Genomic DNA, 57,671 nt, shown 5'->3' on the forward strand with positions numbered 1-57,671 from the left:
TGTTTGTGGCAATATAAAAATACAGAAGATTGCAACGGAAAAGTACATAACCTAGAAATAAAAAAAGGCCTTGTTAGCCTCCCAATAATCCTCTAAAGTTTAAGTTACGACGCTTAACTTGGAGGTAGAAAAGGATGCTAACAATGACCGACATTAAGACTATCAAAAATCTACGGAATAATCACGATAAATCAATCAATGAAATTTCTGATACCTTAGGTATCAATTGGCGCACAGCTAAAAAATATGCGGATAATGCAATCCTTCCTGAAGAAAAGATACCGAAAAAATCAGGGATGATGTACGATGAAGGATGGGGAGATATCGTTTCCTTATGGTTAGAAGAAGACTATCGTCTTACTAAAAAGAAACGAAGAACCAATAAAAATTATTATAAATCATTAAAAGGTCTAGGTTTTTTAGGATCTTATCGGACCGTTTGTAATTTTGTGCAGGAATGGAAAAGTACACATCATAATGATTTGCCAAGTGCTGGCTACGAACGCTTGGAACATCCCCAAGCTGAGGCTCAACTTGATTTTGGAACGATGGAAGTTGAACATGAAGGGTCATTTAAGGACGTTAAGGCGCTAGTACTGAGTACACCCTATAGTAATGCCGGATTCGCTGTAGCTTTACCAAGCGAAAACCAAGAATGTCTATTAACGGGGATGAAACAACTTTTTAACCAAATGGGTTGTGTGCCTCGCAAAATTCGAATTGATAATATGACAACGGCTGTTGTTAAACCAAAATCAAAATTTGAGGATCCCATCTTAACGGATGAATTCCAACAGTTTGCGATGCATTATGGGTTTGAAGTACAGGTTTGTAATCCTGCTAGTGGACATGAAAAAGGTAGTGTGGAAAATAAAGTCGGCTATGTGAGATATAACTTCTTCTCGGAGACACCAAAAATGAAAGACTTTACTTCTCTCAATCATGATTTAGAAGAAAAAATGATTGAGAAACGTCAAGAAAAGCATTACGAAAAAATACAAATAATTGAAAGTTTGTGGCAAGAAGAAAAACAAGTTTGTCTGGCATTACCTGATGAAGATTATCCAGTATTTAAAGAAATTATGATACGCGCCAATAAACTAAATGAAATCAAACTGGATAATACTTTCATACATATTCATAATTCATGGCGCCATGGTAACTTATATGCTTATCTCACGTGGGATAAGTATCGTATTGTCACTCAAAATGGAGAATTAATCCAGGAGGATTTCCGTTCATATTTATATAAAAAACGAGCGATTGACTGGCATACAATCCTTAAGGATTGGAAACAACGTTTATCTAAAATAACTTATTCTCGTTATTGGAAATATCTTCCTGGTAGGATTCAAGCGTATTTAAGAATTGATGATTTCCGATTACTTTATCAAAGAATTAATCGATTATTGGAGTTACTTGTAAATCACACGATGGTAGAAGTAAACGAACGGTTCTATGAGCTCGTTACTGAAGAAAATGAAGAAAGTATTAGTGATGTGAATTGGCAAGGATATGATGCCTTGACGCATTCTCCTTCTAAGGAGGTGAGCGTATGAGTCATACCCTAGAATCGGTTTGCCAAGAATTACGATTAAGTCGTGTACCTAGTCTTATTGATTCAATTGAAGATTCAAATAAAGAAGAATGGTTACTTAAATTATTGATTCATGAAGTAGAGGCAAAGGAACAGCGACGAATCCAGCGTTTAATTAAACAGGCAAAGTTTTCAAATCATAAGACATTGGAAATGTTTGAATGGCATGATCAAATTCGCGTACAAGATAATCAGACGAAGGAGCAGTTAACTTCATTAGACTTTATTCAGTCAAATCAGAATGTTGTCTGTATTGGTGCCCCAGGCACCGGAAAAACGCACTTAGCGAGTGCACTTGGTTACAAAGCTTGCCAAGAAGGTATTGAAACAAGATTCTGGCGTGTTAGTGATCTTGTCATTGAGTTAGAAAAGGCATGGAAAAATGGACAACTAGAACGATTTAAGAAGCGATTTAATCGTGTTCAACTGATCATTCTGGACGAGATGGGCTATGTACCGTTTAATAAAAATGGTTCAGAATTACTTTTTCAACTGATAAGTGATTGGTATGAGACAAAAAGTATTATCATTACATCAAATTTAGAGTTTAGCAGTTGGAATAAAGTATTTATCGATCCGCGCCTCACATCGGCGCTGGTGGATCGCCTTATTCACCACGCGCATATACTAACCTTTACAGGAGAAAGCTATCGTTTGAAAAATGCTTTATCTAAAATAGAATAATTAAATGGAAAATATTGGGTGGCAACATTGTGTACTTTTCGTTGCAAAACTATGTACTTCTCTATTGCAAAACACATTAGTTCTTCATTTAATTTTAAATATCTACATTATACAATTCTTATGAATCTATTCTATAGTATCATAAACTTTAAGTACTCAGAAATTCACTTACATCATTCCTTCACTCTCGATTGCTTTGACTATTGTCCGTCTATTTAAACATCCGTTTTTATGTATAATATAAATATTTTATTACAATAAAAGAGAATGCTTAAATGTTTACTTATAACACGCTAAAACAAATAAAGAAAATATAATGTAATTGTTAGTTGTCCATTGATTACAGTCAAACAGAATATACTACAAATATATAGTTAAAATAAAAAACTCTTCTACCGAAGTGAGAAAGGGGGGATATGTAATTTTTAAGGGATAATACTCGATTTCTTTTGAAATCACCGTTCCATACCGTATTTTCAAGCGAATAAATTCGCAATTTAAGGGAAATAAAAAAGAGAACCTCTCAAAAGAGATTCTCTTTATATATATTAAAATTGTTAGACAAGGAACAACTCTCGCTGTGCTCGTCTTGTACGATATTTGCAATCGACTGAAGTCGAAACAACTATCGCAATTAACGTTTTGAGAATTGTGGAGATTTACGTGCTTTTTTACGGCCTGGTTTGTAACGTTCTTTCATTCTTGAGTCACGTGTTAAGTAACCTTCTTCTTTTAATGGTGCACGGAAATCTGGATCTACTGTTAATAGTGCTCGAGCGATTCCGTGACGAACGGCTCCTGCTTGTCCAGCATATCCTCCACCGTGAATGTTTGCACGGATGTCATAGCTGCCTTCAGTGCTTGTAGCAACTAGTGGTTGTTTAATAATTGTTTGTAAATAGTCATATGGTAAGTATTCTGAGATATCTTTACCGTTTAATTCAATTTTACCTGTACCTGGTGTCAAAATAACACGAGCTGTTGAGTTTTTACGACGACCAGTTCCAAAATATTGTACTTGTGCCAATGTGGATTTCCCTCCTTAGATTAAATCAAGTCTGTAATGTCAAGTTCTTCTGGTTGTTGCGCTATTTGTTTGTGATCTGGACCAGCGTAAACATGTAATTTTTTAGCCATTTTACGTCCAAGTGAATTCTTAGGAAGCATTCCTTTAATAGAAGTTTCAATTAAACGTTCTGGTTTATCTCTACGCATATCTCCAGCAGAAACCTGAGTTAATCCACCAGGGTATCCAGAATGACGTGCATATAATTTATCTGTTGCTTTTTTACCTGTTAATTTAATTTTTTCAGCATTAACAACAATTACATAGTCCCCTGTATCCACATGAGGAGTGTAAGTTGGTTTATTTTTTCCGCGTAAAATTGAAGCAACAACGGTTGAAAGACGTCCTAAAGAAATATCAGTTGCGTCAACAACATACCATTTGCGTTCAACTTCAGCTGGTTTAGCCATATAAGTTCGCACTTGTTTTCCCTCCAAAATAATCTAGAATCTTTTAATTATTATCTAAATCTTTGTTCCGAAAGATTTGATAACTTTAAATGTCATAAATAATGTTCGTTTAAGTTTATTGTTTTCTCAAGATAAGTTCCGGGGCTTATCATGGTGGTAAACAATACCATCAAGTATGATACCTTGAATCAGGCTCAATGTCAAGGTTTCAGAATCAATTTTCTGCTATTTTTTATATTTTATTTATAAATTTAATAGTGAACTTTTTCTAATCTCAGACCTTGAGGACCAATTGTAGGCCCTGCTACATTTCGATCTCTCGCTTCAAGAACTTTTTTCATCTCTTCAACTTCTTTGCGACCATCCGCTATTTCTAGAACAGTTCCTACAATGATTCGAATCATATTGTATAAAAAACCATCCCCATGAAATGTAAAGATCCATTCCTTCGTCGTCTCATCAATCTTTAAAGACGCCTCATAAATCGTCCGTACTTTATCCACCTTGTCTGTCTTCATGGAGCAAAAACTTGTGAAGTCATGCGTGCCAACGAGCACCGCTAAGGCAGCTTCTGCTTTTGCTTGATTCAAAGGGTACGGATGATGCAACGCAAAATTTCGAGTGAACGGGTTTCTTACCCCTTGATTATCCACACGATAACTATACATTTTACTTTTTGCTTGATAACGCGCATGAAAGTCATTTGCGACGCGTTCTAAATAAAGGATCGAAATATCATTAGGCGTTAGAACATTTAATCCCTTGAACAGTCCTTCTTTCGGAATCGTGGATGTGTAATCAAAATGAAGAACCAACTGCGCTGCATGGACGCCTGCATCTGTTCGGCCTGCCGGATGAATACGTATAAATTTGCCTTTGTCCATTTGAGCTAAAGCTTTTTCTAGCTCGCCTTGAACCGTTCGTCCCTTCGGCTGTACTTGGAAACCCGAAAAATCTGTTCCATCATAAGCAATAGTCGCTTTATATCGAACCATATCCCCTGCTTCCATGTGTTCTCCTCCTACTTTTATTTCCTTTTTCCTTCGGTAAATAATCTAAAGTGCCTAAATGATAAAACGAGCGCTTAGTAGCAGGACAGTTACCATTCCAAAAAGTCCAAACGTATAAAAATCTTGATTCGTCCATTCCAGCTGACGCAATTTTGTACGATGATCGCCGCCGCGGTAGCCACGAGCCGTCATGGCTACGGCTAATTGATCGGCACGGTCAATCGAACTAATAAATAGAGGAATTAACAAAGGAACAATTTTTTTCATACGTTCAAGTAAATTTCCTTCATCAAAACTTACCCCACGCGCTTTTTGGGCATTCATAATTTTCTCTGTTTCCTGCATTAAAGTTGGGACAAAACGTAGGGCTATGGATAAAATAAGGGCAATTTCTTGTACGGGGACTTTTAATCGCTTCAAAGGTCTCAGTAAAGATTCAATACCATCTGCAATTTCAAGCGGGGTTGTCGTGAGCGTCAAAATGGTTGACATCATAACAATCATTACAAATCGCAAAATGATTAATATCGCATTAATAATTCCTTCTAATGTAATCGTTAGCCATCCATACTCAAGAAGCACAGTATCCCCTTGTGCAAAAATCAATTGAAAGAAAACAGTAATCAAAATTAAGAGGGCTAATGGTTTAAGCCCATTAATATAATAACTAATAGGAATCTCAGATATTTTAGCCGCCACAAAAACAAGCCCTAATAAAACTAAATAGGTCCACCAACTACTAGCCATAAAAATTAATATAATAAACCACATAGAAGCAACTAATTTTGTACGAGGATCTAAGCGGTGGATATAAGAATCTCCTGGAACATATTGCCCCAATATTAATTTATCCATCCGTTCTCACCTGCTTATCTTTACGCTCTACTTCAGGATGATCTATTTCTTTGATAATCATTTGTGTTAATTCATCCAAAGTTAAGGGTAGTTTATCATAAGACCAGCTAGGATCTTTTATTAATTCTTTTGCAAATTCAACGGTATTGGGAACGTCTAATTGAATAGAACGAAGCCATTTTTCTTTTTGAAACACTGTGCGGGGTGAGCCATCTCCAACAATTTTTCCATCATCTAAAACAATCATATGATCTGCATAATTAGCCACGTCTTCCATTTGATGAGTAACTAAAACAATGGTTAGATTTTTTTCTTTATGAAGCCCATTAAAGAGAGACATCATTTCAAGCTGACCTTTGGGATCTAATCCGGCTGTAGGTTCATCTAAAACCAATACGCTAGGTTCCATTACTAACACACCAGCAATCGCTACTCGACGCATTTGCCCACCCGACAACTCAAAGGGGGAACGATCCATAAAAGAAGCATCCAAACCAACCACAGGTAAAATTTCTTCTGCTCGTTTTAGGGCTTCTTCTTCAGATACACCAAAATTTTGAGGACCAAAAGCAATATCCTTTCCAACGGTTTCCTCAAACAATTGAGCTTCAGGAAATTGAAAAACAACCCCTATTTCTTTTCGAATATCTCTTATTGACTTTTCTGTTTTATTGGAAGTTACTTCTAAATCTCCCAGCCATACACTTCCTGAAGTGGGTGTTTTCAGAGCATTGAGATGTTGTAGGATGGTTGATTTTCCACTTCCAGTATGTCCTACAATAGCCGTATAACTGCCGTCTTTAATTGTAAAGTTAATATCATGAAGTACTTTATTTTCAAACGGTGTTCCTGGTTGATAAGTAAAGTTTACATCTTCGAATCGTATTTCCATAACCACTCAACCAGCCTTTCTTCTGTCATAAACTCTTCCGGTAAATCTAGACCATTTTCCATTAATTGATATTTTAATTGCTCAACAAATGGGACCGTTAAGCCTAAATCAATAAGTTCGTCACCTAGTTTAAAGATTTCTTCTGGAACATCTATATATTTTATTTGTCCTTTTTCTAAAACAAAAATACGATCAGCATGAGCGGCTTCATTAATATCATGTGTAATAGAAAGGACAGTTAAATTGCTTTTTTCTTTAACCGCTTTAACCGTTTCTAAAACTTCCGCTCGTCCTTTAGGATCAAGCATACTGGTCGCTTCATCTAAAATAATAATTTCAGGTTCTAATGCTAAAATTCCGGCAATAGCGACTCTTTGTTTTTGTCCACCAGATAGGCGGGCAGGTTCAGCTTGTTTGAAATCTTCCATGCCAACTTGCTCTAATGATCGATTAATTCGGTCAATCATCTCATCACGTGGAATACCAATATTTTCTAGTCCAAATGCTACATCATCAGCTACGGTTGAACCTACAAACTGGTTATCCGGATTTTGAAAGACCATACCTACTTTTTGGCGAATCGTCCAGATGTTTTCTTCATTCATCGCTAGTCCGTCTACCGAAATAGTCCCTTCTTGAGGCATATTTAATCCGTTCAATGTTTTGACTAAAGTTGATTTCCCTGATCCATTTGCTCCGATAAGTGTAATCCACTCACCTTTTTCGATTGTTAACGATATATTATTTAATGCCAAGAAATCATCTGTCGAACTATAACGATAACTGACATTTTGTAATGAAATTAGACTCATTTGATTTACTCCTGTATATGATAATCTATTTATCCTTATAAGGATAGCAAAGTAACACTCTGGATACAATAGTAGACTTATTATTCTCTTCTTTTCACATTAAAACCCATTATAAAACAAAAAATCACTTTTTGATATATACGCTTCTCCTGGGACTCAGCCCAGGAGAAACTAGAGCTAGACACTTGGGATTTAACCATCATCATAACGCTCTTTATACATCATTAAAAGTGAGTCATTGTTTTATTCAGTTAGAGCAAATTATTCTTCAGAAGCGTCTTCTGTTACTTCGTCAGTTTCTTCTACTTCTTCAGCAGAATCTATTTCTTCTGTTTCAACTTCTGTTGCTTCCTCTGGCTCTTCTTCTGTTTCTAATTCGTCAAAGTTTACTTCTTCAACAAATTCTAAGATTGCCATTGGAGCGCCATCTCCACGACGTGGTTCTGTTTTTAGTACTCGTGTATAGCCACCATTTCGTGTTTCGAAACGTGGAGCAATTTCATTAAATAATTTTTGAACAACTGATTCAACAATAATTGCTTCTTCTGTTTCTTCTACAGTTGCTAACTCATTACGTAGTATAGACGCTGCTTGACGACGTGCGTGTATGTCACCTTTTTTACCTAAAGTTACTAATTTGTCTGCTAATTTTGATACTTCTTTAGCACGAGTAACTGTAGTTGTGATACGTTCGTTAATAATTAAGTCTGATACTAAATCGCGTAATAATGCTTTTCTTTGAGAACTTGTTCGTCCTAATTTACGGTATGCCATTTAGTCGAATCCTCCTTACCTACAATTATCAGTCTATATTTTTATTACATTTCTTCTTTTAAAGATAGATCTAAGTCATCTAGTTTATTTTTAATTTCTGTTAATGATTTCTTACCTAAGTTACGAACTTTCATCATCTCAGGTTCAGATTTATTTGTTAATTCTTCAACAGTATTGATTCCTGCTCGTTTCAAACAATTGTATGAACGGACAGATAAATCGAGTTCTTCTACTGTCATTTCAAGCATTTTTTCTTTTTTTGTTTCTTCTTTCTCAACCATGATTTCAGCTTCACGAGCTTCTTCAGTTAAGTTGACAAAGATATTTAAATGCTCAGTTAAAATTTTAGCCGCTAAACTCACGCTATCTTCTGGTGAAATAGATCCGTCAGTCCACACATCCAGTGTCAATTTATCAAACTGATCACTTTTACCAACGCGAGTATCTTCTACTAAATAGTTTACTCGTGTGATTGGGGTATAGATTGAATCGATTGGAATTACACCAATAGGCATTTCGTCATGCTTATTATTTTCTGCATTCACATAGCCTCGACCTTTTTTGGCATCCATTCTCGCGTGTAAATGGCCACCTTCAGATACTGTACAAATGTATACATCAGGATTTTTTATTTCGATCTCACTATCATGGATAATATCGCCAGCCGTAACAACTGCTGGACCTTCAATATCTAATTCTAATGTTTTAACATCTTCTGAGTGTATTTTCATAGCGACCTTTTTTAAATTCAGAACAATTGCTGTAACGTCTTCTACAACGCCAGGAACCATTGAAAATTCATGCAATACTCCATCTATTTGTACATTGTTGATCGCTGCACCTGGTAAAGATGACAGCAAAATACGGCGTAATGAATTTCCGAGGGTAGTTCCATAGCCACGTTCAAGTGGTTCTACAACAAACTTACCGAATTTCTCATCATCGCTTATCTCAACTGTTTCTATAACTGGTTTTTCGATTTCGATCATAAAATCCGTTTACCCCTTTCAAACGTTCAGTGCTTATTACAGTTTGTGAATATATTGAAATGCACTTCCTTATTACACACGGCGGCGTTTTGGAGGACGGCATCCATTATGTGGAATTGGTGTTACGTCGCGAATTGCTGTAACGTCTAAACCGTTCGCTTGTAATGAACGAATTGCTGACTCACGACCTGAACCCGGTCCTTTAACTGATACTTCAACTGATTTCATACCATTTTCAATTGCACCTTTTGCAGCAGCTTCTGCAGCCATTTGAGCAGCAAATGGTGTTGATTTACGAGATCCTTTGAAACCTAATGAACCTGCTGATGACCATGAAATTGCATTTCCATGTACATCTGAAATCATTACAATTGTATTGTTAAATGTTGATCGAATATGAGCAACTCCATGCTCAATATTTTTTCTTTGACGTCTACGTGGACGTCTTGCTTTAGTTCTTGCCATTGCGTATATTTTCCTCCTATCTACTTAAGAAAATTATTTAGATCCTTTTCTTGTACGTGCGTTGTTTTTGGTTTTTTGTCCGCGTACCGGTAAACCTCTACGGTGACGTGTACCACGGTATGAACCAATTTCCATTAAACGTTTAATATTTTGAGAAGTTTCTCTACGAAGATCTCCTTCAATTTTTAATTCGTTTACTTCTGCACGGATTGCATCTAATTGGTCGTTTGTTAAATCACTTACGCGTGTTTCTTCTGGAACACCTGCTGCTTCTAAAACTTTTAATGCAGTGGTTTTTCCAATTCCGTAAATGTAAGTTAATGATATAACGATTTGTTTGTCACGTGGAATATCTACTCCGCTTATACGTGCCATTTATTGCACCTCCTGCTTAATTAGCCTTGTCTTTGTTTATGTTTTGGATTGTCACAAATGACCATTACTCGACCTTTACGACGAATAATTTTGCATTTGTCACACATTTTTTTTACTGATGGTCTTACCTTCATTTTTTAAACCTCCATGAATATCTGGAATTCTAATGCTTATTTAAATCGATACGTGATACGTCCTTTTGTCAAGTCATATGGTGACATTTCGACTGTTACTTTGTCCCCAGGCAGAATCCGGATATAGTTCATACGAATTTTGCCAGAAACATGCGCAAGAATTTCATGCCCATTTTCAAGCTCAACACTAAACATTGCGTTGGGTAATGTCTCAATAACTGTACCTTCTACTTCAATCATGTCTTCTTTAGCCATGCCTGGATCCCTCCTCTAATGCCATCATTTTATTCTCGTGTATAACTAATTGATTTATTAGTCTCAAATCCCTTTCATTAAGGGAAAACACTCTTGTGATTATACTACAAAACCATGAATTTTTCAATGATTAGTCCTCTAATAATCCCTGAATATCAGCGAATACTTCTTCTTCATCCCGATTTCCATCGACTTCTACAAGAACACCTTCCGCTTGATAAAATTCAACAAGATTAGCTGTTTGTTCTTTATTTACATCGATCCGTTTTTTAACCGTTTCTGGTTTGTCATCGTCTCTTTGGTAAAATTCAGTACCGCCACATCTATCACAAACCCCTTCGATTTTTGTTGGGTTAAAAATCTTATGATACGTAGCACCACAGTTTGAACAAATATAACGCCCTGTTAAACGTTCCATGAGTATTTCTGTTGGAACCTTTAAATAAATTACAGCATCTAAACTTCTTCCAAGATCTTCTAAGTTTGCTTTTAAAGCTTCACTTTGATTTAACGTTCTGGGATAACCATCTAGCAAAAATCCATTTTTTACATCGTCTTCTTGTAGTCTTTCTTTTACGATATTATTGGTCACATCATCTGGAACTAAATCTCCAGCATCCATGTACTTTTTCGCTTCTAAACCAAGAGGGGTTTCATTTTTAATCGCTGCACGGAAGATATCACCGGTTGAAATATGTGGAACATTGTAATGTTCAGTGATATGTTCAGCTTGGGTACCTTTTCCTGCTCCAGGCAGGCCTAGTAAGATTAAATCCATTGTTCTCCTCCTCTATCATGCGTAGATTGCATACATAAAGACAATTTTTATCTTGTTTCTTGTAAATATTCTGGTTTATATTCAGTGATAAAGCCAGTATAACTCGTTTTACTCAATAGTCCTTCAATTTGACTAGTAAAGTCTAAGCCGACTCCTACTACAATTAATAGACTTGTTCCTCCAAGTGCCAAGTTTGGAATATTCCAAAAAGCTGACACCATAATAGGTAGGATTGCTATAATCGCTAGGTAAATTGCCCCTATCGTACTTAATCTCACGAGTACATAGCTAATATAATTTTCTGTTTCTCTCCCTGGACGAACACTTGGGATGTATGCATTTTGTCTCTGTAAGTTTTCTGTTGCTTTCTCTGGATTTACTTGAATGAAAGCATAAAAATAAGTAAAGAGAACAATTAATGTTACATATAATATTGCGCCCACAGGTTCTTGCATATTAAAAATACTACTAATCATTTGGAACCATTTATTCGATTGATTACCTGTCGCAAACAATCCTAAAACAATTTGCGGTACCATCATAAAAGAACTTGCAAATATAACAGGAATAACACCTGCTGAGTTAACTTTTAATGGCAATACAGCTTCTTCTGAAGAAACAGCTCGTTTAGAGTAACGAATAGGAATATTTCTTCTAGCATTTTCCATATAGATAACAAACAAAATAAGAATAATGGATCCAATAAAGATTCCTAAGACCAAGAGAGAAGATTGTAAAATCTCATCTCCTGCATTTCTGATTTGAGTGTTATATATTTCATAAAGATCAGATGGAATTCTTGATACAATTCCTGAAAATATAATTAGACTTGTTCCATTACCTATTCCATGTACTGTAATCATCTCACCTAACCACATAACAAACATTGTTCCTGCTGTCATAATAATCGCAATTTTTAGATACGTACCTAGTCCTGGATTAATAATTAAGTCAAGACTAGCTAAGGTGTTAAACCCTAATGAAATTCCTAAAGCTTGGAAAAAGGCTACAAAAATTGCTAAGTAGCGAGTCGCCTGGTTTAATTTACGACGACCGACTTCACCTTGTTCTGACCATTCTTTGAATTTCGGTATAATATCCATCTGCAAAAGCTCTATGACGATGGAAGATGTGATATATGGAGAAATACCAAGAGCAAATATTGAATAATTCTGAAGCGCTCCACCACCAAAGGTATCTAACAAGTTAAATAGCCCTGAGTCGTTAAGCTCTTGTATAGCGGTAGCATCAACACCTGGAACTGTAATATATGTTCCGAAACGGAAAACCAATATTATGCCAAGCGTGAAAAATAATCTCTTTCGAATATTTTTTTCAGTAAATGCACCTTTAAGCAATTCGATCATATTAGATCACCTCAACGGTTCCTCCAGCAGCTTCGATTGCTTCTTGAGCAGCTCTGGAGAATTTATGGGCTTTAACTGTCAATTTACGATCAACCGTTCCTTTTGCCAATACCTTTATACCAGATTTAATTTTCTTAACTGCGCCTGATTCAACTAATAATTCTGGAGTGATTTCTGTATCCTCATCGAATTGATTCAGTATGTCTAAATTAATGATCGTATATTCTTTGCGATTTATATTTGTGAAACCTCGTTTTGGTAATGTTTGGAATAATGGAGTTTGTCCACCTTCAAACCATGGATATGGTCCTGGAGTATTACGAGCTTTTTGCCCTTTTTGTCCACGTCCTGCAGTTTTACCATTTCCTGATGATGGCCCACGACCAACGCGGTTTCTTCTTTTACGAGATCCTTCTGCTGATTTTAGTTCATGTAATTTCATGATTATCGGCACCTCCTTTGATTCAAACTAATTATTCAGATATTTCTTCTACTTCTACTAAATGTTCAACGCGTTTGATTGTATTACGTGTAATTTCTGTGTCCGGTATAACATTAGATGAATTAATTTTTTTAGTTAATCCTAATGTTTTAATAATGTTATGTTGTTTTTTCGGACGACCAATCAAACTTTTCTTCAATGTAACTTTTAAGTTCGCCATTGTGTCATCCTCCTTAATTTAATAATTCGTCAACAGATTTGCCACGTAATTTCGCAACTTCTTCTGCTCTTCTTAATTGTTCAATTCCATCAAGTGTTGCACGAACCATGTTGATTGCTGAACTTGAACCTAGTGATTTTGAAGAAATATCTTCAATACCAGCAAGTTCTAAGATCGCACGTACAGGTCCACCAGCAGAAACTCCTGAACCGGCAACAGCTGGGCGTAACATAACTCTACCTCCACCATGAACACCAAGTACTTCATGAGGAATTGTAGCTTCAACGGTTGGTACGTTAATTAAGTTGTTTTTTGCATCTTCAACAGCTTTACGGATAGCTTCTGGTACTTCTTGTGCTTTACCAGTACCCATACCAACATGTCCGTTACGATCACCGACAACAACTAAAGCGTTAAAACGTAGATTACGTCCACCTTTAACAACTTTTGTTACTCGGTTAATTTCTACAACACGATCTTCTAAATCTAAAGTTGATGCATCAATTTTTGATACCATTTGTAATTTTCCCCCTCTGCTTAAAATTCTAATCCATTTTCACGAGCTGCTTCTGCTAAAGCTTTAACACGACCATGGTATTGGTAGCCGCCGCGGTCAAAAACAACTTCTGTAAAGTTATTTTCTTTTGCACGTTCAGCAATTAATTGACCAACTGTCGCTGCTTGCTCTATTTTTGAGTCTTCTGTAGATACTTCACTATCTAAAGTAGATGCACTTGCGAGCGTTACACCCTCTACATCATCAATTAATTGAGCGTAGATGTTTTTGTTTGAACGAAAAACGTTTAAACGCGGGCACTCTGCAGTACCAGAAATTTTTCGACGTATTCTTTGATGTCTTTTCTTGCGTAATTTGTTTTTATCTGGTTTTGAAATCACAATGTCACCTCTATACTAATTTTTTGTTTTTTGATTGAATGTTGCATTTGTAAATGACTGAATAATACAATACTAAAAAGTATCGATTATTTACCAGTCTTACCTTCTTTACGACGAACGAATTCGCCTTCGTAACGGACACCTTTTCCTTTATAAGGTTCTGGTGAACGAACTGCACGAATATTCGCTGCTAAAGCACCAACAGCTTCTTTGTCAGCACCTTTAATAATAATTTCTGTGTTTGAAGGTACTTCTAATTCAAGTCCTTCTGGTGTTTCAAATTCTACTGGATGAGATAATCCAAGACTTAAAACTAATTTTTTACCTTGTAATTGTGCACGGTAACCAACACCAATAATTTCTAATTTTTTAGAAAATCCATTGCTAACTCCTTCAATCATGTTATTAACAATTGATCGAGTTGTACCATGTAACATACGACTTTCTTTTGATTCGTTTCTACGAGTCACAAGAACTTCAGTATCTTGTACTTCTACATCGATTTTTGGATTCAAATTGCGTGTTAATTCACCATTTTTACCTTTAACAGTAATCGTATTTCCATTAAGGCTTACTTCTACACCTTCTGGAAGTTCAATAGGTTGTTTTCCGATTCGGCTCACTTGTCCGCACCTCCTTGTATTAATTTTACCAAACGTATGCTAATACTTCGCCACCGATATTTTTTGCACGAGCAACTTTATCAGTAACTACGCCTTCTGAAGTTGAAACAATAGCAATTCCTAAGCCATTTAATACTTTAGGTACTTCATCTGCTTTTGCATAAATACGTAAACCTGGTTTAGAAATTCGTTTCAAACCTGTAATAACTTTATCGTTATCTGCAGTATATTTTAATCTCATTCGAACTTTACCTTGTTTATCATCTTCAATTAATTCAGCACTTTTAATAAATCCTTCTTCTTTAAGGATTTTTGCCATTTCGAATTTAATATTTGATGCAGGAATTTCGACTGTTGTGTGTTTTGCATCATTTGCGTTACGAATTTGTGTAACGAAATCTGCAATTGGATCCGTCATAGTCATTATATTTGCCTCCTTCTTACAAATCTATCTTTATATTACCAGCTTGCTTTTTTCAAACCTGGGATTTGTCCTTCATGTGCTACTTCTCGAAGACAAACTCTACATAATTTAAATTTACGATATACTGAGTGAGGTCTACCACAGCGTTCACATCTAGTGTACTCTTGAGTAGAATATTTAGCTGGTTTTTTATTCTTTTCAATTAAAGCTTTTCTAGCCATATTATATCATTTCCTCCTCGAAAAGATTATTTTTGGAATGGCATTCCTAGTTCTGCAAGTAATTCTCTTGCTTCTTCATCAGTGTCTGCCGTTGTAACAATAACAATGTCTAATCCTCTAACTTTACTTACGTCATCATAATTAATTTCTGGGAAAATCAATTGCTCTCTCACACCTAAAGTGTAGTTCCCACGGCCATCAAATGAATTTTTGTTTACGCCACGGAAGTCACGTACACGAGGTAATGAAACAGAAACTAATTTGTCTAAGAAATCATACATACGAGCTCCACGTAAAGTTACTTTCGCACCAATTGGCATTCCTTCACGTAAACGGAAGCTAGCGACTGATTTTTTTGCACGAGTGACTACAGGTTTTTGACCTGCAATTAAAGTTAATTCATTTACAGCATTTTCTAAATTACGTGAGTTAGCAACTGCATCACCAACACCCATATTTAGAACGATTTTATCAACCTTTGGTACTTCCATTACAGATTCATAATCGAATTTTTCCATTAATGAATTTACAACGTCATTACTATATTGTTCTTTCAAACGATTCATCTCAGAGATATCCTCCCTTCCCCACTATTTTATAAAGTGTTTCCTGATTTTTTAAAATAGCGCACTTTTTTTCCATCTTCTTCTTTATAACCAACTCTTGAAGATTCGCCAGTTTCTGGATCAACTAACTGTACGTTTGAAGCATCGATTGGTGCTTCTTCTTCAACGATTCCGCCTTCTTGGCCCATTCCTGTTGGTCTTTGATGTTTTTTTACGATGTTAACATCTTCAACAATGACTTTATTTAATTTTGGTAATACTTGTAAAACTTCACCGGTCTCACCTTTATAGTTTCCAGCGATAATTTTTACTGTATCTCCTTTTTTAACAAACATTTCGTGCACCTCCTTGTATTCAATTAATAATTATAGTACTTCCGGTGCTAACGAAATAATACGCATAAAGTTATTATCACGTAATTCTCTTGCTACCGGGCCAAATATACGTGTACCTCTTGGAGTTAAATCTTCTCGAATTAACACACAAGCATTTTCGTCAAATTTAATATATGAACCATCTAATCGACGAACTCCTGTTTTTGTACGCACAATAACTGCACGAGCAACTTCACCTTTTTTGACAACGCCACCAGGTGTAGCTTGTTGAACAGAAACAACTACCTGGTCACCGATGTTTGCATACTTAGCGCCTGAACCACCTAATACTTTGATGACTTTCACGATACGTGCGCCTGAGTTGTCTGCAACTTTCATTTTACTTTCTGTTTGAATCATGTCAGAGTCCTCCCTTCACATTTCAAGCAGCTTTGAGATGATTATAGAACTACAGATTCTTCCACTACATCTACTAAACGGAAACGTTTTGTTTTAGATAGTGGACGGGTTTCCATGATTCTTACTAGGTCCCCATCTTTTGCAATGTTATTTTCATCATGAGCTGTTAATTTTGTTGATCTAATAATTCGTTTTTGATATTTAGAATGTTGCTTACGTGTAGGAATTTCTACGACGATTGTTTTGTCCATTTTATCTGAAACAACTCGCCCAACGTAAACTTTACGTTCATTACGTTCTGTCAATTTATTGCCTCCTTTTCAAAAGAACTTTCAGATTAAGCTTCTTGTGTAATTTCAGCTTGACGTAAAACTGTTTTTACACGAGCAATATTTTTTCTTACTTGTTTAATTCGCGCAGTGTTTTCTAGTTGTCCTGTCGCTAATTGAAAGCGCAAGTTAAATAATTCTTGTCTATAGTCAGCTTCTTTTTCTAATAATTCTTCAGTGGATAATTCTACTAAATCTTTAGCTTTCATGCGAGTCACCACTTTCTTCACGAGATACAATTCTCGTTCTCACTGGTAGTTTATGTGATGCTAAACGCAAGGCTTCGTGAGCTACTTCTTCAGAAACTCCCCCAACTTCAAACATGATTTTTCCACGTTTTACTGGTGATACCCAATCTTCTGGAGCCCCTTTACCTGAACCCATACGAACACCAATTGCTTTAGCTGATACTGGTTTATGAGGGAAAATTTTAATCCATACTTTCCCACCACGTTTCATGTAACGAGTCATAGCAATACGAGCCGCTTCAATTTGACGACTTGTGATCCATTTAGAATCAAGAGCTTGTAAACCATATTGTCCAAATGCTACTTCTTTACCGCCTTTTGCTTCTCCGCGCATTTTACCACGGAATTCGCGACGATATTTTACACGTCTAGGTACTAACATCGATTATTTTCCTCCTTCCGGTTTTCCTGCAATTTCAGGAAGAACTTCTCCTTTAGAGATCCAAACTTTAACACCAATTTTACCGAATGTTGTATCTGCTTCAGCATGTGCATAATCTATGTCTGCACGAATAGTGTGTAATGGTACTGTTCCTTCTGAAAAGCTTTCTGTACGAGCCATGTCTGCTCCATTTAAACGTCCAGATACTTGAGTACGGATACCTTCTGCACCAGCACGCATTGTATTTTGGATTGCTTGTTTTTGAGCACGACGGAATGCTATACGGTTTTCTAATTGTTGTGCAATATCTTCAGCAACAAGTTTTGCGTCCAATTCTGCTTTTTTAATTTCTATAATATTAACATGGACTCTTTTTCCAGTTAATTTGTTTAATTCGTTTCTTAGTTTGTCTACTTCTGAACCGCCTTTACCGATAACCATACCTGGTTTAGCGGTATTAATTGAAATATTGATGCGGTTAGCCGCACGTTCAATTTCAACACGAGAAACAGAAGCATCTACTAAGGCTGTATCAATGTGTTTACGGATTTTTAAATCTTCGTGTAATACGTCTGCGAAATCTTTGTCATCTGCAAACCATTTTGCGTCCCAGTCATGGATAACGCCAACTCGTAAACCATTTGGATTAATTTTTTGTCCCATTTTATTTATGCCTCCTCTTTCTCTGATACCACAACTGTGATGTGGCTTGTTCTTTTATTTATTCTTGAAGCTGCACCTTGTGCACGTGGACGAAAACGTTTCAACGTTGGTCCTTCATTCACATAAGCTTCACTTACAACTAAATCAGCTGCATCTAAATCAAAATTATGCTCGGCATTTGCGACTGCTGAATTTAATACTTTTTCTACTGCTTCTGCTGCACCTCTATTTGCGAAACGAAGGGTAGAAATTGCTTCGGCAACACTTTTACCTCGAATTGTATCTACAACCAGGCGTACTTTGCGTGGAGCAATACGTACTATTTTAGCAGTTGCTTTCGCTTGTGTAATTGTATCTGCCATTATTGTTTCCTCCTTTCACAAATTATTGTGCGATTCCTGATGTACGTTCACTACGACCGTGTCCACGGAATGTTCTTGTTGGAGCAAATTCTCCTAATTTGTGTCCAACCATATCTTCTTGAATATATACGGGTACATGTTTACGACCGTCATAAACAGCGATTGTGTGTCCAACAAAATTCGGAAAAATTGTTGAGCGGCGTGACCAAGTACGAATAACTCGTTTATTGTCATCGCCCATTTCTTGAACTTTCTTCATTAAATGATCATCGACAAAAGGTCCTTTTTTTAAACTACGGGCCATGTTCACCCTCCTTTTTTAAATTCTAGATTCTTAAACGTTCATTATTAATTATTTGCTACGTTTTTTCTTACGACGTCCACGTACAATTAATTTATCTGATTTTTTCTTACGACGAGTAATCTTACCAAGAGTAGGTTTACCCCATGGTGACATTGGACTTGGCATACCGATTCCGGTTTTACCTTCCCCACCACCGTGTGGGTGATCGTTAGGGTTCATTGCAGATCCTCGTACAGCTGGTCTTTTACCTAACCAACGATTACGTCCTGCTTTACCAATCGTTACTAACTCATGTTGTTCGTTACCGACAGTACCTATTGTTGCACGGCAAGAAGCTAAGATTAAACGGTTTTCTCCTGAACTTAAACGTACAAGAACGTATTTACCTTCTTTACCTAATACTTGTGCTGAACCACCAGCTGAACGAACGAGTTGTCCACCTCTACCAGGTTTTAATTCGATATTATGAACGAATGTACCCACTGGAATATTTACTAATGGAAGTGCATTCCCTGTTCTAATATCTACATCTTCACCTGATATAATTTCTTGTCCAACTTGAATTCCTCTAGGTGCTAAAATATATGTTTTAACTCCATCTTCATATTGAATTAAGGAAATATTTGCTGAACGGTTTGGATCATATTCAATCGTTTTAACAATACCGCGAACTCCATCTTTTTGACGTTTGAAGTCAACTACACGATATTGGTGCTTGTGGCCACCGCCGTGATGACGGGTCGTGATTCTACCTTGATGATTACGGCCTGCTCTTTTAGGATTCTTAACAAGTAGTGATTTTTCAGGTTTGTTAGTAGTAATTTCTGAAAAGTCTAAACCTGTCATATTACGTCGACCGTTTGAAGTAGGTTTATAATTCTTAATAGCCACTATTTTCCCCTCCTTATATTTCGTTACTTGATTTTTTAGTTATTTACTATCGTTCAATGAATTATTCTTCATCATTGCTTTCGCCAAAGATTTCAATGTCTGCTGAAGCTTCTGTTAAAGTAACAATTGCTTTTTTGCGGCTCTTTTTGTAGCCTTGGTAGCGTCCCATGTTTTTTGGCTTGCGAGCAGTGTTTATTACGTTAACTTTCTTAACGTCTACATCAAACAATTCTTCAATTGCATGTTTGATATGAGATCTATTAGCTCGTGGATCAACGATGAATGTATATTTTTTGTCATCCATATCAAATACAGATTGTTCTGTGATGACTGGACGAATAATGATATCACGTGCATCCATTATTGAAGAGCCCCCTCTAATTCTTCTAGAGCTGTTTGTGTAATTAATAAGTAGTCATGTGCTACTACATCTAATACTGAAACATTATCTGAAGAAACAATTTTTACGTTTGGAATGTTTCGAGCAGATTTAAAGATGTTTTCATTCGTATTTTCTAATACGAGTAGTACTTTTTTATCTACTTCTAAATTATCTAAGATTGCTCTGAAGTCTTTTGTTTTTGGTGTGTCTAGTGTTAATGAGTCAACAACAATCAATTCTTCATCTAGTACCTTTTGAGAAAGGACAGATTTGATTGCTAGACGACGAGATTTTCTTGATACTTTGTAACCATATGATCGAGGAGTAGGTCCGAAAACAACTCCACCACCACGCCATTGTGGAGAACGGATAGATCCGTGACGAGCACGTCCTGTACCTTTTTGACGCCATGGCTTTTTACCACCACCACGTACGGCACTTCTATTCTTCACTGCATGTGTTCCTTGTCTTTGTGTAGCTTGTTGATTTGTAACTACATCAAACACAACGTTATCATTTGGTTCAATACCAAAAACTTCATCGTTTAATACGACTTCACCAGCGGTTGTTCCATCTTGTTTTAATAAGTCTACAGTTGGCATGTGTCAAATCCCCCTTCCAGATTAGTTGTCAGCTTTTACTGCTGATTTGATTTCGACAAATGATTTTTTAGCTCCAGGTACATTACCTTTTACTAAAAGAACATTTTTCTCTGTGTCTACTTGAACAATTTCAAGATTTTGAATAGTGATTTTATCTCCACCCATTTGCCCAGGTAATTTTTTACCTTTACGAACGCGTCCGGGTGTTGCTGCTGCACTCATTGCCCCAACTCGACGATGGTAACGTGAACCGTGTGTTTCTGGCCCGCGAGATTGGTTATGGCGCTTGATGTTTCCTTGGTATCCTTTACCTTTTGAAGTACCAGTAACATCAACAGTATCTCCTGCTTCGAATAATTCTACAGTTAATTCAGTTCCAACTTCTACCTCTCCAAGCTCAGCATCGCGAATTTCCTTAACGAAGCGCTTAGGAGCGGTATCTGCTTTTTTAACATGACCTTGTTCGGCTTGATTTGATAAAACAGCTCGTTTGTCGTCAACCCCTAATTGAACAGAGTTATATCCATCTGATTCGATAGTTTTAACTTGTAATACAGTATTTGGTTGAACTTCTAAGACTGTTACAGGAACTAAAAGTCCTGATTCATCAAAAATTTGTGTCATACCGATTTTTTTCCCTAAGATTCCTTTGGTCATGAGTACACCTCCATTATAATTTAAGTTTTTTTATTTATTTAGTGCTTATAATTTCAAAAGATTAAGCAAATAATCTTGGGTAAAACATTTTTATAGTTTGATTTCGATATCTACACCAGATGGTAAGTCCAATTTAGTTAAAGCATCAACTGTTTTTGGTGTTGGATTCAAAATATCTACCAAGCGTTTGTGTGTACGCATTTCAAATTGTTCACGTGAGTCTTTGTACATATGTGGTGAACGGATAACGGTAAATACTTCTCGTTCTGTTGGCAAAGGAACTGGTCCAGCGATTGTTGCACCTGTTCTTTCTGCTGTATCTACAATTTTTTGTGCTGATTGATCTAGCACTCCGTGTTCATAAGCTTTCAAGCGAATACGAATTTTTTGTTTAGCCATGATTTTCCCTCCTTCGTTTATTTTATAATAAACATAGCTCTGCGAGAATTCCCACCGCGCTCGTTCATGGCAACGCGTCCGAGCGTGTCGCAACCTCTCACTTCATTGCCTTGTTTTGCTTCTAAATGGGGGTATAAATCCACTCAAATGAGTGTTCTTACAAAAATTATACCCTTTTTGGGTATATGGACCCCTTATTAGACACATAGAATAGTATACAATGATTTCCTTGATGAATCAAGCTTTATTTGTTATTTATTCGCAAAATTGCGATTTTTTTTATTTCTCTTCTGAGTAAAAAGGTTTCTTTTTGTCGGATTTTGAAAAAAATGAAGATAATTCTAAAAAAATAAAAGAAAATGCGATTTTTTTGCAAATATATATAGTAGGGGGAATTTTCCTTCAATATATTTTAAGGAGCGAATAACGGATGATCGAAGTTCAAACATATGGGATAAAGGAAATGAAGAAGTACCCTAGCCTTTTAGATTTTAGTCGTATTTATACGAGGAGAATGAAAATATCGAATAAAGAATGTTATCTCTATAAGATCAAAGAGGCTGGGCTTGCTGGCGAAGATACGGTTGTAGATTATATTAAACGATTTGGATGTGAGCATTGGATTGTGATAAGAAATATGTGGTTTGATGATTTCGGTCGCTGTGAGAATGACCTCACGCTGATTACGAATACTCATTGTTATGTTTTTGAAGTTAAAAATTATGATCATAAATATACACATAATAACGGAGTATGTCGAGTCAAAGATAAAAAGGTGAAAAACAGTCCGGTTGCTCAGGCTCGAAAGAACTTTTTGAACTTGAAGAAAATTTGCCGAGAGTTTTCACCTCATATTCAGGTTAAAGGGGCGTTAGTTTTAGTCGCGATTGACCAGGAGGTGGATATTCAATCTTCTGTTGAAGATATTGAAGTGATATTGAGGAACGACTTGCGTAAATATATTCGTGGTATTGCTGAGGAAGAGCGGAAGGCTCAGCAATATGAATATATAGATAAAAAGGGACTCATTCAGTATCTAGAGCAGTATGAAATTTTAAATCCGAATCAAGCTAGAGCTATTACAGATGATGAAATGGTAAAGCTTCGTAAAGGGATCTGTTGTGCTAATTGTGGGAGTTTTGATTTGAATTTTAATAATCGTGAAAAATATGTTAAATGTGCTTGCGGCTTCCATGAGCCCCGTGAAGAGGCTATTTTACGAACTATTTGTGAATATAGCGTCTTACGTTCTGATAAACATTTAACGAGGAAAGAGTTGCTCAATTTCTTTGATGGGCAGGTTTCTCATGTCACACTATCAAATATTTTAAATAAGCATTTTGAAAAACAGAATAATGGAAAATATACCTATTATACAAATATGAAATTACCTATAGATAAAATTCGTCACCACTTTAAGCTAACTTTACCCAGAATTCATTATATGAATGATCAAGATTATAAAATCTATATACAAAATAAATAAGACCAGCGGGTTGGTTAAAGATAATTGGAGTGTATTGACGTGAGAACCAGCTTGGTTAAAGATAATCGAAATGTCTTAACGTGAGAACCATCTTGGTTAAAGATAATCGAAATAACTTGACGCAAGAACCAGCTTGGTTAAAGATAATCGAAATGTCTTAACGTGAGAACCATCTTGGTTAAAGATAATTGAAATATCTTAACGCAAGAGTACCTTTCACCATAAGAACATCAAAAAAAGCCTTGCACTCTGTATCATTACGATACAAAGTAGCAAGGCTTATTTTAATCTTTAAGTTTTAAGCTGTTAACGATCAATCTATAACGAATTATAGAATTTCTGTTACAACTCCAGCACCAACTGTACGTCCACCTTCACGAATTGTGAAACGTGTACCTTCTTCAACAGCGATAGGTGCGATTAATTCTACAGTCATTTCTGTATCGTCACCAGGCATAACCATTTCCGTTCCTTCTGGTAAGTCTACAACTCCTGTAACGTCAGTTGTACGGAAGTAGAACTGAGGACGGTAGTTAGTAAAGAATGGAGTATGACGTCCACCTTCTTCTTTAGACAATACATAAACTTGACCTTTGAATTTTGAATGTGGGTTAATTGAACCTGGTTGTGCTAAAACTTGTCCACGTTCAATGTCTTCACGTGAAAGACCACGTAATAATGCACCAATGTTATCTCCAGCTTCAGCGAAGTCTAACATTTTACGGAACATTTCTACACCAGTAACAGTTGTTTTAGCTGTATCTTTAATACCTACAACTTCAACTTCGTCACCAACAGAAACTTTACCTTGTTCAACACGTCCAGTAGCAACAGTACCACGACCAGAGATTGAGAATACGTCCTCAACTGGCATTAAGAATGGTTTGCTGTCGTCACGTTCTGGTAATGGAATATATTCATCAATAGTATCCATTAATTCAAGGATTTTAGCTTCGTATTCTTCGTCGCCTTCTAAAGCTTTTAGAGCTGAACCAGCGATTACTGGAGTGTCGTCACCTGGATAGTCGTATTCTGTTAATAAGTCACGAACTTCCATTTCAACTAATTCTACTAATTCTTCGTCATCTACCATATCTAATTTGTTTAAGAAAACAACGATATATGGAATACCAACTTGACGAGATAATAGGATATGCTCACGAGTTTGTGGCATTGGACCATCAGCTGCAGAAACAACTAAGATCGCACCGTCCATTTGAGCAGCACCAGTGATCATGTTTTTAACGTAGTCCGCGTGCCCTGGAGCATCGATATGTGCATAGTGACGGTTTTCTGTTTCATATTCAACGTGTGAAGTTGAGATTGTAATTCCACGTTCTTTTTCTTCAGAAGCCCCATCAATTGAATCATAAGCTTGAGCGTCTGCTAAGCCTTTTTTAGCTAATACGTTTGTAATAGCTGCTGTTAAAGTAGTTTTACCATGGTCAACGTGTCCGATTGTACCAATATTCATATGTGGTTTCGTACGTTCAAATTTCTCTTTTCCCATTTTAAAAATGTCCTCCTTAAGGATTTTAAATTTTAATTTTATTTGGTAGATATTTCTATCCATACCTTTAATCATTATACTGACATAGCTAGATGAAATCAAATATTAATATACCCTTTTTCACCCAACTACGCAGTGTTTTATTTGATTAATTGATCAAATAATTATGAAAGAATAAATGAAATTATTCTTCAGAAGATCCACCATGTTTTGCAATGATTTCTTCTGCAATACTATTTGGAACAGCTTCATAATGGTCAAATTGCATTGTAAATGTTCCTCGACCTTGTGTAGCTGAACGTAAAGTTGTTGCGTAACCAAACATTTCGGATAATGGAATTGTTCCTGTAACGGTCATCGCATTTCCGTGTTGTTCTTGTCCTTCGATAGTACCACGACGTGATGAAATATGACCCATCAAGTCTCCTAAATATTCTTCAGGAGCAGTAATATCAACAGACATCATTGGTTCTAAAATTACAGCGCCAGCTTTTTTAGCTGCTGCACGTAGAGCCATTGAAGCGGCAACCTTAAATGCTGTCTCACTCGAGTCAACATCGTGATAAGAACCATCATAAAGCTTAGCTTTAACATCGATTAATGGATAACCAGCTAAAACTCCGCCTTCCATAGATGACTCTAAACCATCTTCAACTGCTGGAATGTATTCACGCGGAACAACTCCCCCAACAATTGCATCTTCAAATTCGAAGCCTTCTCCTTCTTCAAGTGGTGAGAACTCAATCCATACGTGACCGTATTGTCCTTTACCACCAGATTGACGGATGAATTTACCTTCTGCTTCAACTGTTTTCGTGAAGGTTTCACGATAAGAAACTTGAGGAGCTCCAACGTTTGCTTCAACTTTAAATTCGCGTTTTAGACGGTCAACAATAACTTCAAGGTGAAGTTCACCCATACCTGAAATTAAAGTTTCACCTGTTTCGCGGTCTGTTTCAGCACGGAAAGTTGGGTCTTCTTCTGCAAGTTTTTGTAAAGCTGTACCCATTTTATCTTGGTCTGCTTTTGTTTTAGGTTCGATTGCTACTTGGATAACTGGTTCCGGGAATTCCATAGACTCTAAAATGACTGGTGAGTCTTCAGCACATAAAGTATCACCCGTAGCTGTATCTTTTAATCCTACCGCTGCAGCAATATCTCCTGAAAATACCTCAGGAATTTCTTGACGGTGATTTGCGTGCATTTGTAGGATACGTCCAACACGTTCACGGTTGTCTTTAGTCGCATTTAATACATATGACCCTGCTTCTAATGTACCAGAGTACACACGGAAGAAAGTTAGACGACCAACAAATGGGTCTGTCATTACTTTAAATGCTAATGCTGAGAATGGCCCGCTATCATCTGCAGGACGTTCAATCGTTTCTTCTGGGTTGTCCGCAGAATGTCCTTGAATCGCGTGAACTTCTACCGGTGAAGGTAAATAGTCAACGACAGCATCTAATAAAGGTTGTACCCCTTTATTTTTGAAAGCTGAACCAACAAGAACCGGATAAAATTCAACATCAAGTGTTGCTTGACGAATACCATTTTTTAGTTCTTCTAAAGTGATTTCTTCACCTTCAAGGTATTTCATCATTAATTCATCATCTAATTCAGCAACAGATTCAACTAAGTTCTCACGATATTCTGTTGCTTGGTCTAGATATTCTTCAGGAATTTCTTCAATTGTAACTTCTTGACCCATTTCATCATGATAAATAATTGCATTCATGTTTACTAAGTCAATAATTCCTTCAAATTGATCTTCAGCACCAATTGGTAATTGGATAGGATGAGCATTTGCTTGCATACGATCGTTTAATGTACCGGCCGCATATAAGAAGTCTGCTCCAATTTTATCCATTTTATTAATGAAGACAATTCGTGGAACGCCATAAGTTGTTGCTTGGCGCCACACTGTTTCAGTTTGTGGCTCAACACCAGATTGTGCATCAAGTACTGTAACTGCACCATCTAGTACACGTAAAGACCGCTCAACTTCAACTGTAAAGTCCACGTGTCCAGGAGTATCAATGATGTTTACACGGTGGCCTTTCCACTGAGCTGTTGTAGCAGCTGACGTAATCGTAATACCACGCTCTTGTTCTTGTTCCATCCAGTCCATTTGAGAAGCGCCATCATGCGTTTCACCAATTTTGTGCGTACGGCCTGTATAATACAAGATACGTTCAGTTGTGGTTGTTTTACCAGCATCAATATGAGCCATGATACCGATATTACGTGTGTTCTCCAGAGAAAATTCTCTTTTAGCCAAAATTCTACACCCCTTATTTCTGTTTTCGTGCCCTTTTAAGGCTGTTAATATATCTGTTTGTACAATGTTTCAAATTAAAATTTCGTATTGCATCTTACCAACGGTAGTGTGCAAATGCTTTATTTGCTTCTGCCATTTGGTGTACTTCTTCACGACGACGAACTGCTGCACCTGTATTGTTTGCTGCGTCCATGATTTCATGAGCTAAGCGTTCATACATAGTAGTTTCTCCGCGTAAACGTGCGTAATTAACTAACCAACGTAATGCTAAAGTTGTTCGACGTTCTGGACGTACTTCAACGGGTACTTGGTAGTTTGATCCACCAACACGGCGGGAACGTACCTCCAATACGGGCATTAAGTTTTTCAACGCCTGTTCATATACTTCCATTGGTTCATTTCCAGTTTCTTCAGCAATAATATCAAATGCTTTATATAAGATTGTTGATGCTTTTCCACGTTTTCCATCTACCATCAAACGGTTAATCAAGCGAGTAACTAATTTTGAATCGTAAATTGGATCTGGTATAACATCTCTTTTTGCTACGGGTCCTTTACGAGGCATGACCATCCTCCTTTCTCGAGTATCATTAATTTTTAGTAATTAATATTTATTATTTAGGTTTTTTAGTACCGTATTTAGAACGGCTTTGTTTACGGTCAGTAACTCCAGCTGTATCTAAAGCACCACGAACTACATGATAACGTACCCCTGGCAAGTCTTTTACTCGACCACCACGAATAAGTACTACGTTATGTTCTTGTAAGTTATGTCCTTCACCAGGAATATAAGCTGTAACTTCAATTTGGTTAGACAAACGAACACGTGCATATTTACGTAAAGCTGAGTTAGGTTTTCTAGGAGTCATTGTCCCAACACGAGTACAAACACCACGTTTTTGTGGAGATAACACTCGAGTAGATTCGCGTTTTAGTGTATTATATCCTCTATTTAACGCAAGTGACTCAGATTTTTTTGTTTTACTCTTACGAGGTTTACGAACTAATTGATTAATTGTAGGCATCTATTGTTTCCCTCCCTTTCCATAATTTCAAGTCCACACATCCAGACGTATCGCACTAGACAAAAAATTATTAAACCGCATAGTCATGCGATTCTCTCGTGTGTAGATCTTCGCTTTTTCTTTGAAAGTCTATCATCGAAATAATTACGAGAATAGCGGCTTTCCAAATGAAAAGCACCTTTAGAATAATATCATTCTTTCTCATTCCTGTCAACACATACTTACTTTTTAAGAACATTTTTTAATAAAAATATTTTTAGCAAAGGAGTAAGAATTCCACCTTACTCCTTGCTAAAAATTGATTATTCTTCAGAGATTTCTTCTTCAGAATCTTCATAAACTACTTCATTGTCTATTCCCACTGATTTAGGAGCCAAGTTTGTATATAACTGGATTCCTGTACCTGCTGGAATTTGTTTACCAATGATAACATTTTCTTTCAATCCTACTAAATCATCCGATTTACCACGAATAACAGCATCCGTTAAGACACGTGTTGTTTCTTGGAAGGATGCAGCAGATAAGAAACTATTTGTTTCAAGCGCTGCTTTCGTAATTCCTAGTAAGACGGAACGAGCTGTTGCTGGTTGTCCACCAGACATTAATGTATCTGTTACATGATCTTTGAAATCATGAATATCCATTAATTCGCCTGGTAAGATTTCAGTATCCCCTGGGTCAAGGATGCGAACTTTTCGTAACATTTGACGTGCAATAACTTCCACGTGTTTGTCTCCGATTTCTACCCCTTGACTTCGATAAGCGTATTGAACTTCTTTTAAGATATATTCTTGAAGTTTTGAAACACCACTTACTGCCAGTAATTCTTTTGGATCAATAGAACCTTCATTAAACGCGTCTCCACGTTCAATGGTGTCTCCTACATCCACACGCATACGTGCATTTCTTGGTAATTTGTAAGAACGTGTATCTGTTAGACCTTTTACCGTAATTTCTTTTTCGTTTTCTTCTGGGTTTTCTTCAATAGATTCAATGGTACCTGTAACTTCTGAAATAGTCGCTTGACCTTTTGGATGTCTCGCTTCAAAAATTTCTTGAACACGTGGTAACCCTTGAGTAATATCGTCTCCTGCAACTCCACCGGTATGGAATGTACGCATCGTTAATTGTGTACCTGGTTCACCAATGGATTGTGCAGCAACAATTCCTACTGCTTCCCCTACTTCAACTTCACGCCCTGTTGCTAGGTTTCTACCATAACATTTACGGCAGACACCATGGCGAGCGTTACATTTATAAACGGAACGAATAGAAATTTCTTTATAACCTGCACGAACAATGTTACGTGCGATATCTTCCGTAATCATTTCATTTTCGCTAACAAGTATTTCACCAGTTTCTGGGTTTTCTACTGTTTGACGAGAATAACGACCGATGATTCGTTCTTCTAAACTTTCAATTTCCTCGTTGCCTTGTTTCAATTCACGAGCAACAATTCCACCTTCAGTTCCACAATCGTCTTCTCGGACAATTACGTCTTGAGAAACATCAACCAAGCGACGTGTGAGGTAACCAGAGTCCGCTGTTTTCAGTGCCGTATCCGTCATTCCTTTACGAGCTCCGTGAGTAGAAATAAACATCTCTAAAACAGATAGCCCTTCACGGAAGTTCGAGGTGATCGGCAATTCCATAATTTTCCCACTTGGTCCTGCAATCAGACCACGCATACCTGCTAATTGGGTAAAGTTTGAGATGGAACCACGGGCTCCTGAGTCACTCATCATGTAGATATTGTTTTCACGGTCTACTGAGGTAGCTAACTCGTCTTGGATAATATCTCGAGCTTCTGTCCAAATATCGATAACGTTTTGGTAACGTTCATCTTCGGAAATTAATCCTCTTCGGTGAGTCGCATTGATTCGATCAACTTTAGCACTTGCATCTTCTAAAAGTTCTTCTTTATCTGCTAGGATAGGAATATCGGCAATACCCACTGTAATCCCTGATTTAGTAGAATATTCATAGCCTAAGTTTTTCATGTTATCAAGCATTTCAGATGTTTGAGCCACTTGGAATCGTTTGAAGACTTCAGCAATGACATTTCCTAAATCTTTTTTCTTAAATGGATTTATAGGTTCTTGATTTTTAATGTGTTCTTTAATGTTTGTACCGTATGGAACAAAATATTTATCCGGTGTTTGAACTTCTAAATTGTTTAAAGTTGGTTCATTTAGATACGGGAATTCTTCCGGCATAATATTATTAAAGATTATTTTTCCAACAGTTGTAATTAAATATTTATCTTTTTGTTCTTCAGTAAAGCGTTTATTTGGTAAATCAACCGTTTGGATAGCGATACGTGAGTGTAGATGAACGTATCCTGTTTTGTAAGCTTGGAATACTTCTTCTGGTGTAGAGAAAGCCATTCCTTCCCCTTCTGCTCCAGCTCTCTCGAGTGTTAAATAATAGTTTCCTAAAACCATATCTTGAGAAGGTGTAACAACTGGTTTTCCATCTTTAGGGTTCAAAATGTTTTGTGCACCAAGCATTAAGATTCTTGCTTCTGCTTTTGCTTCTTCACTTAACGGTACGTGAACCGCCATTTGGTCCCCATCAAAGTCCGCATTATAAGCTTCACAGACTAATGGATGTAGTCGGATTGCTTTTCCATCAATAAGAACAGGTTGGAATGCTTGAATCCCTAATCGGTGAAGAGTTGGTGCCCGGTTTAGAAGAACTGGATGTTCTTGAATAACATCTTCCAATACTTCCCAAATTTCTTCATCTAATTGTTCTACTTTACGCTTTGCATTTTTAATATTTGTCGCAATTTCACGGGCGACTAATTCACGCATGACAAATGGTTTGAATAATTCAACAGCCATTTGTTTCGGTAATCCACATTCCGACATTTTCAATTCAGGTCCGACAACAATTACGGAACGTCCTGAATAATCGACACGTTTACCGAGTAAGTTTTGACGGAAACGACCTTGTTTCCCTTTCAACATATGAGAAAGTGATTTTAATGGACGATTTCCTGGTCCAGTAACTGGACGACCACCGTTATCGATTAAGGCATCGACTGCTTCTTGCAGCATACGCTTTTCATTTTGAACGATAATGTGTGGTGCATTTAAATCCAATAATCTTTTCAGACGGTTATTACGGTTAATGACACGACGATATAAATCATTCATATCACTTGTCGCAAAGCGTCCACCATCAAGTTGAACCATTGGACGTAGCTCTGGTGGAATAACTGGAAGAACATCCATGACCATCCATTGTAGTTCATTTCCAGAAATGGCAAATGAATCCATAATATCTAATCGGCGGATGGCGCGTGTACGTCTTTGTCCCGTTGCAGTCAGTAAGAACTCTTTAAGTTCTTTAACTTCTGCTTCTAAATCTACATCATCTAGTAATAACTTAATGGCTTCAGCACCAACTTCGGCACGGAATGCATTTCCATATTCTAGACGAGCATCACGATATTCGAACTCATTTAGTAATTGTTTTTTCTCAAACGGTGTATCCCCAGGTTCAATCACCACATAAGAAGCATAATAAATGATTTCTTCTAAAGAACGTGGACTCATATCTAAAATAAGTCCTAAACGACTTGGGATTCCTTTGAAATACCAAATGTGTGTAACAGGTGTAGCTAGCTCAATATGACCCATACGTTCACGACGAACTTTCGAATTGGTAACTTCTACACCACAACGGTCACAAACAATTCCTTTATAATGAATACGACGATATTTTCCACAAGCACATTCGTAGTCTTTAGTTGGACCAAAAATACGTTCACAGAATAAACCGTCCCGTTCTGGTTTTAGTGTACGGTAGTTGATGGTTTCTGGTTTTTTGACCTCTCCATATGACCATTCACGGATTTTTTCAGGAGAAGCAATAGAAATTTGTACATGATTAAAATTATTTACGTCAATCAAGGGGGCAAACCTCCCTTTTATGATTTTTTGAACTGCCCTCTGTTCATTTGTGTACCATTAACAGAAAGCAACCTAAAGTCTTTGGCTTCTTGTCTTATTCTATAGAACGAATAGATAAGAGCCTATTGCTTTCTGTAATAGTTACACAAAAATATTATAAGCTTTTATTCTTGAACTTCTGCTTCTTTAGCTGCTTCAGCTTCTCGCTTTGCATCTTCTTTTCTTTTGATTTCTTCTAGAGAATCTACATTATTAAAGGTGTTATCCTCATCGCCAGTTTCTAATTCAATGGAGTGATTATCCACATCCATAACTTTCATATCTAAGCCTAGTGCCTGCAATTCTTTAACAAGAACTCGGAATGATTCTGGAACACCTGGTTTTGGAAGAGGATCTCCTTTAACGATAGCTTCATACGTCTTCACACGTCCTTCAACGTCGTCAGACTTGTACGTTAAGATTTCTTGTAGAGTATATGAAGCACCATAAGCCTCTAAAGCCCATACTTCCATCTCTCCGAAACGTTGACCACCAAATTGAGCTTTTCCTCCAAGAGGTTGTTGAGTAACGAGTGAATAAGGACCTGTTGAACGAGCATGCATCTTGTCATCTACCATATGAGATAATTTCAAGAAGTACATGACACCAACAGACACTTTATTATCAAATTCTTCTCCAGTACGGCCATCGTATAAAACAGTCTTACCGTCACGATCCCATCCGGCTTCTTCTAATACATCCATAATATCTTCTTCGGTTGCACCATCGAATACAGGAGTTGCAAAGTGAACACCAAGTTCACGAGCTGCCATTCCTAAATGTAATTCAAAGACTTGTCCAATGTTCATACGTGAAGGAACTCCTAGTGGGTTCAACATAATATCCACTGGCGTACCGTCTGGTAGATATGGCATATCTTCTTCTGGAAGGATTAAAGAGACAACCCCTTTATTTCCATGTCGTCCAGCCATTTTATCTCCAACACTAATCTTACGTTTTTGAGCAATATATACTCGAACGAGATCATTAACTCCAGCAGATAACTCATCGCCATCTTCACGCTTGAAGACTTTAACTTCGTTTACAATTCCGCCTCCACCGTGTGGTACACGTAGAGAAGAATCACGAACTTCACGAGCTTTTTCCCCAAAAATGGCATGCAAGAGTTTTTCTTCTGCAGATTGTTCAGACATTCCTTTTGGTGTGACTTTACCGACTAAGATATCGCCATCACGAACTTCAGCACCTACTCGGATAATTCCATTTTCATCTAGATTTTTCAATGCTGCGTCACCCACGTTAGGAATTTCTCGGGTAATCTCTTCTGGACCTAATTTCGTATCTCTAGCTTCTGATTCATATTCTTCGATGTGGATAGATGTGTAAACATCATCTTTAACGAGACGTTCACTCATAATAACCGCATCCTCAAAGTTATAACCATCAAAAGTAGTGAAAGCAATTAATGGATTTTTACCTAAAGCTATTTCTCCTTGTTCCATAGCTGGTCCATCCGCTAGAATGTCCCCTTTATCCACTTTTTCACCATGATTGACAATCGGTCTTTGGTTATATGACGTTCCAGAGTTTGAGCGTTGGAACTTAAAGACATGATAATGATCAATCATGCCATTTGATTTTTTAACTCTAATATTTTCAGCATCCACATAATCAACGACGCCTGATTCTCTCGCAACAATTGCAGAACCTGATCCTTTAGCTGCCGTATTTTCGATTCCTGTACCAACTAGTGGTGCTTGTGGATCTAGCAACGGAACAGCTTGTCGTTGCATGTTTGCTCCCATAAGTGCACGGTTGGAGTCATCATTTTCTAAGAAAGGAATACTTGATGTTGCCACAGAAACAACTTGTTTTGGAGAAACGTCCATATAGTCAATTTGACCAACAGGTACTTCTTCGTTGTCGTCTCGGCGACGAGCCAATACGCGATCTTCGACAAACTGGTCGTTCTCATCTAGTAAGGAGTTTGCTTGCGCGATGGTATACAAATCTTCTTCATCCGCAGTTAAATATTCAATTTCATCGGTCACTTGGCCATTTTTACGATCCACTTTACGATAAGGTGTTTCAATAAAGCCAAATTTATTTATTTTTGAATAGGTGGATAAACTGTTAATTAATCCAATGTTTGGTCCCTCAGGTGTTTCAATCGGACACATACGACCATAATGTGAATAGTGAACATCTCGCACTTCATAACCTGCACGTTCACGCGTTAATCCGCCAGGTCCTAATGCAGAAAGTCGACGCTTATGAGATAACTCACTTAGCGGGTTGACCTGATCCATAAATTGAGAAAGTTGAGAAGAACCAAAGAATTCTTTTACAGAAGCAACTACCGGACGGATATTGATTAATTGTTGTGGAGTTGTCGTGTCTGCATCTTGAATAGACATACGCTCACGCACCACACGCTCCATACGAGAAACCCCGATACGGTATTGGTTTTGTAATAATTCACCAACTGAACGAATTCGACGATTTCCTAAATGGTCAATATCGTCAATTTCGCCAAGGCCTTCTAGTAAACCAAAGTAGTAACTAATGGATGCAATCACATCTTCTGGCAATAACCATTTTTTATCTTCTTCTGGTTCACCGTTTCCAATAATATTTACTGTTTGTTCTGCATCTTTTTTAGAATAAACTTTAATCATTTGAACATTCATAGGTTCTGTAACTACGGCTTCATCAGATGGAGTAAGTGTAACATCTAATAAACCGTTATCGATATGAGGAGCTAATTCATCCATAATATCATGATTAATTACAGTACCTTCTTCAACTAAAATTTCACCCGTTTCAGGATCAACAAGTGTTTCAGCTAAAGTTTGATTTAATAAACGAGTCTTAATATTTAATTTTTTATTTAGTTTGTAACGACCCACATAAGCTAAATCGTATCTTCTTGGATCAAAGAAACGAGTGTTAAGTAAGCTTCGAGAAGAGTCTGCTGTTTTAGGCTCTCCTGGGCGTAAACTTTCATAAATGTCTTTTAGCGCTTCTTCTACACGAGAATCCGCTGGGTTTTTATGAATATCTTTTTCTAATGTTCCTTGCATTGCTGTATTATTACCAATGAGATCAATTATTTCATCGTCTGACCCAAAACCTAGTGCTCGAACGAAAGTCGTTAAAGGTAATTTACGTGTACGATCAATTCGTACATTTAATAATCCTCTTGTATCTGTTTCAAATTCTAACCATGCACCACGGTTAGGAATCATTACTGCACTAAATCCTTCTCTACCATTTTTTTCAACTTTTGGACTGAAATAGACTCCTGGAGAACGTACTAATTGTGAAACGACTACACGCTCTGATCCATTAATAATAAAAGTCCCTTGTTCTGTCATTAAAGGCAGATCTCCAAAGAAAACTTCTTGTTCTTTTATTTCGCCTGTTTCATTATTTACTAATCGTAGCTTTACATAGATGGGTGTTGAGTAATTTGCATCGTGTTCGCGTGCTTCGTCAACTGTATATTTTGGTTCATCAAATGAATAATCCAAAAAATCTAAAGACAAGTTCCCAGAAAAATCATCTATCGGAGAAATATCCTGGAATAACTCTTTCAAACCATCGTCTAAAAACCACTGATAAGAGTCGGATTGAATCTCAATCAAATTGGGAATTTCCATCACTTCACGAATTCTAGAAAAACTTCTACGAACTCGTTTTTTACCATAGTGAACTTCATTACCTCGCACTCTATTCACCTCTCATTGATTTCACTGTTTGTTCGAAATATTAAATGCTTTTAAATCAGACATTAATTAACATTACAAATATTACAAATTTGTTACAAAGTAGTAACAAATGAGTATTTCTTCTAATTTTGAGCAAAAAAATAACAAAAGAAATGTGTATTCAGTAAATCCACAATGTCTTTTGTTTTCCCAAAAGTGTGTCTGGACAATATTTCAGACCACTCTTACCAATATTTCCAACAATATAGCGTTCATATATTATAGGACATCATCTTCACAATGTCAAGCAATTATCATAAATCATTTACTTATTTATTTCAACCTTTTTTTAATTTATTCTATTTTAAAAAACTTTTATAACTCATTTGAATAGCTGGAAATCAAAAAAATTCTATGTTTCCTCTTTAAAACTTTTTCTTTCTTTGATATTCTAAGGGGTAAATATTTCATTGTTTTTTTGAGAGATCATTAAGATAATTGAAACATTCTCAAATAAGGAGGAAAATATGAGTAAGAAAGAAGATTCACAACAAATGTCAGGAGCATTAGGGTGGATAGAAAAAGTTGGGAACCGATTACCTCATCCGGTAGTTTTATTCATTCTCTTAGCTGCTTTCGTTATTGTTTTATCTCAAGTTTTAGCTTCATTGGGGGTAGAGGTTACTTATTTCAATAGTGCTGAACAAGAGTATATAACCGTAGAAGCCATTTCTTTACTAAACGCAACAGGGATTAACCATATCTTTAATTCTGCCGTTGAAAACTTTACCAGCTTTGCCCCTTTAGGAACAGTTCTTATTGCTATGTTAGGAGTAGGCGTTGCTGAGTGGACAGGTTTAATTGCTGCAGCCATGAAAAAATTACTTTCAAACATTCCAAACGGCTTGCTATCCGCAGCGATTGTTTTTGCAGGAATTATGTCAAACATTGCTTCTGATGTTGGTTATGTCGTTATTGTTCCTTTAGGCGCCATGATCTTTGCTGCAGCTGGACGACACCCCATCGCTGGTTTGACCGCTGCCTTCGCAGGAGTTTCCGCTGGTTTTTCAGCCAACTTACTTCCTGGGCCTTTAGATGCATTACTAGTAGGAGTGGCAAATGAATCCCTCGCTTCATCAGGCATTCATTATGAAATGTCTATTACAGCGAACTGGTACTTTTTAATCGCTTCTACCGTTCTTCTAACGATTGTAGGAACACTTGTAACCGACCGAATCATTGAACCACGACTCGGCAAGTATACAGGAAGCTACCGACCAAGTGACGAGCCATTGACCGACCAAGAATTAAAAGGGTTAAAAAATGCACTAATCGTTCTTATTATCTATGTAGCAATCATGGCTTACTTAATGTTTGGTTCAAATGCTTTATTTCAATCAATTGACGAAACAACCGGGGAACTATCCTTAAGTACTTTTTTAAGTAGCGGATTACTTTTCGCATTATTCCTTTTATTTAGCTTACCTGGCCTAGCTTATGGAGTAACTACTGGTAAAATTAAGGATTCTAATGATTTTGTTGAAGGAATGACAGAAGCGATGAAAACGATGGGTAGCTATATTGTCCTATCTTTCTTTGCTGCTCAACTCATTAATTACTTTGATTATTCAAATATGGGAACCATTCTAGCGACAACAGGTGCCGATTTCTTAAAATCGATTCGTTTAGTTGGTTTACCCCTTTTACTTGCTTTTATTCTTTTGACAGCGTTCATAAATTTATTTATGGGATCCGCTTCCGCAAAATGGACGTTATTATCTCCAATCTTTACACCGATGTTTTATGAATTGAAGATAGCACCCGAAGCAACATTAATGGCTTATCGTATTGCAGATTCCACCACTAATATTATCTCGCCTTTAATGAGTTACTTCGCGATGATTTTAGTCTTCATGAAAAGATACGATGAAGATTCTGGAATCGGGACGCTTATCTCCATTATGATTGTTTACTCGGGAGTCTTTCTTGCGAGCTGGGCATTACTGTTTGCTGTTTGGTACTTGTTCGGCTGGCCACTCGGACCTGGAGCACCGATTGTTTTCTAATCAAAATGACTAAAGATTAATTTAAAAAGAGTTGTTTAACAAATCTCGGCTTCACAAAGCCAAGTAGTTAAACAACTCTTTTTTATTTATTCAAAGTCTATTCTTTTGATTCCTTTGTTGAAGCCAAAACCCAGTACCCTTTTTCTAATGCTACTCGGTTTACATTTCCAAAAATGGCTTCCATCTTTTTTTGTGCACTTGGAGCGCCTTGCTTTTTTTGGATCACAATCAGCAACTTTCCTTCTGGCCTCAAATAATCATAAGCTTCTTCTAAAATCTGATGCACTACTTTTTTTCCCGCTCGAATTGGAGGATTAGAAATAATTCCTGCAAACTGATGATTTTCCACCTGCTCAAATAAATTTGATGCATAAATTTCAGTATTCTCAGTCGCATTTAATTTTGCATTCTCTTTAGCTAAAAGGATAGCTCGTTCATTGATATCGACCATTTCAACTTGACGATTTGGGAATGCCTTTGCTAAATATAATCCAATCGGCCCATATCCACAGCCCACATCTAACAAATTCCCCTCAGGAAAGGCGGTATGCGCAGCAGTCGTTGCTAATACTTCTGATCCTAAATCCACTCGTTTTTTTGAAAACACACCCGCATCTGTCACAAACGAAAACTTGCGGCCTGAAAGATTCACTTCGATTGTTTCACGGTGACTCTCTGATGAAGGTTTTGACGAATAATAATGATCCATAATTCCCTGTCCTCTCCCGAAATTCAGAATTTTTAGTTGCTTATAGTTTAACAAATTTTTTCAAAAACTCAATCCACAGAACACATCCACTTATTCCGTTCCTCAATGACCCCACTTATGCAAGTACATTACAAGACGTTCGTCCCATTACTCTTGAGGTAAAATTAGATTAAGAATAACACCGACAATTGCGCTCAACGCTGTTCCTGACAACACCAAAGGTCCTAGATCTAAGACGGCTCCGCCCAGGCCAATGACTAGCATAGCACTTGTAATAATCAAATTACGCACTTTCGTAAAGTCAATTTGCTCATCAATCATTACTTTCAAACCATTACTTGCAATAACTCCATATAAAATAATCGACATTCCTCCGATAACGGCATCAGGAATTGTGGTAAGTAAAGCGGTGAATTTTCCGAAAAAGCTTAAAATAATTGCAATAATCGCCGCATTTCGAATCACACTTGTAGAAGCAATGCGAGTTAACCCAACAACACCCGTATTCTCACCGTATGTGGTATTTGCTGGCCCACCAAAGAAAGCTGATACAAAAGTAGCCACACCATCACCTGTTAGCGTTGCAGCAAGACCTGGATCTTTTAAGAAATTACGTCCAGTAATTTTGCTTAAAACTGTATGGTCCCCAATATGCTCGGCAGCCGTTACTAATACAAGAGGTAAAAATGCCCAAGCTTCAGGTCCAAAATAGAAATGATATTCATTAAATAAAGTTGTTTTAAAAGGAAGATATAATTCGGGGAAACTAAACCAATTAGCCTCAAGAATCGGAGTCACATCAACCACTCCAAGAAGCAAGGCAATAATATAACCACCAGTTATTCCGATGAGAAAAGGAATAATTCTAAGAAATCCAGTAGCTTTCGTATTGACAAAGGCCGTTATTAAAAATGTGCTTAAAGCGACAACGATTGTGCGCCATTCTGCATCTGATACTAACCCAGCATTTTCCACTGCTGAACCGGACAATCCTAAACCAATGACCATAATCATCGGTCCAATAACAATAGGTGGCAATAAATCGTCAATCCACTTTGTTCCAAATTTAGCAGCAATAAGAGCAATAAGAACATATGTAAGACCAGCAATCATAATTCCCGTTTGAGAGGCACTAACATCTCCGCCTAATTCATCCATAGCGATTTGCATTGCACCAATAAACGCAAAAGAAGAACCAAGGTAAACAGGAACCTTTGATTTAGTAATCATATGATAAATTAGTGTCCCGACACCACTCATTATTAACGCAACTGAAATAGGTAATCCTGTCAATATAGGAACAAGTATCGTTGCCCCAAACATCGCAAAAATATGTTGAAAACTAAGTAGCAAACCCGGACAAAACTCTGGCTTCTCATCTACATCTAACAGTAACTTCTTCTCTTCAATCATTTTATTCTCCCCCGATAGTCAATTTTTGCGCAAAAAAATAGAGCTCTTTTGATAGCAAAAGAACTCATGAGATAGTTATCTCTAGTTTAGAACAAATCAATATATGTACTGTAGAGATAATCTATTCAAGACCTTTGACAACTATCTCTTTGGATGTCTATTTTGACCTCCAAGATTTTTGCCTTGACTATAGTATCAATTTAATCTCAGAAACACAAGCGATATTTTAACTTTCTTTTCATTTTCTTTCATTTAACCGATCTTGTGTTGAAGCATTAGCGATTAAAGCAATCGATATCGAAACGACCATTAAACTAGATCCTCCGTAACTTAACAAAGGAAAAGTCACTCCGGTAATGGGAATTAAACCTGTCAGCCCCGCTAAATTGATTAAGGTTTGAGTGAGTAACATACTCCCTACCCCAATATAAATCAAGCTATTAAAGCTATCTTTCGAATGACTGCCTAAATAGAAAGCTCGACCAATAATCATACCTAAAGCTACTAAAATAGCGGTCACCCCCGCTAAACCTAGTTCCTCTCCAATAATTGCCATAATAAAGTCGGTATAAGGAAAAGGTAGGTAGCCGGTTTTTTGAACGCTATTTCCGATACCTACTCCAAACATCCCCCCACGACTTAACGCATAATACGAATTGACGAGTTGATTCCCGTACGATTCATAATAACCAAAAGGATCCCATAAACCTAAAAAGCGGTCATACCGATAACCTAAAATAGGAATACTATCTCCAAACTTATAAATAATGAATGTCAGGCCACCAACAAGCGTTACACCAAATAAAATAAATGATAAGCCATATTTTAAAGAAGCGCCACTAGCTGATAACATAAAAACAGTCATCAAACCGATAATAATGGCCGTTCCTGTATCTGGCTGCAATAAAATTAAAAAGAAGATGGCCCCCACTAAAATACTAGGCTTTATTATTGTTTGTAAGAATGCAGACTCTAATTCTTTTTGATTTCTAGAAAAAATATACGCTAAATACCAAATTACAAAAATTTTTGCGAATTCAGCCGGTTGGAGATTAAAAACAGGCAGCGGAATCCACCGTCTTGCACCTAAACGTGCTGGTAGAAAAAGAACAACCGTCAAAAGTGAAAAAATACCTACTGTTCCAAACAGAATCGCTTTTTTCTTTTTCAAAACTCGAAAAGGAAAAATATAAACAAAAAAGGCAATGACCAGACTTATACAAACGATAATTGATTGGCGAATAAGATAATAATTAGAGTTCCCGAATTCTTCCATTGCACTGTAATTACTCGCCGAATACACAGCAATCACACTAAATAAAATCAATACGATAAAAGGAAATACAATCCATTTATCTAACAACTTTAAACGTTCTTTTAACATATCCATCCCCTTCCTAGAAACAATATCCCTTTAAAAAATTACTTAACTCCTGAATGAAACTCTTCACCCTCACCTGAAAAGATGTAAGAACGATGATGGAAACGCATTGACATAAGTAATCCTACTCCCATCATGTTTCCCAGCAAGGCAGAACCCCCTTGAGAAACAAAAGGTAATGGGATTCCAGTTACTGGGAGCAAACCAATATTCATGCCTACATTTTCTAAGACATGAAACACAATCATCATAATAACACCCGTAGCAATATAGGCATAAAATTCATTTTTCGTATCATAAACAATTTTAATCATATTATAGACTAAGACAAAATAAATAAAGATTAAAAAAGAACCGCCTATAAATCCAAAGTTTTCAGTAATCGTAGTAAAGATCATATCGGATTCTCGCACTGGCACATACACTTCAGAAACTCCTAAACCTTTTCCAAAAACCCCTCCTGAGCCAATCGCTTTAAACGCTTGAGTTACTTGGTAAGAAGAAGCCGTTGTATCTTGGTAAGGGTCTAGCCACGTATGAATTCTTAAAATTTGATACTGACCTACTCCTAAAGTTTCAATTAAAAAATCAGGATTATAGACGGCCAATACTAAAATCCCAATCCCTAGAGATGAAACAATAATAACAATTGGCAAGAGTATTTTCCACTGAAAACCAGATAATAATATTATTCCCGCTAAAATGGCTGCATATACCAGCGTTGTCCCTAAGTCATTTTGAGCCATTAGTAAGACAAACGGTAAGACTGAATAGAGTAGCAACTTCCCAAGAAGCAGAAAGTCGGATTGCACGGTTCGAGCTATATTTTTTGAATTGTGCAGGGTTACCCCCTTCGCTAACATGAGAATATATGGAATCTTTACAAATTCTGAGGGCTGAAGAGTAAAATGGATCACTGGAATTTTAATCCAACTTTTTGCTCCAGTCGAAACTGCTAAGCTTCTATCATATAAAAAGAGTGTAGCTACTAAAGCGATGATCCCCGCCCAATATAAGTAGTCTGTAATTTTCCATAATTGTTCGGAGTCAAATAACATAATGACTGCTGCAGTACTTATCCCAATTATATACCAAATAAATTGTAGAATTGTCATGCGCATAGATCCATCCTGCATCAAAACGGTCGTGGAATATAAAGAAACCAGACCAATAATTGCAAGCAATAGAATACAAAGGATAATACCATAATCAATTCGCGAGCCATTTTTATTGTTACTCTCCATTCATTTTCCCTCCTAGTAGTAACCTGATTATTTTCAATCCTGATTATTTTGTGACATGTGATATTATAGCATAAAGTTGCGGGTTATCATGTTTTATTTAAGAATTTATTTCATTAAATTTCCAAAGTTTTCATGCAGATTCTCCAGAATAAAATGAATTTACTTGGTAGGAGGACTCCTAGCGTGACATTATTTTAAATAATATGATGTGAGAACACTCTTGTGGTACAACTTTTCAATTTTCGTGTTCTAAGAATGGATTTTTTTAATCCACTACCCTAAAAATTAGAAAAGCCTCAAACGATATGAATCGTTCGAGGCTTTGTCTTGAGCATGATTGATCGTTAAACTTATTTAAGTTCAACTGATCCTCCAGCTTCTTCAATTTTTCCTTTAATTTCTTCAGCTTCGTCTTTGTCGACGCCTTCTTTAATTACGCTTGGAGCTTCGTCTACTAAACCTTTAGCATCTTTCAAGCCTAATCCTGTAATTTCACGAACTGCTTTAATTACTTGGATTTTAGCTGAACCTGCGTCAGTTAATTCAACGTTAAATTCTGTTTGTTCTTCTTCTGCTGCACCTGCGCCTGCACCTGCTACTGCTACTGGTGCTGCTGCTTCTACTCCAAATTCTTCTTCAATTGCTTCTACTAATTCGTTGATTTCAAGAACTGTAGATTCTTTTAAATCAGCGATAATTTGTTGTACATCTAAAGCCATTTTAAAATTCCTCCATTTTTTAATTTAAATTTCTAGTTGTCTATTTTCTTGTTTATATGTTGATATTTGAAAGTGAAAACTCAACCCATAAATTAAGCTGCGTCTTCTTCTTCTTTTTTCTCTGCAACTGCTTTGAATGCCAATGCTGTATTTCGAATTGGTGCTTGAAGTACAGATAATAGCATTGATAGTAATCCTTCGCGGTCTGGAAGTTTTGCAACTGCTTCAATTGTTTCAACAGGAACGACTTCGCCTTCCATGTATCCACCTTTTACTACAAGTGCTTCTGCTTCCTGTGCAAATTCAACCATGATTTTAGCTGGTGCAACAACTTCTTCTTCACTAAATGCGATAGCTGTTGGTCCAACAAATACTTCATCTAAGCCTTCAATTTCAGCTAATTCTGCTGCTTTACGTAGCATTGTGTTTTTAACAACACGCATTTCTACGCCTGCATCACGTAATTGTTTACGTAAATCAGTTACTTCTGCTACTGTTAAACCACGATAGTTAACAACAACGAATGCTGCTGAATTTTGAAATTTTTCTACTAATTCTTCTACAATTTGTTGCTTTTCTTGTAAAACTTGTTCACGACTCACTAACGTCACCTCCATAAGCTTGTCAATTTTGTAATAAAAAACTCCCTTAGTCACCGATGACATAAGGGAGTGTTAAATGCATGATAATATCGTTTAAATCATTAAACTTATCAAAATTACATCTTCCTCGGCATGATATTAAGGCTTACGCCACACACTGTCTTCGGTAATGTTAGGTATTCAATTCATATAAGAACTTGTATATCATAACAAGAACTTTTTTATTATGCAAGCTTTTTATGCTTCTTCTTGTGCAAGGATTGTACGAGCGTCAATTTTGACACCAGGACCAAATGTACTTGCTACAGTTAAAGCTTTAACATAGCTTCCACCTGGAACGCTTGCTGGGCGTGCTTCGATAATTTCTTCATGGATTGCTTTTAAGTTTTCTAATAACTCGTCTTCACTAAATGAAACTTTACCAATTAAAACGTGTAAGTTTGATTGGCGATCCACACGGTAAGCAACTTGACCAGCTTTAATATCAGTAACAGCTTTTGCTACATCAGGTGTAACTGTACCTGTTTTAGGGTTAGGCATTAAACCTTGTGGGCCTAATACTCGTCCTAATTTACCAACTTCAGCCATCATATCTGGGGATGCAACAACGACGTCAAAGTCCATCCAGCCACCTTCGATACGCTCTACTAGATCGGAATCTCCAACGTAGTCTGCGCCAGCTTCTTTTGCAGCTTCAGCGGCTTCTCCTTTTGCAAATACAACAACAGTTTCGGTGTTTCCTGTACCATTAGGTAGAACTAAAGCACCACGTAATTGTTGGTCTGCATGTTTTGGATCTACACCTAAACGGTATGAGATTTCAATACTTGCATCAAAATTTGCATAATCAATTTCTTTTACTAGATTAATTGCTTCTCGAGCGTTGTATTCCATTTCGCGGTCTACTTGCTCTAAAGCAGCTAAATATTTTCTACTTCTCTTTTTGTTTGCCACGATTAAATCCTCCTTATGTGGTATTAACGGATTGACCTCCCACTTAATCACATAAAATAAGATATTTTATGTAATGAGCACGAGACATCTCATCAGTATTCGAATATGTTTTCGAAATTACCCTTCTACTGTGATTCCCATGCTTCGAGCAGTACCTTCAACTACACGCATAGCAGCTTCTACGTCTGCTGCGTTTAAATCTTCTAATTTAGTTTCTGCGATTTCTCTCACTTGATCAGATGTAACAGTACCCACTTTTTTCGTGTTTGGTTCACCTGAACCTAAATTAATACCGGCTGCATCTTTTAATAAGACAGAAGCTGGTGGAGTTTTTGTTACAAATGTAAATGAGCGGTCCTCATAAACAGTAATAACAACAGGGATAATTGTTCCTTGTTGGTCTTGCGTACGAGCATTAAACTCTTTAGTAAAACCTGAAATGTTAATTCCGGCTTGTCCTAAAGCTGGACCAACTGGTGGAGCTGGTGATGCTGCTCCCGCAGGAATCTGTAATTTTACAACGTCAATAACTTTTTTTGCCACGAGACATACCTCCTTGTTTTGTCCGTGTGTGGTTAAAATGGGGTTAAGTATTTTCCCCTCCCACGCATAACTCCATCCGCTAGATACATTATCCAACAGATGTACCGAAGTATATTATCATTTTTTATATCAAAATGCAAGCCTGTTTTTTATTTTTATTCCTCTTAACATAAGGTTTTTCACCTTTTTTGGCTTTTAAATATTCTTCGATTATAAACTAAAACCTTCTTCAATTTGTTTAACTTCTGAATAATCTAATTCAGTATCTGTTTCTCGTCCAAACATCTCGACAGAAACCGTAACTTTTCCTTTATCTTCGTCAAAGCTCTCAACGACACCTTCCATACCAGCAAAAGCTCCATTGATAATTTCAACATGTTCACCAAGGCTTAATTGAATTTCTACTTTACGAGGATTCATGCCCATGCTACGGAAAACACTGTCTACTTCTTCTGGTAATAATGGTGATGGTTTACTTCCAGCCCCATGAGAGCCTACAAATCCTGTAACACCAGGTGTATTTCGCACCACATACCAAGCTTCGTCTGACATTACCATCTGTACTAAAACATAGCCGGGAAAGGTTTTCTTCATAGTAGAAGACACTTCACCATTTTTTTCTTCATAAACTTCTTGCTCGGGAACGAGTACTTCAAAAATATTATCTTCCATTCCCATACTTTTCATTCGTGAAGAAAGATTTTGTTGGATCTTTTTCTCATAGCCAGAGTACGTATGCAAAACATACCAAGCCTTCTCTTCACTCATTCGATCAAATGAACTGCTCATTACTTCACCCCTATATATTTTTTGTTTTTATTTTTATCCTTCACAACGATTTTTTAACTATTCAACAAATCACTGGAATTAAATGTAATCAAAAAAACCTCCCATGACATTTATTGTCTAGAAGGCTTCACATCTGTTAATGATTATAGCATGATTTCAAAGCTCATGCTAGGTTTTTACGTATTAAATTAATGCAAGTAACCATGTAATTGCAAACTCTGTTATATAGAAAAAGATTGCAAATAAAATAACGACTGTAAAAACGGATGCTGTATTCTTGCGCATTTCTTTTGCAGTTGGCCATTTTGTTTCAACCATTTCATGTTTTACTTCACTAAAAAAGTTGCTAACTTTACTCATTTTAGCTGCCCGACTCCTTTCGGTCCTTTAACAATTATTTTGTTTCTTTATGCAAGGTGTGTTTACCACAGTATTTACAGAACTTTTTAACTTCTAACCGTTCAGTTCGTGTTTTCGTTCCCATATCTAGCGAATAATTTCGAGATCCACAAACTGTACAAGCCAATGCGCTCTTATTTCGTTTCATTTATGGCCCTCATTTCTATTTGATTTTTTCTATAGTACTTTACCATCAAATCAAGCATTCTGTCAAATTTGTTTCCATCTTTTTATACTTTTTCTGGCAATTGCCAATCGATCGGTTCTTGTCCTGAAGCGATTAATAGCTCATTTGCTTTTGAAAAGGGTTTTGACCCAAAAAATCCACGGTACGCTGATAGCGGACTAGGATGAGGGGACGTTAAAATATAATGCTTTGTTGTATCGATTAAGGCTTGTTTTTTTCTAGCGGAAGCGCCCCACAAAATGAATACAATCGGTTCTTTTCTTTCATTGAGCGAAGCAATCGCAAAATCAGTTAATTCTTCCCACCCTTTTCCTCGATGTGAATTGGCTTGACCTTCACGTACGGTCAGGACTGCATTCAGTAGAAAGACGCCTTGCTCGGCCCATGATTTTAAATATCCGTGAGAAACAGGGGGAATACCTAAATCATCCTCCAACTCTTTATAGATATTTTTTAACGAAGGGGGAATTTTCACTTGTGGTTGAACAGAAAAACTCAATCCATGTGCTTGCCCTTCGCCATGATAAGGATCTTGGCCTAAAATAACGACTTTTACATCTTCATAGTCTGTCCATTGAAAAGCGGTCCAAATATTATCTTTTTCTGGAAAAATCGTATAGTTTGAATATTCTTTTTTTAAAAACTTTCGTAAATTCTGATACGTGGGTGTTTGGGCAGCTTTCTTTATAATCGGTTCCCAATGGTTATGAATCGATATCGACAAAATAATCACTCACTTTCAAGATTTGTTTCTATCTTATCGCATTTTTTTCGCTTTCAAAAACAAAACGTTAGATTTGCTGTAATTGTTTCAATCATTTGGTAGAATAGGGAAGAGAAAAATAGGAAGGAAGAATAATTTGTCTATTAAATTAATTGTATCAGATATGGATGGTACGCTTTTAAATGAAAAGGTTGAAGTTACTGACCGAGTGACCGAGGCTATTTTACGCGCACAAGATGCAGGGATTGAATTTGCGGTAGCTACGGGTCGTACAGTAGATTCCGGATATTCTTTAATCAAAGAAAGAGGAATTTCCTGTCCTTTCATTGAATTAAATGGGGCTCGGTATTTTGATGAAAATGAAAAACTTCATTACACACGAGACATGGAAAAAAAGGATGTTCAAAAACTCATTCATATTTTAGAATATTATGAAGTAAATAATGAATTCCTTACCCAAAAAGGATCTTATTCCAAGCGAACACTGAATGATTATTTAACGTCGTTTAAATCGGTTTTTAAAAATATCAATAAAGATATGACGGATGAAGAGGCTCTTGAATATGCAACTAAGCGCATGGACGATTTCAACTTGAATACAGTGAGTGATTTTAGCTTTTTATATCAAGATCCAAATATTCAAGTGCTTAAAACCTTAGCTCATGCTCACGATAATCTTCCACTGCTCAATGAAATTCAAACAACGATTGAAAAAGAACTTCCTGATTTAATTGTTACTTCCGCTAGCACTTTTAGTTTAGAAGTGAACCATGTGGAAGCTAACAAAGGACAAGCTGTCGCGGAATTAGCACAAGAAAGAGGGTATACCGCTGATGAAGTCATTACGATTGGCGATAATATCAATGATTTAACAATGCTCGAATGGGCTACTCACAGCTATGCTGTCGCAAATGCTCATACCTCTGCGAAAGATGCTGCTGCTTATATTGCACCAAGCCATGCAGATTATGCAGTTGCTCAAATTATTGAACGGGTTCTTGCCGGGAAAAGCTTACGTTTTTAAAGAAATAGAAGCAATTTAAGTTTAACTTCTCGTCAAAATGACTCTAAATAGTGAAGCATTCACTCTTGCGTTTTAAACCCTATTCCATTCTTTTTCTGTAAATCTAACGTTTCTAATGGTATAATGGCTTTACCTATAGGAGGATCTTTAAATGAGACAGTTATTTATAAAAGAAAATCAGCGAAATAATCAACGATTGACTGTTCGAGATACTCGTGGCCAGATTTTATACCTCATTGAAGGCCGATGGGGACGTAAGGATGATATAGTCTCTTTACAAACGATTCAAGGGACGGAGTGTTTGCAAGCAAAGCAAGTAAAACTTTCACCTCTCCCTATTTTTGAAATAACCGCACAAGACGAAAACGTGGGCGTTATTCGAAAACATCCTGGCTTATTTGGCATCCGTGATTCGTATTTCACTTTACATCCTCATCGTTGGGTCATTACTGGTGATTTTGAAGAGCTTTATTTTACAGCTTATAAGAATAATGACTTAATTATGGAATGTGAGAAAATTCAAAAGAACAGTAGTGATTATTTTGAACTTGTTGTTGAACAGGACGAAGATATTCAATTGTGTTCCTTGATTACTGTATTATTGGATCATTATGCCCGTAAGAAAAATGAAGAAGAACAAGCAGATTGTCCAACAGATGATGCTTATAACTTAGGGTTTTTGAATAATATACATTGCTCGATACTTTACCCGCAAGAAAAACAACCGAGGATAAAAATGAAGTAAGTAAATGATCTAAAAATAGAGAGAGTACAGCTTTTGATTTTTGATTGCTGTACTCTCTTTTTTAGTGTCTTAAATTGTAAAGTTCTGTTTACTTATTTTTTTATGCTATACGTTGATAGGGCCTCTTGAATGTTTTGAGCTGTTTTTTGGTTGATCCCTAAGTCTGTAATTTCTTTGAGATCTGCTTCCTTTAGGCGCTTTAAGGACTTGAAGTGGCGTAACACTTTGGTTCGTGTTTTTGGACCGACTCCTTCAATCTCATCTAGCATGGAAGAAAAACTGTTTTTACTCCGAACATTTCGATGAAATTGAATCGCAAATCGGTGCACTTCTTCTTGAATACGTTGAACCAAATAAAAAGCTTGACTTCGTGGATGTAGCGGAATTTCGGTTAAGTCTTCCCCAAAAATAAGCTGAGCCGTTTGGTGTCGTTCGTTTTTTACCATACCTGCAACAGGTAAGTCTAGGCCTAGTTCATTTTCTAAAACATCTTTTGCGGCATTGACCTGAATTTTTCCACCATCCATTAAAACTAAATCGGGAAGCTCTGCCCCTTCTTTAAGTAAACGGGTATAACGTCGGCGAATGACTTCTTGTGTCGTTGCTGCCTCATTACTTCCTTTGACTGTTTTAATATTGAATTTTCGATAATTATTTTTATCTGGTCGCCCTTCATAAAAAGAAACCATTGCGGATACTGGGCTGGTTCCTTGAATGTTCGAATGGTCAAACGCTTCAATCCGTTCGACATACGGTAAGCCTAAAGCTTCTGCCAATTCCTCGGAAGCTCCCGTTGTTTTTAACTGATCCATTTCAATGAGATGGAACTTTTGTTTTAATGCTAAGCGACTATTTTTTCCTGCCAAATCAAGGAGATGTTTTTTCTCTCCCCGTTGAGGGGTGTGAATGGTTGTATTTAATTCCGTCACTAATAAATCACGATCAATCCCTGCTGGTACGTAAACCACTTTTGGAATAATGTTATTTTTATTTTGATAATATTGTAGAATATATTTCAATAGTTCTTCATTTTCATCATTTTTTATCGGGTACATTGCCACTTCTCGTTTAGTTAAAGAGGCTTGACGTACGAAAAATACTTGAATAGAAATCCAGCCACGGTCCACATAGAAATTAAAGAAGTCACGAGAAACAAAATCATTAAATACAATGGATTGTTTTTCTACCGTTTGCTCAATATAGTTTATTTGATTTCTAAATTCAGCTGCTGCTTCAAAATTTAATTCTTGCGAAGCAGTATTCATTTTTTCTTTCAGATCTCGCTTGATCTCCATAACGTTTCCATTTAAGAAAGATTTTATTCGTTTAATTTGAGCCTTGTATTCTTCTACAGATACTTCATGATCACACGGACCGATACATTGTCCAATATGATAATGCAAGCACGCCCGCTTTTGGTGCCCGTTACATTTTCTTAAGGGATAGATTTTTTGAAGGAGTTGCTGGGTTTGTTGAGCAGCTCCAACATTTGGGTAAGGCCCAAAATAATCTGCCCCATCTTTTTCAACTTCTGAAGTAATTAAAAGTTGCGGATGGCGTTCATTTGTAATCTTTAAATAAGGATAAGTCGTTCCAAATTTAAGTAAAATATTATATTTTGGTTTATGTTTTTGAATTAAGGTCACTTCTAATAGCAAAGCTTCCTTATTTGAATCCGTAACAACATACTCAAAGTCCGTAATTTCTTGGACAAGTAAGGCCGTTTTCCCCTCTTTTTTTCCTCTAAAATACGAACGGACTCGATTTTTTAAATTTTTGGCTTTACCAATATAGATAATTTCTTTATCACTATTTTTCATAATATAGCAACCGGGTAAAGTCGGTAAAAGTTTTAATTTATTTTCAACTAATTCTTTTGCCAATTGTTCCACCTCCTTTATTTTTTGCCATCCATTATTATAACAAAAACCGAACAGAATTTCGATAAAATGACTTCGGTGTAATCAATCTACTTTTATTTTGAAATAATCATTCATAATATTCATACGTTCCAAACGTTGTACCCACTAACTGTTCAATGGTTTTGTGTAATTTCGCGAGATCTTTTTTATTGTTTCCTGTAGTATACTGCATGCTTCCTTCTATATTATACATTACGGTTGCGTTTTTAAGATCTAGCGGCAAAATCCCTTGTTCAAGTTGGGGCCACGAAAGAAAATCGAGGTCATTCAACGAAGAGAGAAATTTTTTAACGCTACTACGTCTGATTTTTCCGTCAGCTTGAGTTCCTTGTATATGCCCATAAAGGTCAGTTGTTTCGATTCTGAATTCGCGTTCTTTTAGATCAATTCCAACATCATAGATAGATTTTTTACTTTGTTTAACTGTAAATAATAGGTATTCAATGTCTTCGTAATCCATATTTATCCGCCTCGTTTCTTGTAATATTTATATTCTTTTCAACTTTATTCCTATTTTATCAAATTTATGGTTTGATTTCTTTGATCTACTTAAAATTCTGCTATTTCTGAAAAAGGGAGGATTTACCTAGACGTACTTTCTTTTTCGCATTTGAGAATCGTTGAAAGTTCTTCGCAAAAAAACTCGACAGATTAGCTGTCGAGTTTGAGTATTTTATTTTATTTTATTTTGTTTTATTTTGTTTGTTGCAAGAATTAATTAATGATTCGAACGTTTACCGTGCGACGTCCCCAATTCATTGCTTGACTGACTGTTGAAAAGTGGATGTCAATAATTCTTCCATTGATGGCTCCGCCTGTGTCGCCTGCTACATAAACGCCTAATCCTTGAATTTCTACTAAACTACCTAAGGGAATAACACTTGGGTCTACAGCGATAACTCGTGGGTTTACTCGTAAGTCAATTCCTGTAGCTGTATGTGTGCTTAATCCTGGTTCTTGCGTAGAGTAACCTGTTGACTGGATGCTCATCCATGACCCGGATTGGTCTTTATTTTCTTGATTTTCATTTTTTTCGTTACTTGGAGTAGGTTTTTTTTGTGAACTTGATGTTGTCGTTGTATTTGATTTCTTTTGCTCTGCTTGTTTTGGAGCGGATGCAACTTCAACTTTTGTTTGTTCTTGTTCAGCCGCTTTTCTTTGCTCTTCGGTTGCTTTTCTTTGTTCTGCAGCTACTCGTTTGCGTTCTTCTTCTGCATGGATGGCTGCCTCTTTTGCATCAAGTTCTTCTAATTGATCTTGATTGGCTGCGAGAGTAGTTTTTAAGTCTGCTAATTTATTTTCGAGTGTAGCTTGTTGTTCAACTGTTTGTTCTTGTTTTGAGTTTAATTCTTCTTTATAAACGAGTAAGTTTTCTTTTAATTCATCTAGTTTTTCTTGTTCTGCTTGAGCTTCATTTAACTGTTCTTCACTTGCACCAGTTAAAACGGTTGCTGCATAGGCTTTATTAACCAAGTCTGTTAGGCTTTCTGCTTGTAATAAACTCAAGATAATATTTTGATTAACTTCACTTTTTTGCAAAGCTTTTAACTGATCAGCTGTATATTCGTATCGTTCTTGTACGACGATTTCTTGTTGGGCAATTTCATCTTCTGTTTGATCAATTGATGCTTCGTGTTCTTTAATTTCTTCTTTTAATTGTTCGAGAGCAATTGAAAGTTCGCTTGTTTCTGTTAATTTGTTATTAACCTCTTTTTGTAATTGAGTAACTTCAGTTTCTACTTCTTTTTTCTGATTTTGAATGTTTTCCAATGAGCTCGCTGAAACGGGTGGAATGACTAGAAATTGTGTAGCAATAAACGCAAAAGCCACAATTCGTTTAATCCATTTATTCATATGCTTTTAGGAATCCTTTCTTCATTTGAATTATTCTATAAATGCTTACTTAGACGGCCTGTGCCATCTACTTGAAGTATTCTATATCGAAAAAAGAAGAGATAGATGTCAATCGGATTACTTTTCCTTATCAAAATCGTAATTTTTGTAACAAACCTAGTCATTCTTACATAAATTGTAACTTAAACCTCTTTTATTAAACAAATCTTACTTATTTGTTCATATTCTTTCACGTTTTCTATATAGAGCCTTCATAAAAGATTCTAAAAAAAAGCCGCTTAGGTAGATTTCTCTTTTTTTGTTATAATGGGTTTAATGAATAAATATCGGATTTTGGGGAGAAAGGAATTGATTCTATAATGGCCACCATTAATGATATTGCAAAACATGCGGGTGTTTCAGCAGCTACTGTCTCCCGTGTGATTAACGATAGTGGTTATGTGAGTACAGAAACTAGAAAGATAGTTGAAAAGGCGATTGCCGATTTAAACTATGTACCTAATCGCCATGCTCAAAATTTACGACGAGGTGCCACTCGAAATTTTGGGATTCTCACCTCTTCTCTTGAAGAACCGGTCCTTGCTCGTATTGAACCGTTTATGCAATTCGCGAATGAAGCAAATTACACAACTACCTTATTCAACACTTACAATGATCCCCAACGTGAAATAAACGCTTTAGATCGATTAAAATCAAAAGAGTTGGATGGTATTTTTTTAATTTATCGGACAAATGAATGGTCCGCTATTGAGCCTTATACAAAATTTGGTCCTATTGTTACTTTGCATAATATTGAAAGAGTGGATTTAAATATTAAATCCGTTTTTATTGACCATTATGAAGGGTACAAGTTAATTCTTGAAGACTTGTGGCAAAATGGTGCTCGTTCGTTTATTAATATTTTAGGAAGAAGTACAGGGGTTAATACTAAAAGACGGATTAAAGCTTATTTTGATTTTTGTGAAGAACACAAAATAAAGCCTCATGATATCCATCCTTTCCTCGACATTACAAGTAGGAAAGGAACACTCAAAGCGATTGAACTTCTGGATGAAATGCCCACTAAGCCCGATGCAATTATCACTCATTCCGATCAAGTCGCTAGTTTTATTGTCTCTCATTTTCGCAAACACGACATAGAAATGCCTGAGGAAGTTGCCGTAGTCGGTTTTGATAATTTGATTATTAGTGATTTAATGGATTTTACTTCCATGGATTATTCCATAAAAGAACAAGGACGAAATGCTTGTCGACTATTATTAAATGAATTAGGAGCAGGGCCTTATGAACTCAAGCCTCTTCAATTCACCTTAAGCAAACGTGGCACAACCAAATAAGCTTTAGTTATGGGGCCCCCATAGCTAAAGCTTTTTTATAAAAACTATTTTATGTAATGAAGAATAGTGTCAATGAATGAGTTGTTTACTCATTCATTGACACTATACATCGATTATAGATGTTATTTAATTGGGTTCCAATTTCGATACACTTCAAACATTAATACACTAGCTGCTACGCTCGCGTTTAAACTTTGTACGTGGCCTGTCATAGGAATGGTAATTAGCTCGTCCACATTTTCTTTGACCAAACGAGACATTCCTTTTCCTTCATTGCCAATGACTAAGCATATTGGCGAATCGGTATTCCAATGTCGATAGTCGGTTCCTTGCATATCTGTTCCAAAAACCCACATCCCTCGGTCTTTTAGCTCTTGAATGGTTTGAGAAAGGTTGGTTACTCTGGCCACTTTAACATATTCGATGGCGCCAGCGGAAGCTTTTGAAACGGTTGACGAGAGATTGGCTGAGCGTCGGTTAGGAATAATAACACCATGAACGCCAGTTACATCGGCTGTTCGGATAATGGATCCTAAATTATGCGGATCTTCCAAGCCATCTAGCATCACGAAAAAGGGACGTTCTTCTTTAGCTTCTGCGATTTCAAACAATTCATCAATTGTGGCATATTCAATCGGACTTGTAGACAAAACAACCCCTTGGTGATTTTGATGGTCGCTTAATTGATCGAGTTTATTTTTAGGAACATAACTGATCACGATTTTATTTTTATTGGCTAAATTGATAATTTCATCGATAGGACGTCCTTCGCTTCCGTCTTGTACGAATAATTTATTGATTTTTCGATTGGCGATTAGTGCTTCTTTGACTGGATGACGGCCAATCACAAATTCTTCATCATTTAAGTCTTGCATTTGCTGATTATCATTTTTTCTTGGCATTAATTAAACCCTTCCTGTTGATTAATCCATTGAATACAAAGTGTGGTCAATTCATTGCGTCGTTTTTCTTGTTTCGTCAAATACAAATAGCCCATCAATGCTTCAAAACCTGTAGATTGTAAATAAGTCTGAATATCTGTATTTTTAGCTTTTGTATTAATTTTCGAATTTCGTCCACGTTTGTAATAAGTTTCTTCTTCTTCGGTTAAGAGTTGCTCGTCTTTAAAATAACGAATAATTTTGGCTTGTGCCTTCGCAGAAACATACCGTGTTGCCTGGTGATGGAGTTGATTAGGTCTTGTTTGACCAGACTCTAATAAGTATTGGCGAATCGACAGCTCATAAGCCGCATCCCCAATGTATGCGAGCGCAAGGCCATTTAATAGTTTGGCTTCTTTTTTATCCATTAATTTTGCTCTCTTTTCCAACGAATTCCTTGAGGAGTATCTTCTAGAAGAATTCCTTTATCTTTTAATAAGTCTCGTATTTGGTCAGCTTGTTCAAAATCTTTAGCGGCACGAGCTTCTTCGCGTTGTTGAATTAAACGTTCGATTTCTTCGTCTAGTAAATCTTCTTCGGTTTGTAAATTCTCGATTCCAAAAATAGCAAGTAGTTCTGTCAGATCTTTTAACATTCTTTCAAGAATTTTCTTAGAGACTTCAGCTTGTTCCAACATTTTATTTAATTCACGGATCATTTCATAAATGATGGTTATTCCATTTTGTGTTTGGAAATCATCATCCATTGCTTCCGTAAAACGAAGAATGCCTTCTTCCCATTGTTTTTCTCTTACAGCATCATCCGGCAAACTATCAACTGCAGTACCTAGGCGATGGGTTGCATTTTCGATGGCTGTTTTGATATGGGTAATATTGACTTTGGCATCCGTTAAAGCTGTTTTTGAATAGGTCAATGGACGGCGGTAATGAGCAGTAGCGAGGAAGAATCGTAAAACATCGGGATCATATTCTTCTCTTAAGTCTTTAACAAGTTCCACATTGCCTAGAGATTTACTCATTTTTTCGTTCCCCATCGTCACAAAGCCATTGTGCATCCAATAGTTGGCAAATGTTTTCCCGGTTACAGCTTCTGTTTGAGCAATTTCATTTTCATGATGAGGGAAAGTTAAATCCTGCCCTCCAGCATGGATATCAATGGTTTCACCTAAATATTTGCGAGCCATGGCGGAGCATTCGATATGCCAACCGGGACGTCCTTTGCCCCAAGGAGAATCCCAACTAATCTCACCTGGTTTTGCTTGCTTCCAAAGGGCAAAATCAATAGGTGCCTCTTTTTTATCCGTATCCTCTTCACCTAAACGGTTACTTGCCCCTGCTTGTAATTGGTCAATAGTAATCCCGCTAAGTTTTCCATAATCTTTAAACTTCTTCGTATGGTAATAGACATCGCCATCAGCTTCATAAGCATAACCATGGGCGATGAGTGCTTCTACAAATTCAATGATTTCTGGTATATTGTCCATTACTCGCGGATGACAGGTCGCTTTTTTGACCGATAAAGCCTCGGTATCAGCAAAAAATGCTTGGATAAACCGATTGGCCACATCGGGTGCATCGGTTTTAAGCTCTTTAGCCGCTTGGATAATTTTGTCGTCAACATCGGTAAAATTCGACACATAATTCACTTCATACCCTCGATATTCAAAATAACGACGAATGGTATCAAAAGAAACGGCGCTTCGAGCATTCCCAATATGAATGTAATTATAGACGGTCGGTCCACATAAATACATTCTTATCTTTCCCTCTTCTATGGGTTTAAAAGGCTCTTTTTTCCTCGATAATGTGTTATAGATTTGTATCATTTTTTAAGCTCCTGTTCTTTGAGTAATCATTCCTATTATATAACAAATGATCCATAAAATATAAACCTACTTTGATTAAGGTTTTTTCCTTTTCAAAATAGGTTTATAAGGTTATTTCATTCTAGTTTTGAAGAAGATTTAAAGCTTCTTCTAAGTGGCTGAGCACTTGTTCTTTCCCTAATAACTCGATAGCATCTCCAAGTTGTGGACCATGTTCTTGTCCTGTTGTAGCTACTCGGATTGGCATAAATAGGTTCTTTCCTTTAACGCCTGTTTCTTTTTGAACAGCTTTAATGGCTTTGCTTATTTCACTAGCTTCAAAGGCTTCTTCGTCCAAGGCAGTAATTTCTGCTTTAAAGGCCGTAAGAACCTCCGGAACCGTTTCACCCGCAAGAATTTCTCTTTCGCTTTCTGACCAATCAATCGCTTGGTCAAAGAATAAACCAGCTACTTCAGGTAATTGTGCGGTGTAGCTCATTTGATCTTGGTAAAGAGAAGTTAGCTTCTTATAATGTTCATATTCGGCATCCGATAAATCTTCCGCCACATAACCTTCCGCTTGTAAATGTGGGAGGACTTGCTTGATTAACTCAT

66 protein-coding genes, 1 pseudogene and 1 other annotated feature (1 of these 68 running past the window's edge) are annotated in these 57,671 nt (G+C 36.7%); of the genes and pseudogenes, 7 read left to right on the forward strand and 60 right to left on the reverse strand.

Annotation, left to right across the window (positions count from 1 at the left end):
* Positions 1 to 143 precede the first annotated feature (143 nt).
* The gene (gene istA / locus BUB96_RS05260) at positions 144 to 1,559 is read left to right on the forward strand and encodes an IS21 family transposase (protein ID WP_200789046.1); all 1,416 of its coding nucleotides are present in this window, start codon (positions 144 to 146) and stop codon (positions 1,557 to 1,559) included.
* Positions 1,556 to 2,281: an IS21-like element helper ATPase IstB gene (gene istB, locus BUB96_RS05265; protein WP_073297469.1), complete on the forward strand. Its 726-nt coding sequence runs from the start codon at positions 1,556 to 1,558 to the stop codon at positions 2,279 to 2,281. Before istA ends, istB begins: the two co-directional genes overlap by 4 nt.
* Positions 2,282 to 2,915: 634 nt before the next feature.
* Here the strand turns inward: istB and rpsI are convergent.
* The 35 genes and pseudogenes from rpsI to rpsJ form a co-directional block, all read right to left on the reverse strand.
* The gene (gene rpsI / locus BUB96_RS05270; RefSeq protein ID WP_073297474.1) at positions 2,916 to 3,308 is read right to left on the reverse strand and encodes a 30S ribosomal protein S9; all 393 of its coding nucleotides are present in this window, start codon (positions 3,306 to 3,308) and stop codon (positions 2,916 to 2,918) included.
* Between the two features lie 20 nt (positions 3,309 to 3,328).
* Positions 3,329 to 3,757 (reverse strand): 50S ribosomal protein L13, encoded by a 429-nt coding sequence (rplM, locus tag BUB96_RS05275; RefSeq protein ID WP_073297625.1) that lies wholly within the window; start codon positions 3,755 to 3,757, stop codon positions 3,329 to 3,331.
* 251 nt (positions 3,758 to 4,008) lie between these two features.
* Positions 4,009 to 4,752: a tRNA pseudouridine(38-40) synthase TruA gene (truA, locus tag BUB96_RS05280; protein ID WP_073297626.1), complete on the reverse strand. Its 744-nt coding sequence runs from the start codon at positions 4,750 to 4,752 to the stop codon at positions 4,009 to 4,011.
* Between the two features lie 69 nt (positions 4,753 to 4,821).
* A complete protein-coding gene (locus BUB96_RS05285) occupies positions 4,822 to 5,622 on the reverse strand; it encodes an energy-coupling factor transporter transmembrane component T family protein (protein WP_073297477.1) in 801 nt (266 codons plus the stop codon).
* Positions 5,615 to 6,514 (reverse strand): energy-coupling factor ABC transporter ATP-binding protein, encoded by a 900-nt coding sequence (locus BUB96_RS05290; protein WP_073297480.1) that lies wholly within the window; start codon positions 6,512 to 6,514, stop codon positions 5,615 to 5,617. Before BUB96_RS05290 ends, BUB96_RS05285 begins: the two co-directional genes overlap by 8 nt.
* Entirely contained in the window at positions 6,490 to 7,326 is an 837-nt protein-coding gene (locus BUB96_RS05295) for an energy-coupling factor ABC transporter ATP-binding protein (protein ID WP_073297483.1), read from the reverse strand. Before BUB96_RS05295 ends, BUB96_RS05290 begins: the two co-directional genes overlap by 25 nt.
* A gap of 396 nt (positions 7,327 to 7,722) precedes the next feature.
* Positions 7,723 to 8,100, reverse strand: a pseudogene (gene rplQ / locus BUB96_RS05300) (50S ribosomal protein L17); the annotation flags it as partial.
* A 44-nt stretch (positions 8,101 to 8,144) separates the two neighbouring features.
* Positions 8,145 to 9,089: a DNA-directed RNA polymerase subunit alpha gene (locus BUB96_RS05305; protein ID WP_073297486.1), complete on the reverse strand. Its 945-nt coding sequence runs from the start codon at positions 9,087 to 9,089 to the stop codon at positions 8,145 to 8,147.
* A gap of 72 nt (positions 9,090 to 9,161) precedes the next feature.
* Positions 9,162 to 9,554 (reverse strand): 30S ribosomal protein S11, encoded by a 393-nt coding sequence (rpsK, locus tag BUB96_RS05310; protein WP_073297491.1) that lies wholly within the window; start codon positions 9,552 to 9,554, stop codon positions 9,162 to 9,164.
* 33 nt (positions 9,555 to 9,587) lie between these two features.
* Positions 9,588 to 9,929: a 30S ribosomal protein S13 gene (rpsM, locus tag BUB96_RS05315; RefSeq protein ID WP_073297495.1), complete on the reverse strand. Its 342-nt coding sequence runs from the start codon at positions 9,927 to 9,929 to the stop codon at positions 9,588 to 9,590.
* 20 nt (positions 9,930 to 9,949) lie between these two features.
* Positions 9,950 to 10,063 (reverse strand): 50S ribosomal protein L36, encoded by a 114-nt coding sequence (rpmJ, locus tag BUB96_RS05320; protein WP_073297498.1) that lies wholly within the window; start codon positions 10,061 to 10,063, stop codon positions 9,950 to 9,952.
* Positions 10,064 to 10,099: 36 nt separating this feature from the next.
* Positions 10,100 to 10,318 (reverse strand): translation initiation factor IF-1, encoded by a 219-nt coding sequence (gene infA / locus BUB96_RS05325; protein WP_073297501.1) that lies wholly within the window; start codon positions 10,316 to 10,318, stop codon positions 10,100 to 10,102.
* Between the two features lie 130 nt (positions 10,319 to 10,448).
* Positions 10,449 to 11,096 (reverse strand): adenylate kinase, encoded by a 648-nt coding sequence (locus BUB96_RS05330; protein WP_073297504.1) that lies wholly within the window; start codon positions 11,094 to 11,096, stop codon positions 10,449 to 10,451.
* Between the two features lie 47 nt (positions 11,097 to 11,143).
* The gene (gene secY, locus BUB96_RS05335; protein WP_073297507.1) at positions 11,144 to 12,463 is read right to left on the reverse strand and encodes a preprotein translocase subunit SecY; all 1,320 of its coding nucleotides are present in this window, start codon (positions 12,461 to 12,463) and stop codon (positions 11,144 to 11,146) included.
* A 1-nt stretch (position 12,464) separates the two neighbouring features.
* Complete coding sequence (gene rplO / locus BUB96_RS05340; RefSeq protein WP_073297510.1) at positions 12,465 to 12,905, reverse strand: 50S ribosomal protein L15; 441 nt, start codon at positions 12,903 to 12,905, stop codon at positions 12,465 to 12,467.
* A 31-nt stretch (positions 12,906 to 12,936) separates the two neighbouring features.
* Positions 12,937 to 13,125 (reverse strand): 50S ribosomal protein L30, encoded by a 189-nt coding sequence (gene rpmD, locus BUB96_RS05345; RefSeq protein ID WP_073297513.1) that lies wholly within the window; start codon positions 13,123 to 13,125, stop codon positions 12,937 to 12,939.
* Positions 13,126 to 13,138: 13 nt separating this feature from the next.
* Entirely contained in the window at positions 13,139 to 13,642 is a 504-nt protein-coding gene (gene rpsE / locus BUB96_RS05350; RefSeq protein WP_073297516.1) for a 30S ribosomal protein S5, read from the reverse strand.
* 20 nt (positions 13,643 to 13,662) lie between these two features.
* Positions 13,663 to 14,022, reverse strand: a complete 360-nt coding sequence (gene rplR / locus BUB96_RS05355) for a 50S ribosomal protein L18 (RefSeq protein WP_073297519.1) — start codon at positions 14,020 to 14,022, stop codon at positions 13,663 to 13,665.
* Between the two features lie 86 nt (positions 14,023 to 14,108).
* Positions 14,109 to 14,645: a 50S ribosomal protein L6 gene (gene rplF / locus BUB96_RS05360; protein WP_073297522.1), complete on the reverse strand. Its 537-nt coding sequence runs from the start codon at positions 14,643 to 14,645 to the stop codon at positions 14,109 to 14,111.
* A 25-nt stretch (positions 14,646 to 14,670) separates the two neighbouring features.
* On the reverse strand, positions 14,671 to 15,069 hold the full coding sequence (gene rpsH / locus BUB96_RS05365) for a 30S ribosomal protein S8 (protein ID WP_073297525.1): 399 nt from the start codon (positions 15,067 to 15,069) through the stop codon (positions 14,671 to 14,673).
* Between the two features lie 35 nt (positions 15,070 to 15,104).
* Entirely contained in the window at positions 15,105 to 15,290 is a 186-nt protein-coding gene (locus tag BUB96_RS05370; protein ID WP_073297528.1) for a type Z 30S ribosomal protein S14, read from the reverse strand.
* A gap of 26 nt (positions 15,291 to 15,316) precedes the next feature.
* Complete coding sequence (gene rplE / locus BUB96_RS05375) at positions 15,317 to 15,856, reverse strand: 50S ribosomal protein L5 (protein WP_073297531.1); 540 nt, start codon at positions 15,854 to 15,856, stop codon at positions 15,317 to 15,319.
* 29 nt (positions 15,857 to 15,885) lie between these two features.
* Positions 15,886 to 16,191 carry a 50S ribosomal protein L24 gene (gene rplX / locus BUB96_RS05380; protein ID WP_073297534.1) on the reverse strand — a complete coding sequence of 102 codons (306 nt, stop codon included), beginning with the start codon at positions 16,189 to 16,191 and terminating at the stop codon, positions 15,886 to 15,888.
* Positions 16,192 to 16,221: 30 nt separating this feature from the next.
* Complete coding sequence (gene rplN / locus BUB96_RS05385; protein WP_073297537.1) at positions 16,222 to 16,590, reverse strand: 50S ribosomal protein L14; 369 nt, start codon at positions 16,588 to 16,590, stop codon at positions 16,222 to 16,224.
* A gap of 41 nt (positions 16,591 to 16,631) precedes the next feature.
* Positions 16,632 to 16,895, reverse strand: a complete 264-nt coding sequence (gene rpsQ, locus BUB96_RS05390; RefSeq protein ID WP_073297541.1) for a 30S ribosomal protein S17 — start codon at positions 16,893 to 16,895, stop codon at positions 16,632 to 16,634.
* Positions 16,896 to 16,927: 32 nt separating this feature from the next.
* Positions 16,928 to 17,128, reverse strand: coding sequence for a 50S ribosomal protein L29 (rpmC, locus tag BUB96_RS05395; protein ID WP_073297545.1), 201 nt, complete (start codon positions 17,126 to 17,128; stop codon positions 16,928 to 16,930).
* Positions 17,118 to 17,549 (reverse strand): 50S ribosomal protein L16, encoded by a 432-nt coding sequence (gene rplP / locus BUB96_RS05400; RefSeq protein ID WP_073297548.1) that lies wholly within the window; start codon positions 17,547 to 17,549, stop codon positions 17,118 to 17,120. Before rplP ends, rpmC begins: the two co-directional genes overlap by 11 nt.
* Before the next feature lie 3 nt (positions 17,550 to 17,552).
* Positions 17,553 to 18,212, reverse strand: coding sequence for a 30S ribosomal protein S3 (gene rpsC / locus BUB96_RS05405; RefSeq protein ID WP_073297551.1), 660 nt, complete (start codon positions 18,210 to 18,212; stop codon positions 17,553 to 17,555).
* 5 nt (positions 18,213 to 18,217) lie between these two features.
* Positions 18,218 to 18,574 (reverse strand): 50S ribosomal protein L22, encoded by a 357-nt coding sequence (rplV, locus tag BUB96_RS05410; RefSeq protein ID WP_073297554.1) that lies wholly within the window; start codon positions 18,572 to 18,574, stop codon positions 18,218 to 18,220.
* A 22-nt stretch (positions 18,575 to 18,596) separates the two neighbouring features.
* Positions 18,597 to 18,878 (reverse strand): 30S ribosomal protein S19, encoded by a 282-nt coding sequence (gene rpsS / locus BUB96_RS05415; protein ID WP_073297557.1) that lies wholly within the window; start codon positions 18,876 to 18,878, stop codon positions 18,597 to 18,599.
* Between the two features lie 48 nt (positions 18,879 to 18,926).
* Positions 18,927 to 19,769, reverse strand: coding sequence for a 50S ribosomal protein L2 (gene rplB / locus BUB96_RS05420; RefSeq protein WP_073297560.1), 843 nt, complete (start codon positions 19,767 to 19,769; stop codon positions 18,927 to 18,929).
* A 61-nt stretch (positions 19,770 to 19,830) separates the two neighbouring features.
* Positions 19,831 to 20,130, reverse strand: a complete 300-nt coding sequence (rplW, locus tag BUB96_RS05425) for a 50S ribosomal protein L23 (protein WP_073297563.1) — start codon at positions 20,128 to 20,130, stop codon at positions 19,831 to 19,833.
* On the reverse strand, positions 20,130 to 20,753 hold the full coding sequence (gene rplD / locus BUB96_RS05430; RefSeq protein ID WP_073297566.1) for a 50S ribosomal protein L4: 624 nt from the start codon (positions 20,751 to 20,753) through the stop codon (positions 20,130 to 20,132). Before rplD ends, rplW begins: the two co-directional genes overlap by 1 nt.
* Before the next feature lie 21 nt (positions 20,754 to 20,774).
* Positions 20,775 to 21,410, reverse strand: a complete 636-nt coding sequence (rplC, locus tag BUB96_RS05435) for a 50S ribosomal protein L3 (protein ID WP_073297569.1) — start codon at positions 21,408 to 21,410, stop codon at positions 20,775 to 20,777.
* A gap of 90 nt (positions 21,411 to 21,500) precedes the next feature.
* Positions 21,501 to 21,809: a 30S ribosomal protein S10 gene (gene rpsJ, locus BUB96_RS05440; protein WP_073297574.1), complete on the reverse strand. Its 309-nt coding sequence runs from the start codon at positions 21,807 to 21,809 to the stop codon at positions 21,501 to 21,503.
* A 430-nt stretch (positions 21,810 to 22,239) separates the two neighbouring features.
* On the opposite strand from rpsJ, the gene BUB96_RS05445 reads away from it, so the two are divergent.
* Positions 22,240 to 23,295, forward strand: coding sequence for a nuclease-related domain-containing protein (locus BUB96_RS05445; RefSeq protein ID WP_073297577.1), 1,056 nt, complete (start codon positions 22,240 to 22,242; stop codon positions 23,293 to 23,295).
* A gap of 328 nt (positions 23,296 to 23,623) precedes the next feature.
* Here BUB96_RS05445 and tuf read toward each other — a convergent pair whose 3' ends face one another.
* The 6 genes from tuf to rpoB form a co-directional block, all read right to left on the reverse strand.
* Positions 23,624 to 24,805 (reverse strand): elongation factor Tu, encoded by a 1,182-nt coding sequence (tuf, locus tag BUB96_RS05450; RefSeq protein WP_073297581.1) that lies wholly within the window; start codon positions 24,803 to 24,805, stop codon positions 23,624 to 23,626.
* A gap of 184 nt (positions 24,806 to 24,989) precedes the next feature.
* Positions 24,990 to 27,083 (reverse strand): elongation factor G, encoded by a 2,094-nt coding sequence (gene fusA / locus BUB96_RS05455; protein ID WP_073297585.1) that lies wholly within the window; start codon positions 27,081 to 27,083, stop codon positions 24,990 to 24,992.
* A 94-nt stretch (positions 27,084 to 27,177) separates the two neighbouring features.
* Positions 27,178 to 27,648: a 30S ribosomal protein S7 gene (gene rpsG / locus BUB96_RS05460; RefSeq protein ID WP_073297588.1), complete on the reverse strand. Its 471-nt coding sequence runs from the start codon at positions 27,646 to 27,648 to the stop codon at positions 27,178 to 27,180.
* A gap of 49 nt (positions 27,649 to 27,697) precedes the next feature.
* Complete coding sequence (gene rpsL / locus BUB96_RS05465; protein WP_073297591.1) at positions 27,698 to 28,108, reverse strand: 30S ribosomal protein S12; 411 nt, start codon at positions 28,106 to 28,108, stop codon at positions 27,698 to 27,700.
* Between the two features lie 302 nt (positions 28,109 to 28,410).
* Entirely contained in the window at positions 28,411 to 32,028 is a 3,618-nt protein-coding gene (gene rpoC, locus BUB96_RS05470) for a DNA-directed RNA polymerase subunit beta' (RefSeq protein WP_073297594.1), read from the reverse strand.
* A 164-nt stretch (positions 32,029 to 32,192) separates the two neighbouring features.
* Positions 32,193 to 35,759, reverse strand: a complete 3,567-nt coding sequence (gene rpoB, locus BUB96_RS05475) for a DNA-directed RNA polymerase subunit beta (protein WP_073297595.1) — start codon at positions 35,757 to 35,759, stop codon at positions 32,193 to 32,195.
* 506 nt (positions 35,760 to 36,265) lie between these two features.
* Between rpoB and BUB96_RS05480 the strand changes: the two genes are divergently transcribed.
* A complete protein-coding gene (locus BUB96_RS05480) occupies positions 36,266 to 37,804 on the forward strand; it encodes an AbgT family transporter (RefSeq protein ID WP_073297596.1) in 1,539 nt (512 codons plus the stop codon).
* A 97-nt stretch (positions 37,805 to 37,901) separates the two neighbouring features.
* On the opposite strand, the gene BUB96_RS05485 is transcribed toward BUB96_RS05480, so the two are convergent.
* The 12 genes from BUB96_RS05485 to BUB96_RS05540 form a co-directional block, all read right to left on the reverse strand.
* The gene (locus BUB96_RS05485; protein ID WP_407639288.1) at positions 37,902 to 38,516 is read right to left on the reverse strand and encodes a class I SAM-dependent methyltransferase; all 615 of its coding nucleotides are present in this window, start codon (positions 38,514 to 38,516) and stop codon (positions 37,902 to 37,904) included.
* Positions 38,517 to 38,660: 144 nt separating this feature from the next.
* Entirely contained in the window at positions 38,661 to 39,926 is a 1,266-nt protein-coding gene (locus BUB96_RS05490; RefSeq protein WP_073297598.1) for a uracil-xanthine permease family protein, read from the reverse strand.
* A gap of 238 nt (positions 39,927 to 40,164) precedes the next feature.
* Positions 40,165 to 41,310 (reverse strand): FtsW/RodA/SpoVE family cell cycle protein, encoded by a 1,146-nt coding sequence (locus BUB96_RS05495; RefSeq protein WP_084136887.1) that lies wholly within the window; start codon positions 41,308 to 41,310, stop codon positions 40,165 to 40,167.
* A gap of 38 nt (positions 41,311 to 41,348) precedes the next feature.
* Positions 41,349 to 42,551: an FtsW/RodA/SpoVE family cell cycle protein gene (locus BUB96_RS05500; protein ID WP_073297600.1), complete on the reverse strand. Its 1,203-nt coding sequence runs from the start codon at positions 42,549 to 42,551 to the stop codon at positions 41,349 to 41,351.
* A 350-nt stretch (positions 42,552 to 42,901) separates the two neighbouring features.
* Positions 42,902 to 43,270: a 50S ribosomal protein L7/L12 gene (gene rplL / locus BUB96_RS05505; RefSeq protein ID WP_073297601.1), complete on the reverse strand. Its 369-nt coding sequence runs from the start codon at positions 43,268 to 43,270 to the stop codon at positions 42,902 to 42,904.
* A gap of 92 nt (positions 43,271 to 43,362) precedes the next feature.
* Positions 43,363 to 43,872: a 50S ribosomal protein L10 gene (gene rplJ, locus BUB96_RS05510; protein ID WP_234945799.1), complete on the reverse strand. Its 510-nt coding sequence runs from the start codon at positions 43,870 to 43,872 to the stop codon at positions 43,363 to 43,365.
* A 26-nt stretch (positions 43,873 to 43,898) separates the two neighbouring features.
* Positions 43,899 to 44,057: a sequence feature (ribosomal protein L10 leader region), on the reverse strand.
* A gap of 52 nt (positions 44,058 to 44,109) precedes the next feature.
* Positions 44,110 to 44,826 carry a 50S ribosomal protein L1 gene (gene rplA, locus BUB96_RS05515; protein WP_073297603.1) on the reverse strand — a complete coding sequence of 239 codons (717 nt, stop codon included), beginning with the start codon at positions 44,824 to 44,826 and terminating at the stop codon, positions 44,110 to 44,112.
* 117 nt (positions 44,827 to 44,943) lie between these two features.
* Positions 44,944 to 45,369 (reverse strand): 50S ribosomal protein L11, encoded by a 426-nt coding sequence (rplK, locus tag BUB96_RS05520; RefSeq protein WP_073297604.1) that lies wholly within the window; start codon positions 45,367 to 45,369, stop codon positions 44,944 to 44,946.
* A 210-nt stretch (positions 45,370 to 45,579) separates the two neighbouring features.
* Positions 45,580 to 46,158, reverse strand: a complete 579-nt coding sequence (gene nusG, locus BUB96_RS05525) for a transcription termination/antitermination protein NusG (protein WP_234945800.1) — start codon at positions 46,156 to 46,158, stop codon at positions 45,580 to 45,582.
* 183 nt (positions 46,159 to 46,341) lie between these two features.
* The gene (gene secE, locus BUB96_RS05530; RefSeq protein WP_073297605.1) at positions 46,342 to 46,518 is read right to left on the reverse strand and encodes a preprotein translocase subunit SecE; all 177 of its coding nucleotides are present in this window, start codon (positions 46,516 to 46,518) and stop codon (positions 46,342 to 46,344) included.
* A 34-nt stretch (positions 46,519 to 46,552) separates the two neighbouring features.
* The gene (gene rpmG / locus BUB96_RS05535) at positions 46,553 to 46,705 is read right to left on the reverse strand and encodes a 50S ribosomal protein L33 (protein ID WP_073297606.1); all 153 of its coding nucleotides are present in this window, start codon (positions 46,703 to 46,705) and stop codon (positions 46,553 to 46,555) included.
* An 82-nt stretch (positions 46,706 to 46,787) separates the two neighbouring features.
* Positions 46,788 to 47,477, reverse strand: a complete 690-nt coding sequence (locus tag BUB96_RS05540) for a uracil-DNA glycosylase (protein ID WP_407639287.1) — start codon at positions 47,475 to 47,477, stop codon at positions 46,788 to 46,790.
* Between the two features lie 127 nt (positions 47,478 to 47,604).
* On the opposite strand from BUB96_RS05540, the gene BUB96_RS05545 reads away from it, so the two are divergent.
* Both BUB96_RS05545 and BUB96_RS05550 read left to right on the forward strand, forming a co-directional pair.
* Positions 47,605 to 48,492 carry a Cof-type HAD-IIB family hydrolase gene (locus BUB96_RS05545; protein WP_073297608.1) on the forward strand — a complete coding sequence of 296 codons (888 nt, stop codon included), beginning with the start codon at positions 47,605 to 47,607 and terminating at the stop codon, positions 48,490 to 48,492.
* A gap of 151 nt (positions 48,493 to 48,643) precedes the next feature.
* Positions 48,644 to 49,237: an LURP-one-related/scramblase family protein gene (locus tag BUB96_RS05550; RefSeq protein ID WP_073297609.1), complete on the forward strand. Its 594-nt coding sequence runs from the start codon at positions 48,644 to 48,646 to the stop codon at positions 49,235 to 49,237.
* A 92-nt stretch (positions 49,238 to 49,329) separates the two neighbouring features.
* On the opposite strand, the gene uvrC is transcribed toward BUB96_RS05550, so the two are convergent.
* From uvrC to BUB96_RS05565, 3 genes are all read right to left on the reverse strand, one after another.
* Complete coding sequence (gene uvrC, locus BUB96_RS05555) at positions 49,330 to 51,120, reverse strand: excinuclease ABC subunit UvrC (protein WP_073297610.1); 1,791 nt, start codon at positions 51,118 to 51,120, stop codon at positions 49,330 to 49,332.
* A 106-nt stretch (positions 51,121 to 51,226) separates the two neighbouring features.
* A complete protein-coding gene (locus tag BUB96_RS05560) occupies positions 51,227 to 51,619 on the reverse strand; it encodes a hypothetical protein (protein ID WP_073297611.1) in 393 nt (130 codons plus the stop codon).
* Between the two features lie 254 nt (positions 51,620 to 51,873).
* Positions 51,874 to 53,013 carry a 3D domain-containing protein gene (locus BUB96_RS05565; protein WP_073297612.1) on the reverse strand — a complete coding sequence of 380 codons (1,140 nt, stop codon included), beginning with the start codon at positions 53,011 to 53,013 and terminating at the stop codon, positions 51,874 to 51,876.
* Positions 53,014 to 53,372: 359 nt separating this feature from the next.
* Between BUB96_RS05565 and BUB96_RS05570 the strand changes: the two genes are divergently transcribed.
* Positions 53,373 to 54,350 (forward strand): LacI family DNA-binding transcriptional regulator, encoded by a 978-nt coding sequence (locus tag BUB96_RS05570; protein WP_073297613.1) that lies wholly within the window; start codon positions 53,373 to 53,375, stop codon positions 54,348 to 54,350.
* Between the two features lie 122 nt (positions 54,351 to 54,472).
* Here BUB96_RS05570 and rlmB read toward each other — a convergent pair whose 3' ends face one another.
* The 4 genes from rlmB to gltX form a co-directional block, all read right to left on the reverse strand.
* On the reverse strand, positions 54,473 to 55,252 hold the full coding sequence (gene rlmB / locus BUB96_RS05575) for a 23S rRNA (guanosine(2251)-2'-O)-methyltransferase RlmB (RefSeq protein WP_234945801.1): 780 nt from the start codon (positions 55,250 to 55,252) through the stop codon (positions 54,473 to 54,475).
* The gene (locus BUB96_RS05580; protein WP_073297614.1) at positions 55,252 to 55,659 is read right to left on the reverse strand and encodes a Mini-ribonuclease 3; all 408 of its coding nucleotides are present in this window, start codon (positions 55,657 to 55,659) and stop codon (positions 55,252 to 55,254) included. The genes rlmB and BUB96_RS05580 overlap by 1 nt, the downstream gene beginning before the upstream one ends.
* A complete protein-coding gene (gene cysS, locus BUB96_RS05585) occupies positions 55,659 to 57,077 on the reverse strand; it encodes a cysteine--tRNA ligase (protein WP_073297615.1) in 1,419 nt (472 codons plus the stop codon). The genes BUB96_RS05580 and cysS overlap by 1 nt, the downstream gene beginning before the upstream one ends.
* Positions 57,078 to 57,198: 121 nt before the next feature.
* Positions 57,199 to 57,671 carry the final stretch of a glutamate--tRNA ligase gene (gltX, locus tag BUB96_RS05590; RefSeq protein ID WP_073297616.1) on the reverse strand. Its footprint extends 1,009 nt past the window's final position, so only the last 473 of its 1,482 coding nucleotides appear in the window; its start codon lies beyond the right edge, outside the window — the gene reads right to left on this strand; the stop codon is at positions 57,199 to 57,201.

Origin of the sequence: Atopostipes suicloacalis DSM 15692 (assembly GCF_900129085.1) — a bacterium.
Lineage (GTDB): Bacteria > Bacillota > Bacilli > Lactobacillales > Carnobacteriaceae_A > Atopostipes > Atopostipes suicloacalis.

Coding starts and splice junctions, on each gene's coding strand:
- istA (WP_200789046.1), top strand. CDS start 144: ATGACCGACATTAAGACTATCAAAAATCTACGGAATAATCACGATAAA.
- istB (WP_073297469.1), top strand. CDS start 1,556: ATGAGTCATACCCTAGAATCGGTTTGCCAAGAATTACGATTAAGTCGT.
- rplM (WP_073297625.1), bottom strand. CDS start 3,757: ATGGCTAAACCAGCTGAAGTTGAACGCAAATGGTATGTTGTTGACGCA.
- truA (WP_073297626.1), bottom strand. CDS start 4,752: ATGGTTCGATATAAAGCGACTATTGCTTATGATGGAACAGATTTTTCG.
- BUB96_RS05285 (WP_073297477.1), bottom strand. CDS start 5,622: ATGGATAAATTAATATTGGGGCAATATGTTCCAGGAGATTCTTATATC.
- BUB96_RS05290 (WP_073297480.1), bottom strand. CDS start 6,514: ATGGAAATACGATTCGAAGATGTAAACTTTACTTATCAACCAGGAACA.
- BUB96_RS05295 (WP_073297483.1), bottom strand. CDS start 7,326: ATGAGTCTAATTTCATTACAAAATGTCAGTTATCGTTATAGTTCGACA.
- BUB96_RS05305 (WP_073297486.1), bottom strand. CDS start 9,089: ATGATCGAAATCGAAAAACCAGTTATAGAAACAGTTGAGATAAGCGAT.
- rpsK (WP_073297491.1), bottom strand. CDS start 9,554: ATGGCAAGAACTAAAGCAAGACGTCCACGTAGACGTCAAAGAAAAAAT.
- rpsM (WP_073297495.1), bottom strand. CDS start 9,929: ATGGCACGTATAAGCGGAGTAGATATTCCACGTGACAAACAAATCGTT.
- rpmJ (WP_073297498.1), bottom strand. CDS start 10,063: ATGAAGGTAAGACCATCAGTAAAAAAAATGTGTGACAAATGCAAAATT.
- infA (WP_073297501.1), bottom strand. CDS start 10,318: ATGGCTAAAGAAGACATGATTGAAGTAGAAGGTACAGTTATTGAGACA.
- BUB96_RS05330 (WP_073297504.1), bottom strand. CDS start 11,096: ATGGATTTAATCTTACTAGGCCTGCCTGGAGCAGGAAAAGGTACCCAA.
- secY (WP_073297507.1), bottom strand. CDS start 12,463: ATGATCGAATTGCTTAAAGGTGCATTTACTGAAAAAAATATTCGAAAG.
- rplO (WP_073297510.1), bottom strand. CDS start 12,905: ATGAAATTACATGAACTAAAATCAGCAGAAGGATCTCGTAAAAGAAGA.
- rpmD (WP_073297513.1), bottom strand. CDS start 13,125: ATGGCGAACTTAAAAGTTACATTGAAGAAAAGTTTGATTGGTCGTCCG.
- rpsE (WP_073297516.1), bottom strand. CDS start 13,642: ATGGTATCAAAAATTGATGCATCAACTTTAGATTTAGAAGATCGTGTT.
- rpsH (WP_073297525.1), bottom strand. CDS start 15,069: ATGACTATGACGGATCCAATTGCAGATTTCGTTACACAAATTCGTAAC.
- BUB96_RS05370 (WP_073297528.1), bottom strand. CDS start 15,290: ATGGCTAGAAAAGCTTTAATTGAAAAGAATAAAAAACCAGCTAAATAT.
- rplE (WP_073297531.1), bottom strand. CDS start 15,856: ATGAATCGTTTGAAAGAACAATATAGTAATGACGTTGTAAATTCATTA.
- rplX (WP_073297534.1), bottom strand. CDS start 16,191: ATGTTTGTTAAAAAAGGAGATACAGTAAAAATTATCGCTGGAAACTAT.
- rplN (WP_073297537.1), bottom strand. CDS start 16,590: ATGATTCAAACAGAAAGTAAAATGAAAGTTGCAGACAACTCAGGCGCA.
- rpmC (WP_073297545.1), bottom strand. CDS start 17,128: ATGAAAGCTAAAGATTTAGTAGAATTATCCACTGAAGAATTATTAGAA.
- rplP (WP_073297548.1), bottom strand. CDS start 17,549: ATGTTAGTACCTAGACGTGTAAAATATCGTCGCGAATTCCGTGGTAAA.
- rpsC (WP_073297551.1), bottom strand. CDS start 18,212: ATGGGACAAAAAATTAATCCAAATGGTTTACGAGTTGGCGTTATCCAT.
- rplV (WP_073297554.1), bottom strand. CDS start 18,574: ATGGCAGATACAATTACACAAGCGAAAGCAACTGCTAAAATAGTACGT.
- rpsS (WP_073297557.1), bottom strand. CDS start 18,878: ATGGCCCGTAGTTTAAAAAAAGGACCTTTTGTCGATGATCATTTAATG.
- rplW (WP_073297563.1), bottom strand. CDS start 20,130: ATGGATGCACGTGATATCATTATTCGTCCAGTCATCACAGAACAATCT.
- rplD (WP_073297566.1), bottom strand. CDS start 20,753: ATGCCAACTGTAGACTTATTAAAACAAGATGGAACAACCGCTGGTGAA.
- rplC (WP_073297569.1), bottom strand. CDS start 21,410: ATGACCAAAGGAATCTTAGGGAAAAAAATCGGTATGACACAAATTTTT.
- rpsJ (WP_073297574.1), bottom strand. CDS start 21,809: ATGGCTAAACAAAAAATTCGTATTCGCTTGAAAGCTTATGAACACGGA.
- BUB96_RS05445 (WP_073297577.1), top strand. CDS start 22,240: ATGATCGAAGTTCAAACATATGGGATAAAGGAAATGAAGAAGTACCCT.
- tuf (WP_073297581.1), bottom strand. CDS start 24,805: ATGGGAAAAGAGAAATTTGAACGTACGAAACCACATATGAATATTGGT.
- rpsG (WP_073297588.1), bottom strand. CDS start 27,648: ATGCCTCGTAAAGGACCCGTAGCAAAAAGAGATGTTATACCAGATCCA.
- rpsL (WP_073297591.1), bottom strand. CDS start 28,108: ATGCCTACAATTAATCAATTAGTTCGTAAACCTCGTAAGAGTAAAACA.
- BUB96_RS05480 (WP_073297596.1), top strand. CDS start 36,266: ATGAGTAAGAAAGAAGATTCACAACAAATGTCAGGAGCATTAGGGTGG.
- BUB96_RS05490 (WP_073297598.1), bottom strand. CDS start 39,926: ATGATTGAAGAGAAGAAGTTACTGTTAGATGTAGATGAGAAGCCAGAG.
- BUB96_RS05495 (WP_084136887.1), bottom strand. CDS start 41,310: ATGTTAAAAGAACGTTTAAAGTTGTTAGATAAATGGATTGTATTTCCT.
- BUB96_RS05500 (WP_073297600.1), bottom strand. CDS start 42,551: ATGGAGAGTAACAATAAAAATGGCTCGCGAATTGATTATGGTATTATC.
- rplL (WP_073297601.1), bottom strand. CDS start 43,270: ATGGCTTTAGATGTACAACAAATTATCGCTGATTTAAAAGAATCTACA.
- nusG (WP_234945800.1), bottom strand. CDS start 46,158: ATGAGCAGTTCATTTGATCGAATGAGTGAAGAGAAGGCTTGGTATGTT.
- secE (WP_073297605.1), bottom strand. CDS start 46,518: ATGAGTAAAGTTAGCAACTTTTTTAGTGAAGTAAAACATGAAATGGTT.
- rpmG (WP_073297606.1), bottom strand. CDS start 46,705: ATGAAACGAAATAAGAGCGCATTGGCTTGTACAGTTTGTGGATCTCGA.
- BUB96_RS05550 (WP_073297609.1), top strand. CDS start 48,644: ATGAGACAGTTATTTATAAAAGAAAATCAGCGAAATAATCAACGATTG.
- BUB96_RS05560 (WP_073297611.1), bottom strand. CDS start 51,619: ATGGATTACGAAGACATTGAATACCTATTATTTACAGTTAAACAAAGT.
- BUB96_RS05565 (WP_073297612.1), bottom strand. CDS start 53,013: ATGAATAAATGGATTAAACGAATTGTGGCTTTTGCGTTTATTGCTACA.
- BUB96_RS05570 (WP_073297613.1), top strand. CDS start 53,373: ATGGCCACCATTAATGATATTGCAAAACATGCGGGTGTTTCAGCAGCT.
- rlmB (WP_234945801.1), bottom strand. CDS start 55,252: ATGCCAAGAAAAAATGATAATCAGCAAATGCAAGACTTAAATGATGAA.
- BUB96_RS05580 (WP_073297614.1), bottom strand. CDS start 55,659: ATGGATAAAAAAGAAGCCAAACTATTAAATGGCCTTGCGCTCGCATAC.
- cysS (WP_073297615.1), bottom strand. CDS start 57,077: ATGATACAAATCTATAACACATTATCGAGGAAAAAAGAGCCTTTTAAA.